Source organism: Pseudomonas sp. FEMGT703P, assembly GCF_002786345.1.
Classification (GTDB): Bacteria; Pseudomonadota; Gammaproteobacteria; order Pseudomonadales; family Pseudomonadaceae; genus Aquipseudomonas; species Aquipseudomonas peli.
Genome location: NZ_PGCM01000006.1, coordinates 280,597 through 336,191, shown reverse-complemented (window position 1 = coordinate 336,191; position 55,595 = coordinate 280,597). Strand labels below are relative to the sequence as shown.

Here is a 55,595-nt window from a genome sequence, read left to right as displayed (position 1 = left end):
TGCTGTGGGCCAGCCGGATTGGCCTGACCGAACAATTGCTGGCCTGGCTGGAAAGCCGCGCGCACAAGCCGCAGGTGTTGTTGTCCGGTTCGGCAGTTGGCTGGTATGGCGACGGTGGCGAGCGTGAATTGCATGAAGATTCGCCGCCCGTCAGCAAGGATTTCGCCGCCCAACTGTGCGGTGCCTGGGAAGAAACCGCCCTGCGTGCTGAGGACTTAGGCATCCGTGTGGTGTTGCTGCGCACGGGGCTGGTGCTGGCTGCTGACGGCGGGCTGCTCAAGCGCCTGCTGTTGCCGTTCAAGCTTGGCCTGGGTGGCCCGCTCGGCAATGGTCGGCAGTGGATGCCGTGGATTCATCTCAGCGACCAAATCGCCCTGATTGATTTTCTCCTGCAGCAGGACTCTGCGCGCGGTCCTTATAATGCCTGCGCGCCGACGCCGGAGCGTAACCGCGCCTTCAGCCAGGCCCTGGGTCGCGAGCTGCATCGCCCGGCCTTTATGCCGGCCCCTGCATTTGCCTTGCGCATGCTGCTGGGTGAGCTGTCGGTGCTGCTGCTCGGTGGCCAGCGCGCGATGCCGACGCGCTTGCAGGAGGCTGGCTTCAGTTTTCGTTTTACTCATTTGGATGTGGCCCTGGCAGATTTGCTCGGCCACCACTGATTAGGACTTTGCATGACCGATCACGCCTTGCTGTTGGTAAACCTGGGCTCGCCGGCCTCCACTGATGTGGCCGACGTGCGTCGTTACCTCAACCAGTTTCTGATGGACCCCTATGTCATTGACCTGCCTTGGCCGCTGCGGCGTTTGCTGGTTTCGCTGATTCTGATCAAGCGTCCGGCTGCCTCTGCACATGCCTATGCCTCTATCTGGTGGGAAGACGGCTCGCCGTTAGTGGTGCTGAGCAAGCGTCTGCATCAGGCGATGAAGGCGTCCTGGACCCACGGTCCGGTGGAGCTGGCCATGCGTTATGGCGAGCCGTCGCTGCAAACCGTGCTGACTCGCCTGGCTGCTCAGGGCATCAAGCAGGTCACGTTGGCGCCGCTGTACCCGCAGTTTGCTGACAGCACCACCACCACGGTGATCGAAGAAGCCAAGCGTGTGGTGCGTGAGCAGCAGCTGCCGATTCGCTTTTCCATCCTGCCGCCGTTCTACGATCAGCCGGAATACCTGGATGCCTTGGTGGATAGCGCCAAGCCTTATCTGGAGCAGGATTTCGACCATTTGCTCCTAAGCTTTCATGGCCTGCCGGAGCGGCACTTGCACAAGCTGGATGCCACTGGCCATTGTCTGAAGGGCGACGATTGCTGTCGTACGGCCTCACCTGAGGTGTTGGCCAATTGTTACCGCGCTCAGTGTCTGCGCAGCGCCGAGCTATTTGCCCAGCGCATGGGGCTTAAACCCGAACAGTGGTCGGTGTCGTTCCAGTCGCGGTTGGGCCGCGCCAAATGGATCGAACCCTACACCGAGGCACGTCTCGATGAGTTGGCCAAGCAGGGCGTGAAGAAGTTGCTAGTGATGTGCCCGGCCTTTGTCGCCGACTGCATCGAAACCCTGGAGGAGATCGGCGATCGTGGCCGCGAGCAGTTTGTTGAGGCTGGCGGTGAAAGCCTGCAGCTGGTGCCGTGTCTGAATGATCATCCCAGCTGGGTGACAGCCCTGAAAACCCTCAGCGAGCGTGCACCGCTACAGCTCTAGAGAAATATGCTGTGACGGTTATTCGCCCGAAAGGATGCCGCGCATTCGCCTGGCTAATAACACCTACGAGCGATACTCAGCGCCCTGCAACTCAGCCTAAGCTGGCAGTTCTTTCAACCGTCGTGCACCGCACCAACGGTGCCGAGGAGACTGCCAGTGCTCAACAACAATAACGGCTATCCCTCTTCCACCCGTGCCTGGGTGACTGTCGCCATCCTGATGGTGGCGTACGTGCTGTCGTTTATCGACCGGCAGATTCTCAATCTGCTGGTCGGTCCGATCCGCCGTGACCTGATGATCAGCGACACGCAGATGAGCCTGTTGATGGGCCTGTCCTTTGCGTTGTTCTACACCGTTTGCGGGATTCCCCTAGGCCGTCTGGCCGATACCAAGAGCCGTCGTGGCTTGATTGCTTTTGGCGTGTTGTTCTGGAGTGCCGCCACCGCCGCCTGCGGCATGGCCAAGCTGTACTGGCAATTTCTGCTCTGCCGCATTGGCGTGGGCGTCGGCGAGGCGGCGTTGTCGCCAGCGGCCTACTCGCTGATTGCCGACAGTTTTCCGGCTGAACGCCGCGCTACCGCCATCAGCGTATATTCCATGGGGGTTTACCTCGGTTCCGGGCTGGCCTTTCTGCTCGGTGGCCTGGTGATTCAGTTCGCCTCGGCTCAAGGCGATGTGGTGCTGCCGGTATTGGGTGAAGTACGGCCCTGGCAATTGATCTTTCTGATTCTTGGCGGCGCGGGGATTCTTTTCACCCTGCTCCTGCTGGCGGTCAAGGAGCCTGCACGTCGGGGCGTCGGGGCTGGTGTCGCGGTACCGCTGGCCGATGTTGGCCGGTATATCCGCGCCAACCGGCGTACCGTGCTCTGCCACAACTTCGGCTTTGCCGGCCTGGCGTTTGCCGGGTATGGCAGCGCAGCCTGGATTCCGACTTTCTTTATTCGTACGTACGGTTGGGATGCCGGCCAGGTCGGTATTGTTTACGGCAGCATCGTGGCGGTGTTCGGTTGTTTGGGCATTGTCTTCGGTGGTCGTCTGGCGGACTGGATGGCCAAGCGCGGCAGCAGCGACGCCAATATGCGCGTCGGCCTGTATGCGGCCGTTGGCGCGGTGCCTTTTGTGCTGGCCTTCCCGCTGATGGAAACGGCGCTATGGGCGGCGATTCTGACTGCGCCGACGGTGTTCTTCCTGAGCATGCCATTTGGCGTCGCACCAGCTGCGATTCAGGAAATCATGCCCAACTCGATGCGCGGCCAAGCCTCGGCAATCTACCTGTTTGTCATCACCCTGATCGGCTTGGGCATCGGCCCGACGGCGGTGGCGCTGGTGACCGACTATGTGTTTGCCGATGACATGGCGCTGCGTTACTCACTGCTGATCGTCACCAGCATCGCCGTATTCAGTTCGATTGTGCTGCTGAGCATGAGCCTCAAGCCTTACCGCGAGAGCGTGGTGCGGTTGCAGCAGTGGTCCGCTCAGTCCGCCTGACTACCCAAAAATAAAAAAGCCCCGCATTTGCGGGGCTTTTTAATGGGTGCGAGTTACAGGTCTGGCTCTTCCAGCACGGTCTTGCTGCGCCAGCCTTGGCCGCCTGGCAGCACCAGGTTAAGCACCAGGGCGCAGATGGCGCACAGCGAGATACCGGAGAGGGCGAAGTCGCTGTTGCCGATCACCATGCCGCCGATGCCGAACACCAGAGTCACCGAGACGATGATCAGGTTGCGCGCCTCCGACAGGTCGACCTGATGGCGGATCAGTGTGTTCAGGCCCACCACTGCGATGGAGCCGAACAGCAGGCAGAGGATGCCGCCCATCACCGGTACCGGAATGCTTTGCAGCGCGGTGCCGAACTTACCAACAAAGGCCAGACCGATGGCGAAGCAGGCCGCCCAGGTCATGATTTTCGGGTTGTAGTTCTTGGTCAGCATCACCGCGCCGGTGACTTCCGCGTAGGTGGTGTTGGGCGGGCCGCCGAACAGACCAGCAGCCGAAGTGGCCAGGCCGTCGCCGAGCAGGGTGCGGTGCAGGCCGGGTTTCTTGATAAAGTTCTTGCCGGTCACGCTGCCGATCGCCACTACGCCGCCGATGTGCTCGATGGCCGGTGCCAGCGCCACCGGGACGATGTAGAGAATCGCGCCCCAGTGCAGCTCAGGCGTCACGAACGCCGGAATCGCCAGCCAGGGTGCGGCCGCTATATTGCTGGTGTCGATCACCCCGCAGAACGCCGCGACGATGCAGCCGACGATGATTCCCGCGAGGATCGGCACCAGGCGCAGCAAGCCGCGCGCCATGGCCGCGACCAGTACGGTGGTTATTAGCGCCGACATGGAAATCAGCATGGCGGTTTCATACGGCACCAACTGCGCGCTGCCATCGCCGGCTTTGCCCATGGCCATGTTCACTGCTACTGGCGACAGTGCCAGGCCGATGGAAATGATCACCGGGGCAATCACCACCGGCGGCAGCAGGCGGTCAATAAAGCCCGCGCCTTTAACCCACACCACGGCGCTGAGCAGGATATACACCAGGCCCGATGCAACGATGCCGCCGAGCACGGCAGGTAGTCCAAATTCGCCTTTGGCAGCGAGAATCGGTGCGATAAAGGCAAAGCTGGAGGCCAGGAATACCGGCACCTGACGACCGGTTACCAGTTGGAACAGCAGGGTGCCGATACCCGCGGTGAATAGCGCCACGTTGGGGTCCATACCGGTGATCAACGGCATCAGCACCAGGGCGCCAAAAGCCACAAACAGCATCTGCGCGCCGGAAATACCCTGACGCCAGAGTGGATCGTTGTACTCATCCTGCATGCTTACGCATCCTTCTGTTTGGTACCGAAGATCTTGTCGCCGGCATCACCGAGGCCGGGAATGATGTAGCCGTGTTCGTTCAGGCGCTGGTCGATGGATGCGGTGTAGATCGTCACATCCGGGTGCGCGTCGTTGACTACTTTGATGCCTTCTGGCGCCGCGACCAGGACCATGGCGCGGATTTCCTTGCAGCCAGCTTTTTTCAGCAGGTCGATGGTGGCGACCATCGAGCCGCCGGTGGCGAGCATGGGATCGATGATCATGGCCAGGCGTTCGTCAATTTCCGGCACCAGTTTTTCCAGGTACGTGTGCGCCTGCAGCGTTTCTTCGTTGCGCGCCACACCGACCGCGCTGACCTTGGCGCCCGGGATCAGGCTAAGCACACCTTCAAGCATGCCGATGCCGGCGCGCAGGATCGGCACCACCGTGATTTTTTTGCCGGAGATTTTTTCCACCTGCACGGTGCCGCACCAGCCCTCGATCTCGTAGTTTTCCAGGGGCAGATCCTTGGTCGCTTCATAGGTCAGCAGTGCACCGACTTCCTGAGCCAGCTCCCGAAAATTCTTCGTGCTGATATCGGCGCGGCGCATCAGGCCGAGTTTGTGACGGATCAGCGGGTGGCGGATCTCGAGGATGGGCATGGCGGGGTCTCCGGCAGGACGGGTAAAAAACTGGCCTAGATTAAAGCATTGGCTATGCCAAGTGCTGGGCCAAGATGTCCTAATATCGCTAAATAGCGCCTAACGTGTCGTGGCTTGCGGGTAATTGCCGCAGTTGGTCTGTCGGGGCTTGCTCTGCATGACGCAGATGCGTACCTTTGCCGGCTTTTATTTTGACGCATCGATCAGCTTTCTGGTCTGTCCGTCCCGCCCCCAAGAGGAAACAGCATGTCCGTCGATCTCGCGCATATACGCCAAGTCATGGCCGAAGCCGATTGCCTGCACAGCAATGCCGAGGTTGAGGTGGCCATCGACAGCATGGCGGCCGCTATCAACATCGAGATGGCCGACAGCAACCCTGTGGTGTTCTGCGTGATGAACGGCGGGTTGATCTTCTCCGGCAAGCTGCTGCCCAAACTCAACTTCCCGCTGGAACTGTCCTACCTGCACGCCACCCGCTACCGCAATGAAACCAGCGGCGGCGAGCTGTTCTGGAAGGCCAAGCCGGAAATCTCCTTTATTGACCGTGACGTGCTGATCATCGATGACATCCTCGATGAAGGGCACACCCTCGGTGCAATCATCGATTTTTGCCGTCACGCCGGCGCCAAGAACGTGCGCATCGCCGTGCTGGTAGATAAAACCCACGACCGTAAAGCACGCCCGGACCTCAAAGCCGATTACGTCGGTATGTCCTGCGTTGATCGCTATGTTTTTGGCTATGGCATGGACTACAAAGGCTACTGGCGCAATGCGCCGGGTATCTACGCGGTTAAAGGGCTGTAAGACGTATGACTGGGCCGCGCTTTCTCGATCAGACCCTCTTCGGCGCACTGGCCGAGCAAGCGGCGGTCAGCCCACGGCAACGCCAGCACCACAACTTCCACCAGATGGAAGAGCCCTGCCACCGCATGGCGGTGGGGCTGCAGCCGGACACCTACATCCCGCCGCATCGCCATCTCTCGGCGGACAAGGCCGAAGCGCTGCTGGTGCTTAAAGGCCGCCTGGGCCTGCTGATCTTTGATGACGCCGGTGAGGTGTTGGATAAGCGCGTGCTGCAGGCCGGTGGCGAGTGTGTCGGCGTCGACCTGCCACCTGGGGTGTTTCATGCTCTGGTGGTGCTGGAAGCCAACAGCATTCTCTTCGAATGCAAAGCCGGACCTTACAAACCAGTGGGGGAGGGCGAGCAGGCCAGTTGGGCACCGCGTGAAGGCGAACCTGGCGTTGCCGACTACCAGATCTGGATGCGCGCACAATTTACTTAGTCCGTGCTTTCCCCATCGGCCTTGGACGTTAGCCAGCGCAACGCTTTCTCTCTGGCTTGGGCCAGGTCGCGTACATACGCCAGCTCACCCTCGACGCGCACGATGCCGGCGCGGCGCAATTGCAGGCGTACCTGTGGCGTTGGTCCGCTGAGCACCAGGGCGACGTCCTGTTCGCGGTAGTCGCGCAGCACATTGTCCAGTGCGGCGATGGCGGTCATATCCAACAACGGCACGGCGCTGATATCGACGATCACCACCTTCACTCCAGGGGTAAAGCGTCTGAGCACGCTCAGGGCTTTTTCTGCTGCGCCGAAGAACAGCGGGCCGCGAATGGCGTAGGCCAGCACGTGTTCGGGCAGGTCATTAAGCGCCTGGTGAAAATGCTTGGGCAGCGCTTCGGTATCTGTCAGGTCGCTCATGCGTTTGATAAACAGCCCGGCGGCCAGCAGCAGGCCGACGCCCACGGCCAGCACCATATCGAACAGCACGGTGAGAATCAGGCAGGTCAGCAGCACCAGTACATCACTGCGTGGGGCGATGCGCAGGGTATGCCGCACATGCCGCGGCTCGCTCATGTTCCACGCCACCACCAGCAGCAAGGCCGCCAGCGCCGCCATCGGCAGGTAGCTGAACAGGCGCGCGAGAAACAGGATGGCAATCAGCACCACGCCGGCATGGGTAATCGCCGCCAGTGGTGAGTAAGCGCCCGCGCGCACGTTGGCGGCGCTACGGGCAATCGCGGCGGTGGCGGTGATGCCGCCGAACAGCGGCGCAATCAGATTACCGATGCCCTGGCCGATCAGCTCGCCATTGGGGTCGTGCTTGCTGCCGGTCATGCCATCGGCGACCACCGCGCAGAGCAGCGACTCAATCGCTCCGAGCATGGCGATGGCAAAGGCCGGGGCGAGCAGTTGGCGGAACAGCTCAAAGCTCACCACCAGCGGTTGGCCATCGGCGCCAGGTAGCTGCCAGGGCCAGATAAAACTTGGCAGAAATGGCGGAATACCCGGGTGCTCAACGCCATCCAGGCTGTAGGTGAAGCGCTCGCCAATGGTCGCCACGGGAATCTGCAGGCTTTCAAGCAACAATCCGAGTAATGCGCCGACAGTCAGTGCCACCAGATGCCCCGGTACTTTCGGCACCCAGCGCGGCCAGATCAGCAGCGTCGCCAGGCACACCAGCGCCACCAGGCTGTCGCCCAGTTGCAGGGTCGGCAGGGCGTGCAGCAGGCCGTTGAGCTGTTCGATGTAGTTGTTCGGCTGGCTGCTGAGTTGCAGGCCGAACAGGTCTTTGATCTGCAGGGTGGCGATGACGATGCCGATACCGGCGGTAAAACCCAGCGTAACCGGGTAAGGGATAAATTCGATCAGCCGCCCGGCGCGCATCAGTCCGAGGGCAATCAGGATCAATCCGGCCATCAGCGTGCATAGCAGTAGGCCACCGAGGCCGAATTGCTGGGTGACCGGCAGCAGAATCACTACGAAGGCGGCGGTTGGCCCGGAGACATTAAAGCGCGAACCACCAAACAGAGCGATCAGCGTGCCGGCCACCAGCACCGTATACAGGCCGTGTTGTGGTGCCACGCCGACGGCAATCGCCAGGGCCATGGCCAGTGGAATGGCAATGATGCCCACCGTAACGCCGGCGCTCAGGTCGTTGCGCAGGTTTTTCCAGCCATAGCCGGCGCGTAGGGTCTGGCGCCAGGCGGAGAACAGCGGCGGTAAGGGCAGCGACATAATGACTCCCAACTCGATAGGCGCAGTATAGGGTTTGAGTGCGGTGGGCTGTGTTGACCAAAGTCGGCTGTGCGCCAGCCTCAACGCGTGTTAAACCCTGTGGTTGCCCGGCATCCGTTGAGCCCTTGCCCGCCCCGGAGGTACACTGCCGCCCCCGTGTGGCCTGGTTAGCTGGAGTGAGTGATGCGTAAAGACAAGAAACAGGTGATTGGCGAAGAGATTGGTGACGAGCCGATCAAGCTGTTCCTCAGCGTAGAACCGGCCGATGCCACGCCGCCGTCGCTGCACAAGCTGGTCAAGGCCTACCGCGGCCTGCGTATCGATGACTTCGAGCGCTTTGTCGGCTTCTTCGTTGCTGCCGGCTACGACCTGAATGCCAAGGATGCCCAGGGCAATGACTTTATCGCGCTGATCCAGGATCAACGCTTTGCCGAACCCTACATCGACGTGATCAACGCCGCGCGCAGCTGACATCGAGTCAGCGCCTACTGCGCTGATTAAGGCTTACGCCTGCCCACAAAGCCGCGACCTGTTCGCGGCTTTTTCGTGTCTAAAACCCGCGCTGCTTCTTGCTGATAATCACGCAAATCAATAGTGCTGGGCGAGGCGAGACGACCGGTCATATTCTTGTCGACATGAACTCCAGTATCCGACTCGACAAGCGTGACCTGATCCTCGCCAAAGGCGCCGAGGTGATGACCCGTCGCGGTTATCACGGCGCCGGCGTGCAGGAAATCGTCCAGGCGGCGGGGGTGCCGAAAGGCTCCTTCTATCACTATTTCGCCAGCAAGGAAGACTTCGCCCTGCAGGCCTTGCAGCAGGTCTATCAGCCGCGCTTGGCGCGTTATGCCGAAGCTTTAGCCAATCCTGAATTGAGCCCGCGTGAGCGCATCCTCGGTTATTACGCTGAGCTGGTGGAGCACTTCGCCCGCCAGGAGCGTCTGGAATACCACTGCTTTATTGGCAGCCTGAGCTTCGAGATGGCCGAGTTGTCGCCGACGCTGGGCGCGCAGGTCGATGCGATTTTGCAAGCTTCGGTGGACACCCTGCAGGCCTGCCTGGAACAGGCGCAGGTGGCCGGCGAGCTGCCGGCCAGTGAAGATTGCCGCAACCTGGCGAGCTTTATCGCCAATGCCTGGCAAGGCGCGCTGACCCGGCTCAAGGTGGCGAACAACACTCGCGCCCTGACTGACTTTATCCAACGCCTGCAGCTGCTGTTGCAGGCCTGATCCCAAGCTCCCTTTAACCAGTTGCGGCGCTCTGGCCGCCCCGAGGAATGATGATGACCGATCCCGTTAAAGCGCTGTTCCAACCCTTTACCCTGGGCAACCTGGAGCTGCCGACCCGTGTGGTCATGGCGCCGATGACCCGTTCCTTTTCCCCAGGTGGCGTGCCGAACAGCAAGGTTATCGAGTATTACCGTCGCCGCGCCGCTGCCGGTGTTGGCTTGATCGTTACTGAAGGCACCACCGTCGGTCACAAGGCTGCCAACGGTTACCCGAACGTGCCGCGTTTTTATGGTGAAGACGCCCTGGCCGGCTGGAAGAAAGTAGTCGAGGCCGTACACGCCGAAGGCGGCAAGATCGTTCCGCAACTGTGGCACGTGGGCAATGTGCGCAAGCTGGGCACCGAGCCGGACGCCAGCGTCCCAGGCTACGGCCCGAGCGAGAAGATTAAAGAAGGCAACGTGGTTGTGCACGGCATGACTCAGGACGACATCAAGGAAGTGATCGCCGCCTTCGCCCAAGCCGCCAAGGATGCCAAAGCCATTGGCATGGACGGCGTGGAAATCCATGGTGCCCACGGCTATCTGGTTGATCAGTTCTTCTGGGCCGGCAGCAACCAGCGCACCGATGAATACGGCGGTGACCTGGCGCAGCGCTCGCGCTTTGCCATCGAACTGATCCAGGCTGTACGCGCCGCAGTCGGCCCGGAATTCCCGATCATCTTCCGCTTCTCGCAGTGGAAGCAGCAGGACTACACCGCACGCCTGGTGCAAACCCCGGAAGAGCTGGGGGCGTTCCTCAAGCCGCTGAGCGATGCTGGCGTGGACATCTTCCACTGCTCGACTCGCCGCTTCTGGGAGCCGGAGTTCGACGGTTCTGAGCTGAACCTGGCGGGCTGGACGCGCAAGCTCACCGGCAAACCAACCATCACCGTTGGCAGCGTCGGCCTGGACGGCGAGTTCCTCCAGTTTATGGTCAACACCGACAAGGTGGCTCAGCCGGCCAGCCTGGAAAACCTGCTGGAGCGTCTGAACAAGCAGGAGTTTGACCTGGTGGCTGTAGGCCGCGCACTGCTGGTTGACCCGGATTGGGCGGTAAAAGTACGCGATGGCCGCGAACAGGACATTCTGCCGTTTAGTCGTGATGCGCTGACCAGCCTGGTCTAATACCCCGTTTTATTGTGTGCGCCGCAAAACGGCGCAACACTCCTCAAGCCCCGGCACATCGGGGCTTTTTTTCGTCTGCGCTTTGGCTGGTACGCGGGCACCCCACATTGATGCAGAGCACTCAGCAGGCAAGCGCCGCGTCGTTGGCTAGTATTGCCAGTGCCCCGCCATCAGGTACCGACTATGAAACGTGTTGTGCAGATATCCGTATCCCTTGTTCTGCTGTTGCTGATCAGCCTGGCCGCTGCGGTTGCCTGGAACTGGGCGCCGGATCGCTCCCTTGCCGACCTCAAGCCACGCTGGGCCTTGCCGCCATCCGAGTTTCTGGCCATCGACGGCATGCTCGTACACCTGCGTGATCAGGGCCCACGGGATGACCCCGCGCCGATTGTGCTGCTGCATGGCACCTCGGCCAGCTTGCACACCTGGGAAGGCTGGGTGGCAGCGTTACAGGCTAAGCGTCGGGTGATCAGCCTTGATCTGCCAGGTTTCGGTCTCACCGGGCCGTTTCCCGATGGCGATTACCGTATGTCCCACTACAGCGCCTTCCTTGCCCATGTGCTGGACCAGTTGCAGGTGCCGCGAGCGGTGGTAGCGGGCAACAGTTTTGGCGGGCAACTGGCCTGGCAGTTTGCCCTGGATCATCCGCAGCGGGTCGAACGGTTGGTATTGGTGGACGCCGCCGGTTACCCGCGCAATGCCACCTCCATTCCCATCGGTTTTCGCCTGGCGCAGATCCCCGCGCTGGCGCCGCTAATGGCCAACCTGCTGCCCCGGCAGATGATCGAGGCGAGCATTCGCAACGTCTATGGCGACCCGAGCAAGGTCAGCGATGAACTGATCGACCGCTACTACGAACTGACCTTGCGTGCCGGCAACCGTGAAGCCTTGCGTCAGCGTTTTATTCAGGCCGAAGCTGGGCAGGGCTTCACGCGTATCGCTGAGCTCAAGGTGCCGACCTTGATTATCTGGGGCGGGCGTGATGAATTGATTCCGCCAGACAACGCCGAGCGCTTCAAGCGCGATATCCAGGGCAGCCGCTTGGTCCTGTTCGACGACCTAGGGCATGTGCCCCAAGAAGAGGACCCCGCGCGCACCGTCGCGGTGCTGATGGGCTTTCTAGAGGGCTAGCCGGGGTTTTCCGCAGTTTTTGACTGCACACTAAGCTGCTGATATTTCGAGAGAGATTGGCTGCATAAAAGAGCTGGCGTGCTTTGTGCTAACGCTGTCGGTGCCAGTTGGCTTTACGCCATCTTGGTCTAGGCTCTCGGAATAACAATTATTCGGCAGGTGCGGTATGCCCAAGGCCATCAGGCTGTTTGTGCACGCAGTGGAGGCGCTCAACCGCGTTGTCGGGCGCTTCGCCATGTACCTGATCTTCGCCATTCTCGGCGTGCTGCTGTACTCCTCCATCAGCAAGACCTTCTTTGTGCCGGCCGCCTGGACGCTGGAGTCGGCGCAGTTTCTGATGGTCGCCTACTTCCTGCTTGGCGGCGCCTATTCGATGCAGCTCGATGCCCATGTGCGCATGGACCTGTTCTATTGCAACTGGTCGCCACGTACTCGTGCAGTCGTCGATGTGATCACCATAGGCTTTCTGATTTTCTACCTAGTGTTCTTGCTCTATGGCGGTATTTCTTCAACTCAGTACGCCCTTGAGTACAACGAAACCAGTTACTCGTCGTGGTCGCCACCCATGGCGCCGATCAAGATTCTGATGTGCATCGGTATCGCCCTGATGCTGCTACAGGCCATCGCTACCTTGTTCAAGGACATCGCCGCCGCGCGGGGGGAAACGCTGTAATGGATTACGAGCTGATCGCCCTGCTGATGTTCTCCTCGATGATGTTGCTGCTGCTTACCGGCAAGCGTGTATTCGGTGCCATTGGTTTTGTTGCCGTGGCCGCCGCCCTGTTGTTGTGGGGTGATGGCGGTTCGGAAATGGCCTTCAGTGCGGCCATGAAACTGATGAAGTGGTACCCGTTGCTGACCCTGCCGTTGTTCGTGTTTATGGGCTATATGCTCTCCGAGTCGGGGCTGGCCGAAGACCTCTACAAGATGTTCCATGTCTGGATGGGCCCGCTCAATGGCGGCCTGGCCATCGGTACCATCGGCCTGATGGTGGCGATCTCGGCCATGAACGGCCTGAGTGTGGCCGGCATGGCCATCGGCGCCAGTATCGCGCTGCCGGAGCTGCTGCGCCGCGGTTACGACAAGATCATGGTCACCGGGGTGATTCAGGCTGGCAGCTCGCTGGGCATCCTTATTCCACCGAGCGTGGTGCTGGTGCTGTACGGCATGATCGCCCGCCAGCCGGTCGGCCAGCTGTGGCTGGCTGGGGTGTTTCCCGGTTTGATGATGGCGGGGCTGTTTATTCTCTATATCGCCATTCGTTGCCGCTTGCAGCCCGAGCTGGGGCCGGCTTTATCCGAAGAGGAACGTGGGCAGATCAGCCGGCGCGAGAAGCTGCTGCTGCTCAGGGCCGGCATTGCGCCGTTATTTATCTTCTTCTGCATGACCGGGCTATTTCTCATGGGCATCACCAGCCTGGTGGAAAGCTCGGCAGTTGGTGCGGCGGCAGCCACCCTGATGGCGCTGGTCAAGGGCCGTTTGACCCGCAGCGTGATGGAAGAAACCCTGCGTAAGACCCTCGGCATCAGCTGCATGTTTATGTGGATCATCCTCGCCGCGCTGTGCTTCGGCGCAGTTTTTGACGGCCTCGGTGCGGTCAAAGCGATTGAAGCGCTGTTTCTCGAAGACCTCGGCCTGGGGCCTTGGGAAGTGCTAATCCTGATGCAGGTGTCGTTCATCCTGATGGGCATGTTCCTTGATGACACCGCCATGCTGGTAATCGTCGCTCCCTTGTATATCCCGCTGGTCGGCGCACTGGGCTTTGATCTGGTCTGGTATGGCGTGCTCTACACCATCACCTGCCAGATCGCCTATATGACGCCGCCCTTCGGCTACAACCTGTTCCTGATGCGCGCCATGGCTCCGCCGGAAGTCTCGCTGCGCGACATCTACGTTTCGGTGACTCCATTCGTGCTGATCATGATCCTGGCTTTGGTGCTGGTCATGGTCTTTCCGCAGATCGCCCTGTGGTTGCCGCAGTGGCATTACGGCGGATAAGCACATGAATTTCAGCTGTAGGCCAGCGCAGTCGTACCGACAAAGCCAGTGAGGATTGCTACGGCGCCGTTCCGCTGATGCCGTGCGCAATCCTCAAGGGCTTTTGAGTCATCAGGTACAGGTTGCCCCTCTGAAAACCCTGCCAGCGCCCCGTGGGTCAGGCAGTGCGGTTGTATGCCATCTGAATCGACAAGCCTGGAGATAACAGCATGAGTACGAGACGCAGTTTTCTGAAAACCGCCGCGGTAGCAACCGGGGCAGCAGGGGCAACGGCATTGGGTTCGGCGCATATCTACGCCGCCGAGCCGAAGAAAATTGTCTGGCGCCTGCAAACCTATGCCGGCGCTGCCTTGGGCGAACATGTGATCAAACCGTCCATTGATGCCTTCAACAAGGCCGCCAATGGCGAGATGGAAATCCAGCTGTATTACGCCGACCAACTGGTGCCCACCGGCGAGCTGTTCCGCGCCATGCAGAAGGGCACCATCGATGCCGTGCAGAGCGATGACGACTCCATCGCCGCGCCCGTGGATATCTCGGTGTTCGGCGGCTACTTCCCCTTTGCCACCCGTTACAGCCTGGATATTCCAGTGCTGTTCAACCAGTACGGGCTCAATGAAATCTGGGCCGAAGCCTACGGTGAGGTCAAAGGCGTAACCTGGCTCGGCGCCGGCGCCTGGGACCCCTGCCACTTCGCCACGGTCGAGCCAATCACCAAACTTGAGCACCTCAAGGGCAAGCGCATCTTTACCTTCCCCACAGCGGGCAAGTTCCTCACCCGCTTTGGCGTGATTCCGGTAACCCTGCCCTGGGAAGATGTCGAGGTGGCGATCCAGACTGGCGAGCTGGACGGCATTGCCTGGTCCGGCATCACCGAGGATTACACCGTCGGCTGGGCCAACGTGACCAAGTACTTCCTCACCAACAACATTTCCGGCGCCTGGTGCGGCTCCTACTTCGCCAACTCGGACAAATGGGCCGAGGTACCCGAGCATCTGAAAACCCTGTTCAAACTGTGCATGGACAGCTCCAACTACTACCGTCAGCACTGGTACTGGGGCGGGGAGGCGCAACTGCGGGTTGAGGGCGGCAAGCTGCAACTGACCTCGATTCCGGCCGAGGAGTGGGCCACTGTTGAGGCCGAAGCTTTGGTGTTCTGGGATGAAATCGCCAAGACCAGCCCACGCTGCGCCCGTGTGGTGGAAATCTTCAAGAAGTACAACGCACTCATGGCCAAGGCCGGCGCGCCCTATCGCGGCTAGTGCTGTGTTGCTTGCAACCTACGCCCGCAGCGCAAGATGCGGGCGTATTTTTTTGCGTGGCAGGCAGGCGGCTCAGTCAGTGCGCGTAGCGATTGCGCAAGGCCTGGAAGCGACCATCCTGCTGCACGCGCAGCAAGGCAGCGCGCCAGCGCGCGATGTCCTGCTCCGGCATGTCACGGGACAGGGCGATAAAGCCTTCATCGCGGCCCAGTTGCACGGCGCTTGGGCGCACCTTGTCGGCCGCGACGCCCGCCTCGCGCAGCCTCTGCGCCAGCTCTGAGTCAGCCGAGGCAACCAGCGCGATCCGGCCGGCTGCGAGCATGCTGAAGCAGGTGCTGTAAGTGTTGTTGCGCTTTAGTTGCGAGAACGCCATGGCTGTCAGGCGTTCGTCATGGGAGCTGCCGTTGAGTACGCACACCGGCAGGTTCTTGGCATCCTCCAGGCTGTGGATACCGGTGGGTCGTTGGCTGTTTTCGTAGAGCCAGTCGGTCTCTTCCCAGATGGGCCCGACCCAGTGCGCCAGCGGCAGGCGTTCCGGGGTTTTGGCAAGGTTGAAGAGCACCACATCTTCACGCTGTTGCAGTTGCGCCAGACCACGTGCCAAGGGCACTTCCTGGATTGGCAGCGGCTCGGTCATATCAGTCAGCAACTCGCGCACCAGCTCCAGATAGAACGCCCGCTTGCCGGCATGTTCGCGTCCGCGTAACTGGCCGTCGATCAGTGCGGCTTGGCTATCCAGGCTGTGGGTGTAGATCAGCCAGTCACGGGCCAAGCAGGCCGTAGGCGCAAGCCAGGCAGCCAGTACCAGCGCCACTGCGGCGGCAACTGCTGTGCGATGCCGAGTCTGGCCGGGCGCTGGCAGGGTGCGGGGCATCGGGTTCAAACAATCTCCGGTATGGCTTCTGGCGGCTACCTGGCGCATGCAGCCAAGTGTTCGGCGGACGGTGATCTGTGCTTTTACAGCAGAGCAGTGCCTGCCGTCATCTGTGATGCAACGCGTGCGAGTTGTTTTGCCTAATTGACCAGCCAACTTGGCAAACCTGTACCACACTGATGGAGCTTTTTGCCGGGTGTTCTAACAGGCGTTGGGTAGTCGTCAGGGCGCGTTGTGTAGTGGTTGTGGGGATGCGCTTGAGACGCTGTTGTTGCCTGCAGGACTGACACCGGATGTCGGCCATAACAACAATAGACAGGTGCATTTATGCTCAATCCGCGAGACGTGAAAACCGTTCAGGATGCCAAGCGCATTGTCGAAGAGCGCGGCCTCAGCCATATCAAGGTTGGGGTGTTCGATAACGATGGCGTGATGCGCGGCAAATACCTCAGCCGCAGCAAATTCTTCTCTGCCCTCGACAGCGGCTTTGCCTTCTGCGATGTGGTGCTCGGCTGGGACGTGAAGGACCAGCTTTATGACAACGCCCAGTACACCGGCTGGCACACCGGCTACCCGGATGCGCCGGTGCGGGTGCTGCCGCATACCTGCCGCGACTTACCCTTCGAGAACGGTATGCTGCTGTTTATCTGCGAGTTTGCCGAGGCAGCGGAAAAGGTCTGCCCACGCGGCACCCTGCGCCGGGTGATCGAGCGCTGCAAGGCCATGGGCTTTGATGCTTTTGCAGCGCTGGAATATGAATTCTTCATGTTCGATGAAACCCCGGAGTCGGCCCGCGAGAAGGGTTTTCGCAATCTCAAACCGTTCACCCCGGACTGGTTTGGCTACTCGATGATTCGCAACTCGGTGCATGCCGAGCTGTACCACGAGATCCTCGAAATGGCCGAACGCATGGACTTCCCCATCGAAGGCCTGCACACCGAAACCGGCCCAGGCGTGCTGGAGGCGGCGATTGCCTATGACCGCGCGGAAGCTGCCGCCGACAAGGGCGCGCTGTTCAAAACCTTTATGAAGGTGCTGGCCCAGCGCAACGGCCTGATGGCCACCTTTATGGCCAAGTGGTCGGGCAAATATCCGGGGCAGAGCGGGCATATCCATGTGTCGCTGCGTGATCTGGCCAGCGGCAAGTCGGCGTTCTATGACCCGAGCCAGGCGCACAACATGAGCAAGATCCAGCGCCACTTTCTTGCTGGGCAGCAGCGCCTGATGCCGGAATTCCTCTGCATGGTCGCGCCAACGCTGAACAGCTACCGGCGGCTGATTCCCGGTTTCTGGGCGCCCACCGATGCCACCTGGGGTGTTGAAAACCGTACTGCTGCGTTGCGGGTCATTCCCGGCAGTGACAAGTCCCAGCGTCAGGAATATCGCCTCGGCGCTGCCGACGGCAATCCGTTTCTGGCCCTGTCGGTGGCGCTCGGCTCTGGTCTGTACGGGGTGATGCAGCAATGGGAGCCGACCGCACCAGTGGTAGGCAACGCCTACGCGATGAAGCACCCCGAGGAGCTGGCCCTGCCGCGCACCCTGTGGGATGCCGCGCAACGGTTGAAGGCCTCGGCGGCGGCGCGGGAGTTGTTTGGCGATGAGTTCGTCGAGCATTTTGCCGCCAGCCGCGAGTGGGAAGAGCGCGAATACCGCCGGCATGTCAGCGACTGGGAACTGGATCGCTACTTCGAAATTATCTAGCGCGCGCCCCGGCTGATTGGGCTTATGGAGTCTTTTCAATGAGCAAACTGCAATGCATTTCCCCCATCGATGGCTCTGTGTATGTCGAGCGCCATTTGGCCTCCAACCCGGAAATTCAGGCGGCTCTAGCCAAGGCCGAGCGGGCGCAGCAGGCCTGGAAGACCACCCCGCTGGCTGAACGCATCGCCATCGGCCGTAAGGCGATTGCTGCGTTCGCCGCCAAGGAAACCCAGCTTGCTGAAGAGCTGTGCTGGATGATGGGCCGGCCGATCCGCTATGCCGCAGGCGAGGTGCGTGGCTTTGTCGAGCGGGCCAGCTATATGGCGGACATTGCCGAGAGCGCCCTGGCCGATATCCAGGTGCCGGAAAAGCCCGGTTTTATCCGTTTTATCCGCCGTGAACCGCTGGGTGTGGCGCTGGTGATCGCCCCCTGGAACTACCCCTACCTGACTGCGGTGAACGCGGTGATGCCGGCGCTGCTGGCCGGCAATGCGGTGCTGCTCAAGCATTCAGCGCAAACGCCATTGTGTGCCGAGCACATGGTTGAGGCTTTTAGCGAAGCCGGCTTGCCGGACGGGGTGTTCCAGTATTTGCACCTGAGCCACGGTGAAACCGAGGCGCTGATCCAGGCGCCGACTATCGCCCACGTCGCCTTCACCGGTTCGGTGCCCGGCGGCACCATGGTCGAACGGGTGGCGGTGGGGCGCTTTCTCAGCATCGGCCTGGAACTGGGCGGTAAGGATCCAGCTTATGTTCGTGCTGACGCCGATCTGGCCCACGCGGTGGAAACCACCATTGATGGGGCGTTCTTCAACTCCGGACAATCCTGCTGCGGCATCGAGCGCATTTATGTGCACGAATCGCTCTACGACGCCTTCGTCGAGCAGGCGGTGGCGTTGGTCAAACAGTACAAACTCGGCCGCTCCGATGACCCGGACACCACACTCGGCCCTTTGGTGCGTGCCGAGGCGGCGGATTTCGTCCGTGGGCAGATTCACGATGCCATTGAGCAGGGCGCCACTGCCCATCTGGTGCCGGCCGACTTTGCTATGGACCATCCAGGCTCGCAGTATCTGGCGCCGCAGGTGCTGACCAACGTGAATCACGGCATGCGGGTGATGACCGAAGAATCCTTCGGCCCAGTGGTAGGCATCCAGAAGGTCAAGGATGACGAGGAAGCCCTGGCGCTGATGAACGACAGCGAGTTTGGCCTGACGGCCGCGATCTTCAGCCGTGACGTGGATGCCGCCATGGCCCTGGCCGAACGGGTAGAGGCGGGCACGGTTTTTCTCAATCGCTGTGACTACCTCGACCCTGCACTGGCCTGGACCGGGGTGAAGAACTCCGGGCGCGGCTGCACCCTGTCCAGCGTCGGCTTCGAGCATGTCACCCGGCCGAAATCCTTCCACTTCAAAACTCAGCTGTGAGGCGCGCCATGGACCTGAATCATTACCGCATGAACTGGAATTACCCGACCTCGGTGCGCGTCGGTGTGGGCCGCATCAACGAGCTGGCGGCGGCCTGCCGGCAACTGGGCATGAGCGCACCGCTGCTGGTCACCGACCCTGGTCTGGCCGCCTTGCCGATGATCGACCGCGCGCTGTTGCACTGCCGCGATGATGGCCTCAAGGCCGGGTTGTTCCATGGCATCAAGGGCAACCCCACCGGGCAGAACGTGATGGACGGGGTGGTCGCGTTCAAGGCCGGCAAGCATGACGGGGTGATCGCCTTTGGCGGCGGTTCGGCGCTGGATGCCGGCAAGGCCATCGCCCTGATGGTGGGGCAGGACCGGCCGTTGTGGGATTTCGAAGACATCGGCGACAACTGCAACCGCGTCAATGTTGCCGGCATGGCCCCGGTGGTGGCGGTGCCGACTACTGCCGGTACAGGCTCGGAAGTCGGCCGCGCCTCGGTGATCACCGATGATGATGCGCATATCAAACGCATCATCTTCCACGCGCGCATGTTGCCGGCGCTGGTGATTCTCGACCCGGAACTGACCCTCGGCCTGCCGGCCAAGATCACTGCCGCCACCGGCATGGATGCGCTGTCACACAACCTGGAGGCCTTCTGCTCACCGCTGTTTCACCCCATGGCCGAAGGCATCGCCCTGGAAGGCATGCGCCTGGTGCAGCAGTATTTGCCGCGCGCGGTGGCGCAGGGCAGTGACGTTGAAGCGCGCTTGCAGATGCTGGTGGCGTCGAGCATGGGCGCCACCGCTTTCCAGCGCGGCCTGGGTGCCATGCACGCCCTGGCCCATCCGCTCGGCGCGCTGTACGACGCCCACCATGGGCTGCTCAACGCGGTGCTGATGCCCTATGTGCTGGTGGCCAACCGTGAGCGCATCGAGCCGCAGATGGAGAAAATGGCGCGCTACCTGAACCTGGCCAAGCCTGGTTTTACGGGCGTGCTGGAATGGGTGATGGCGCTGCGTGAGCAGGTCGGTATCCCGCATAGCTTGGGCGAGATTGGCATTGATGACACGCGCATCGAGCAGGTTGGACAGATGGCCGAGGTCGACCCCTCTGCCGGCACCAACCCGATTGCCTTTACCGCTGTGCAATACAGCCAGCTGTTCGAGAAAGCCCTGCGCGGCACGCTATAGAGCCAGCCCAAGATCTGCTGCGCGTCGGCCCTGCTGCGTTGAAAACAGGCTCGGCAGGCCGCGCGTGGCTAACGCGCTTAAGCGCGACCCGAAGGGCGAGTGAAACGAGTAATGCTCATGTACAACAGTACACTCCGCTTCCTCGCCTGCTTGACCAGCCGAAGGCTGTTACTAACGTAGCGCCTTGCATGGCTCTAGCTCGCGAGATATTGAGCAGACTCTAAATCTCTCTATTAATTGTTCTGTTGCGCTGTAGCGAACAGATACATGACCCGCCGGTTCTTCGCTTGCGCTGCCTGCGCGTGACTCCTTATATTCCCCCGGCATTTAAGCGCGCCCGGCTTGCGCCTGCCCGGCTGCAAGCAGGGTCTGTTACCGCAATGGTGAGAGGCCATGATCGAAATAAAAAACCTAACCAAGCGTTTTGCGCAGCACACGGCTGTTGACGACCTGTCCTTCAGTGTTAAGCCCGGTGAAGTGCTGGGCTTTCTCGGCCCTAACGGTGCCGGCAAATCCACCACCATGAAGATGCTCACCGGCTTTCTGGCGCCGACTTCAGGCAGTGCCAGCATCCTCGGTTTCGATATCCAGAAAGACACCCTCAAGGCCCAGCGGCAGATCGGTTATCTGCCCGAAGGCGCGCCGTGCTACGGCGATATGACGGTGCGCAGCTTCCTCGAATTTATCGCCGAGGTGCGCGGTTTCAAAGGCGCTGAGAAGCGTGAGCGGGTGGCCAAAGCAGTCGCTCAGGTCGAGTTGGAAGCCGTGCTGGAACAGAGCATCGAAACCCTGTCCAAGGGCTTTAAGCGCCGCGTCGGCCTGGCCCAGGCGATTCTGCATGACCCCAAAGTGCTGATTCTCGACGAGCCCACCGATGGCCTCGACCCGAACCAGAAGCACCAGGTGCGCAAGCTGATCCAGAGCCTGGCCCACGACAAGATCGTGATCATCTCCACCCACATCCTCGAAGAAGTCTCCGCCGTCTGCACCCGCGCGGTAGTGATCGCCCACGGCAAGCTGCTGGCCGATGGCACGCCGCTGGAGCTGGAAAGCCGCTCGCGTTATCACCAGGCCGTCACCCTGGTCGCCGCAGAGCCGCTCGATCAGGCCGCGCTGGCTGCGCTGCCGGGCGTTGCCGGGGTGGAAGAAAATACCCTGGAACACAGCCTGAGCATCCTCGCCAAGCCGGGTGAAGTGATCTTCCCGCAGGTCAACGCGCTGATCGCGGAGCGCGGTTGGCAGGTCAAGGAATTGAATGTTGAACGCGGGCGGCTGGACGAAGTGTTCCGCAGCCTGACCCGTGGGGAGGTGGTATGAGTCAGTTGTCAGTAGTCTTCAAGCGCGAGTTGGCGAGCTACTTCGCCACGCCGCTGGCTTACGTGTTTATCCTTATCTTCCTGGTGCTATCCGGGGTGTTCACCTTCTACCTCGGCGGTTTCTTCGAGAGCGGCCAGGCCAACCTCGCACCGTTCTTCAACTTCCACCCCTGGCTGTATCTGTTCCTGGTGCCGGCGATTGCCATGCGCCTGTGGGCCGAGGAGCGCAAGAGCGGCACCATCGAGCTGCTGATGACCCTGCCGATCACCCGTTTCGATGCGGTCACCGGCAAGTTTCTCGCTGCCTGGGTGTTTGCCGGTTTAGCGTTGCTGCTGACCTTCCCGATGGTGATCACCGTCAATTACCTGGGTGAGCCGGACAACGGTGCGATCATCACCGGCTATATCGGCAGCTGGCTGCTGGCGGGTGCTTATCTGGCGATTGGCTCGTGCATGTCGGCCCTGGCGAAAAACCAGGTAATCGCCTTTATCCTGGCCGTCAGCGTGTGCTTCCTGTTTATCGTCAGCGGCTTCCCCATGGTGCTCGACGGTTTCAGTGGCTGGGCGCCGCAGTGGCTGGTGGATGCCGTGGCTTCGCTGAGCTTCCTGACCCGTTTCGATGCGATCAGCAAGGGCGTGATCGACCTGCGCGACCTGCTGTATTTCCTCACCCTGATTGCTGCCTGGTTGGCGGCGACAGCGGTGGTTATCGACCTGAAGAAAGCTGACTGAGGCCGCCCATGAAAAAGCTGATGGTTTCCAGCGCCGGGCTTGCACTCATTGCCCTGGCGTTTCTCGCCTTCAACCTGTTCTCCAGCGTCAGCCTTAGCGGCGTGCGTCTGGATCTGACCGAGCAGAAGCTCTACACCCTCTCCAGCGGCACCGAGCAGATTCTTGCCGAGCTGGACGAGCCGGTGGAGCTGAACTTCTTCTACTCCGACACCGCGACCAAGGACCTGCCGGCGCTGCGCACCTATGCCAAGCGCGTCGAGGAAATGCTCAAGGCCTACCAGCGTGAGGCGGGCGACAAGCTCAAACTGACGATTATCGACCCGGCGCCGTTCTCCGAGGACGAAGACAAGGCCGCCGAGTTCGGCCTGCAGGGCATTCCGCTGCAGCAGGGCGGCGACTCGATCTACTTCGGCCTGGCCGGCAAAAATGCCGAAGGCCTGACCCAGGTGATCCCGTTTTTCGCCCTGGATCAGGAAGAGTTCCTCGAATACGAGCTCAGCCGGCTGGTGCAGAGTCTGGCCAAGCCCGAGCGGCCGGTGGTCGGTGTGCTGTCTGGCTTGCAGGTCAACGGTGGTTTCGACATGGCCGCGCGGCAGCCAACGCCGGCCTGGATGCTGATCGAGGAAATTCGTCAGCTGTTCCAGATCGAAAGCCTCAAGCGCGATGTCGACCTGATCCCGGAAAAGGTCTCGGTGCTGCTGCTGATCCACCCTAAGCAGCTGCCCGAGCAGACCCTGTATGCGATTGACCAGTTCGTCCTGCGTGGCGGCAAGTTGCTGACCTTTGTCGACCCGTTCAGCGAGGCCGATACCCAGGCTGAAATGCCCGGCGAGATGGTCATCGACAAAGCTTCTGATCTGCCTGCGCTGTTCAAGGCCTGGGGCCTGCGCATGGTGCCGGACAAGGTGCTGGGCGACGGCTCCTACGCCATGTCGGTGAGCATGGGCGAGGGCCAGCGCCCGGTGCGCCACGCCGCCTGGCTGAGCCTGCCGAAGAATGCCCTGGACAAGGACGACATCAGCACCGCCTCGCTGGAAACCATCACGGTGGCCACCGCAGGCATGCTGGAGCCGCTGGACGGCGCGAAAACCCAGTTTATCCCGCTGGTGCGCAGCTCGCAGTACGCCATGCCGTTTGATGTCAAACGCTTTGGCATGCTGGCCAACCCGGAAGAGCTGATCCGCGAACTCAAGCCTACCGGCGAGCGCTACACCCTGGCGGCGCGCATCAGCGGCCCGGCGCAAACGGCTTTCCCGGAGGGGATCGAAGGGCAGAAGGATGGCCTGAAACAGGCCGACAACATCAACGTGATCGTTGTCGCCGATACCGACATGCTCACCGACCGCATGTGGGTGCAGGTGCAGGACTTCTTCGGCCAGCGTATTCCGCAGCCGTGGGCGGACAACGCTGGTTTTGCGATCAACGCCCTGGACAACCTGGCCGGTTCCGAAGCACTGATTAGCGTGCGTTCGCGCGGTCGCTTTACCCGGCCGTTCGAGGTGGTGGACGCGATTCAGCGTGAGGCCGAGGTCAAGTTCCGTGAGAAGGAGCAGGCCCTGCAAAATCAACTGGCCGATACCGAGCAGAAGCTCGCCGCGCTGCAGCAGAGCGATGACCCGAGCAAAGCCTTGGAGCTGACGCCCGAGCAGCAAGCTGCCGTGCAGCAGTTCGTGCAGCAGAAGCTGGCGATTCGCAAGGAGCTGCGTGACGTGCGTTACCAGCTGAATGCCGATATCGAGGCCCTGGGCAGCACGCTCAAGTTCCTCAATATCGCTCTGGTGCCGCTGGTGCTGACCCTCGGCGTGCTGGCGCTGTGGTTGTGGCGTCGGCGCAAGCACGGCTGATCTCGCCTGTACCTGCAAAGGGCCGCTTGATGCGGCCCTTTGTATTTCTGTCCTGCCGGTCAGATAATGCCCCGCGCCTATGCGCCAAGCGGATCGCCGTGACCGATCTAACCAGTCCTGTTTCATCCGTTATGAGGATTAATTAGATGCCTACCCTCCTGGTGAAAATATTCGAAGGTCGCAGCGATGAGATCAAACGCGAGTACGCCAAAGCCCTGACCGACGCTTCAACCAAGGTGCTCGGCTGCGATGCCAGCGCGGTGGATGTGATCTTCGAGGAAGTGAAGAAGGGCGACTGGGCCACCGGTGGCGTGATGTGGTCTGAGCGCGATTAAACAAGCTGTCGCCATCGACCTAGGATGGGTTGAGCGTAGCGATACCCATGCTGTTCTGGTGTTTGTGATGGGTTACGCCGCTACACGGCTAACCCATCCTACGTTTGCCTTACTTCGCTGCGTAAATATCGCTGCATAGCTTGTCCTGTATGGCCTGCAGCCTTCCTGCAAAAAGTGCTTTTCAGTCATAAACGCTGTTTTATACTCGGCCTTCGGTGATGGCCGGGCACTCGCCTGCAGGCCGCGCCACACAATAAAAACTGCACGCTGGAGACACAGGTAATGGCTGAGCGCGAGACAGGCACCGTCAAGTGGTTCAATGATTCCAAGGGTTATGGCTTTATTCAGCGCGAGAGCGGCGCGGACGTGTTCGTGCATTTTCGTGCGATCCGTGGCGAAGGCCATCGCACCCTGCTCGAAGGGCAGAAGGTCGAGTTCGCCGTGACCCAGGGCCAGAAAGGCTTGCAGGCTGACGACGTGTCCGCCGTTTAAGCCTACTCCCGCAGTAGAAAAGCCCATCGCCGATGGGCTTTTTGCTTTCTGTCCTTCGGTCGTTTTCCCCAAGGCAAAAATGCGACAATCGCCGCCTTACTGCTCTTCCCCTTGACCCCATCCCGCGATTACCCGATGACCGACGCCACGCCCGCCGTTGACCAACTGCTGAAAAACCTCGACCAGACCCTGCTGGGCGACCGTCATCGCCTGCGCCGCCAGTTGCATGAGCTGCGCAAGCAGACGCCGGTGGACGAAGCCAAGCTGGCGCAGTGGCTGCAGCGTTTCGAGGCGTCCCGTGCCAAGGTTGAGGCGCGCCGGCTCAGTGTGCCACCGATGCGTTACGACGATGCGCTGCCGATTGCCGCCAAGCGCGATGAAATCAAAGCCGCCATCGCCGCGCACCAAGTGGTGGTGATCGCCGGGGAAACCGGTTCAGGCAAGACCACTCAGTTGCCGAAGATCTGCCTGGAACTGGGTCGTGGCGTACATGGGCTGATCGGCCACACCCAACCACGGCGCCTGGCCGCGCGCAGCGTGGCCACCCGAGTAGCGGAAGAAATTGGCACGCCGCTGGGCGAGCTGGTCGGCTATCAGGTGCGTTTTGAGGACCAGAGCAACGAACGCAGCCTGATCAAGCTGATGACCGACGGCATCTTGCTGGCCGAAACCCAGCACGACCGCTATCTGGAAAAGTACGACACGATCATCGTCGACGAAGCCCACGAACGCAGTCTGAACATCGACTTCCTGTTGGGCTTTCTGAAAACCCTGCTGGTGCGTCGCCCTGACCTGAAGCTGATCATCACCTCGGCGACCATCGACCTGCAGCGCTTCTCCGAGCACTTCGGCGGCGCGCCGATTGTCGAAGTATCCGGGCGTACCTTTCCGGTGGACACTTGGTACCGGCCGTTGGCGGCTGAGCAGGACGAAGACGGCAACCGCGTCGAGGAAGACCTCTCCGTCGATCAGGCGATCCTCGCCACCCTGGATGAAATCAGCGCCTTCGAGAAAGCCGAAGGCAAGCGACCCGGCGATGTGCTGGTGTTTCTGCCCGGCGAGCGCGAGATTCGTGATGCCGCCGAGGTGTTGCGTAAGGCCAACCTGCGCCTGACTGAAGTGTTGCCGCTTTATGCGCGCCTGACCCCGGCCGAGCAGCAGAAGATTTTCGCGCCCATGGGCGCACGCAAGATCGTCCTGGCCACCAACGTTGCGGAAACCTCGCTGACCGTGCCGGGCATCCGTTATGTGATCGACAGTGGCACGGCGCGCATCAGCCGCTACAGCTACCGCGCCAAGGTCCAGCGCTTACCGATTGAGGCCATCAGCCAGGCCAGCGCCAACCAGCGTAAAGGCCGTTGTGGGCGCGTCGAGCCGGGTATCTGCATTCGCCTGTACAGCGAGGAAGACTTCAACGGCCGCCCAGCCTTTACCGATCCTGAAATTCTGCGCACCAACCTGGCGGCGGTGATTCTGCAGATGCTCCATTTGCGTCTTGGTGAGATCGACGCGTTCCCCTTTATCGAGCCGCCGGATGGCAAGGCCATCAGCGACGGCTTCAACCTGCTGCAGGAACTCTCGGCGGTTAATCGCGAAGGGCAACTGACGCCGTTGGGTCGTCAGCTGGCGCGTTTGCCGGTGGACCCGCGCCTGGGTCGCATGGTGCTGGAAGGCGCCAAGCAGGGCAGCCTGGAAGAAATCCTGGTCATCGCCAGTGCGCTGTCGGTGCAGGATGTGCGCGAGCGTCCGTCCGACCGTCAGCAGGCTGCCGACCAGGCCCATGCGCAGTGGAAGGACGTCGATTCTGACTTCGCCGCGCTGATCAACCTGTGGCGCGGCTTTGAAGAACAGCGCCAGGCCCTCGGCTCCAGCGCGCTGCGCAGCTGGTGCCGGAAGAATTTCCTCAACTACCTCAGGTTGCGTGAGTGGCGCGATGCGCATCGTCAGCTGGTGCTGATTACCCGTGATTTGCAGTTAGGAAAACCGGCGAGCGATGCGGGTAAAAACGAGCCGCGGGCTAAAGAGCAGACTCCGGCTACTCAGGATCGACAACTATCAGCCGCGCAGAAAGAAAAAGAACTGGCCGAAAAAGATCAAGTCGCCCAACGCGCCAAAGGCTACGCCGCCGTGCACAAGGCGATTCTCGCCGGTTTGCTCAGCCAGATTGGCCAGAAAACTGAAGACGGCGATTACCTCGGCGCCCGTCAGCGGCGCTTCTGGGTGCACCCATCCTCGGTGATCGGTCGCAAGAAACCCAGCTGGCTGATGGCCGCCGAGCTGGTGGAAACCACCAAGCTGTTTGCGCGCATGGTGGCCAAGATCGAGCCGGATTGGATCGAGCCGCTGGCCGGCCACCTGATCAAGAAAAACCACCTGGAGCCGCACTGGGAGAAGAAGCGCGGCCAGGTCGTGGCCTATGAACAAATCAGCCTGTACGGCCTGATCGTGGTCGGCCGCCGTGCGGTGCACTTCGGTCCTATTGATCCCGTGGCCTCGCGTGAGCTGTTTATCCGCGAGGGCCTGGTCGGTGGCGAAATCAACTCGCGGGCCAAGTGCCTGACGGCCAACCGCCAGCTGCTGGAAAAACTCGACGAGCTGGAAGCCAAGGCACGCCGGCGCGACATTCTCGCCGATGAGGAAACCCTTTTTGCCTACTACGAGGCGCGCCTGCCGGCGAACATCTACCAGAGCGCCACCTTCGACAGCTGGTACAAAACGGAAAGCGCCAAGAATCCGCAGCTGCTGATCATGCTCGAAGAGGATGTGCTCGCCCGCGATGCCAAGGAAGTCACCGCTGCGCAGTACCCGGATACCCTGCGGCTGGGCGAACTGACCCTACCGCTTTCGTATCACTTCGAGCCTAACCACCCGCGTGACGGCGTCACCCTGCGCGTACCCGCGCCGTTGTTGCCGCAACTGCCGCCGGAACGCCTAGAGTGGCTGGTGCCGGGTCTGCTGGAGGCCAAATGCATGGCCCTGGTGCGTGGCCTGCCCAAGGCGCTACGCAAGAACTTTGTGCCGGTGCCGGATTTTGTTGGCGCCGCCCTGGGCAAGATCAGCTTTGCCGACGGCAGCCTGCCCGAGGCCCTGGGTCGCGAGCTGACGCGTATGACCGGTACGCGGGTCAGCGACGAGGCTTGGGCGGAGTCGGCCGCGCAGCTAGAAGGCCATCTACGGATGAATATCGAGGTGGTCGACAACCAGGGTAAGCCCCTGGGCGAGGGCCGTGACCTGGCCGAGCTGACCGCGCGTTTCAGCGAAGCGACCCAGGCGGGCCTGGCCTTGCCGAAAACCGCCAAGAGCCAGCAACCGGTAGAGGCCAAGGCCTTTAGTGAAGTGGCGGCGAAGACCCAGCAACAGGTCGCTGGCCTGTCCATGACCGTCTACCCGGCGCTGGTGGAAGAGGCGGGTGTGGTCAAGGAAGGGCGCTTCCCGACCCTGGCCGAAGCCGAGTTTCAGCATCGCCGTGCGCTGCAGCGCTTGCTGTTGCAACAACTGAGCGATCAAGCCAAGTTCCTGCGCGGCAAGCTGCCGGGGCTGACCGAGCTGGCATTGCTTTACCGCGACATGGGCCGGGTCGATGCGCTGGTTGAGGATATTCTGCTGGCCAGCCTCGACAGCTGCATCCTTGAAGGCAGCGAGCCGCTGCCGCGCGACGGTGCGGGCCTGGCGGCTCTGGCCGAGCGTAAGCGTGGCGACTGGATCGGCGAGGCCGAACGCCTGGCCAAGCTGACCCTGGAAATCCTCAAACTCTGGCACGGCCTGCAGAAGCGCTTCAAAGGCAAGATCGACCTGGCTCAGGCCATGGCGCTGAATGACATCAAGCTGCAGCTGAGCAATCTGGTGTATCCCGGTTTCGTCCGCGAAACCCCGGCGCAGTGGCTGAAGGAAGTGCCGCGCTACCTCAAGGCCATCGAGCAACGCCTGGACAAGATCGCCGGCCAGGTGCAACGCGACCGCGTATGGAGCGGCGAGCTGGCGGGCTACTGGGAGCAATATCAGGCGCGCCTGGGTAAACACAGCCAGGAAGGCAAGCGCGACCCGCAACTGGTGCTGTACCGCTGGCTGCTCGAGGAGTACCGCGTGTCGCTGTTCGCTCAGCAGCTGGGCACCAAGCTGCCAGTCTCCGACAAGCGTCTGAGCAAGCAGTGGAGCAGCGTCGAAGCTTAAGCGCCCCTCTAGCATTGGCCTGAATCGGCGGCTTGCTTGATCACCGGAAGGTACTGCTAGACTCAGGCCACATCCCGTCGTGCCCGCGTGAGTGATGATCTTGATTGCAGTCGATGTACGCCGCTCGTCCTTACTGCGCCTCCGCTTTTTGCTTGCCCTGTTGCTGCTCGCCTGTTGGCCGGGTCTGGCGGCAGCCACCTGTGAGAAGACGCTGCGCTGGGACGACGACCCGCCGTTCAGCATGCAAACGGCGGATGGCGCGGTGGTTGGCATCGACGTTGAAATCAATCGTGCGGCGCTGGCCCGTTTGGGCTGCCAGATCAAACTACGCAAACTGCCCTGGGCGCGGGCGCTCAAGGAACTGGAGCTGGGCCGCCTGGATATTCTGCCTGGCGCCTTTCGCCGGCCAGAGCGTGAGGTCTATGCGCATTTCTCCGGCCCGGTGCTGCCGCCCTCGCGCAATATTCTGTTTATGCATGCCCCAGCACTGCAGCGCTGGCCCATCACTCAGCTGCTGGAACTGCAGCACAGCGAATTCCGCCTGGGCGCACAGATCAACGTGGTCTATGGCGCAGACTACGCACAACTGATGGATGATCCGGCGTTTGCCGCACGGGTGGTGCAGGTGGCCAACCGCAACAACCTCTGGCGCATGGTCGGCAAGGGCCGTATCGATGGGGTGATTGCCGACGAAAACACCGGTGCCTACGAAATCCAGCAACTGGGCCTCAGCGAGCGGATCAAGCCCACAGCTGTAGTGGTATCCAGCGATGCCGCCGAGATTGCATTCAGCAAGCGCTCAATCGAGCCTGATTTTGTCCAGGCCTATGCCGATGCGCTGCGCGAATTGGTAGCGGATGGCCGTTATGAGCGGATTGTGCAGCGCTATCGCTATTGATTTAACGGCACTGTTACTCGCTCCGCTGCCTGTGTGATGCTGTGGCACGACAACAATAAATAACAAGGAGTGCAGTTATGTTGGGAGATCTAGGGCTGTTTGTTGGGCTTGCGTTGCTCATCTGGATGGCGTTGCGCGGCGTCAATATTTTAATTGCCGCACTGGTGTGTTCGTTGGTGGTGGCGTTAACCAACGAGCTGGAAGCACCCAAAGCCTTGCTCGAATATTTTCCCTTCGGGCCGTTAGGGGCGTTCACTTTCGCCGGCAAGTTCTTTGTGCTTTTTCTTTGTGGCGCGATCTTCGGCAAAGTCATGGCTGCCAGCCAAGCGGCCAGCAGCATTGCTCAAGCGATTACCCGGAGCCTGGGAATTCAACGCACCCTATGGGTGAGTATGGTGGTCTGTGCTCTGCTGACCTATGGCGGTGTGGTGGTGTTTGTGGTGATTTTCACCATGTACCCACTGGGCATTACCTTGATGCGCGAGGCCAACTTGCCCAAACGGCTGTTCTGCGCGGCGACGGCTTTGGGTTCTGGCACATTCACCATGACCGCATTGCCGGGTTCACCCTCGATCCACAACGTGATCGCCTCCAGCGCCCTGGGCACTGATCTGTTCGCCGGTGCCTGGCTTGGCCTGTTGGCCAGCGCGGTGATGATTATCCTGGGTATGGCTTATGTGCAGCGTGAGTGGCGTATGGCACGTGCCCGGGGCGAGGGCTTTGAGAGCAATGCTCAGGATTTGCGCATGCAGCAGTTGGCAGGTGAGCCCGGTACAGGCCCGCATTGGGGCATGGCTTTGCTGCCGATTCTCGTGGTGCTGGGCGTCATCATGTTGCCACGTTTGTTGTTGCTCAGCGGCGGGGTGACGGCGGGTGAGGGCATGCTTGGCCAAGTGCTGAATTTCAGCCAGCGCCAGCCCATTATCTGGCCGAGCCTGGCCCTGACAATTGCCACGCTGACGGCCATTCTGCTGTTCCCGGCGTTACGGCGTAATACCGTGGCGATGCTGGGGCAGGGCGCCGATGACTCCATCATGCCGCTGCTCAATACCGCAGCAGTGATCGGCTTTGGTGGCGTGGTCACCCAGACTGCTGGCTTCGGCCAATTCGTCAACTGGGTACTGTCGGTGGACATGCCGCCGCTGCTGTCCATTTTCGCCTCGGTCAGCGTGGTGTCAGGCATTGTCGGCTCGTCTTCCGGCGGCCTGCAGATCTTCATGCAAACCCTGGCCCCCAAATATCTGGAAATGGGCGTGGAGCCTGAGGTGCTGCACCGTATCGCCACCATTGCCGCTGGCGGCCTGGACTCGCTGCCACATTGTGGCGCGGTGATTGCCATGTTGATGATCATGGGGCTGAACCATAAACAGGCTTACAAGGACATCTTTGTGGTGACGGTACTGATCCCCGTGATTGCCGTATTTGTCTGCATCGGCGCATTAGGCCTGATGGCTGCTTGATAAGGCCGTTCCCGCACGTGGTCAGCCAATTCCGCTGCCCCGCTGTTGGCTGATGCTCGCGGGGCGGGTGCTGGGTTTAGCGCCCTAGGATGAGCGCGCGGTTGAGGATGCTGCCCAAGCCGTGGCTGTGGCATTGATGCCGTAAGGCGTACGAAGTTGGCGTGCGCCCGATGGTCGGGGTTAGGCGTCAGGGTTGAATGCCACCGTAAAACAGCTGCCGCCTTCCTCCAGGTTGTGTACCGAGATCATCCAGCCCTGTTTGCTGCAGATCCGTTTAACCAGTGAGAGGCCCAGGCCAAGCCCTTCACCGCGTGCTTCCGCGCCCCGTACAAAAGGCTGAAAGATCTGCTCATGTTGCTCCGGGGCAATGCCCATGCCGCTGTCTTCCACGCGAAAACCGCCGGTGGTCAGCACCAGGTGCACAAAGCCTCGCTCGGTGTAGTGCAGGGCATTGCGCAGCAGGTTAGCCATGACCGTGTTGAGCAAAACCGGGTTGTAGAGTCCCGCATCCGGCCCCTCCTGTAGGCATTGGAAATCCAGGCCCTTTTCAGTGAGCAGCGGTCCCCAGCGGTTGGCTTGTTCCGTCGCCACATCGGCCAGGCTGCTGTTCGCCACAAAGGCACTTGCGTTGGCTTTATCGCGCGCCAGTTGCAGGAAGGTCTGCACCAGGTCGCGCATTTCTTCGCTGGCCCGGCTGATGCGCTCAATCTGCTCGCGCTCACGCGGCGGCAAATGGCCTTCGGCCAACAATTCGCAGGAGGTGGCAATGATCATCAAGGGAGTGCGCAGTTCGTGGCTGACATCACTGGTGAACAGCCGCTCGCGCTCCAACGATTGGCGCACCTGGCCCAGGGTGCTGTCGAAGGCCGCCGCCAGTTGACCCACTTCATCGTCGGGGTATTCGGGAGCCAGTGGTGGCGCCAGCACATGCAGCTGGTCGCGGTGGCGCACCTGCTGTGCCAGCCGACTTACCGGGGCCATCACCTTTCGAGCCATGATCAACCCAAGCCCCCAAGCACCGACCACGGTGAGCAGAAAACCCGCCAACACGACGTCGAACAAGGCTTGCTCATGGGCTTCGAATTCGTGCTGTTCCTGCGCCAGGAGATGGGTCTGGCCATTGATTTTGCGGCTGTAGACGTAGAACGCGGCGGCACCATCAACCACTTCGGTAAAGCCGGCCGGCAAATCGGCGAACCTTGCGGGTATCGGGTACTGCGGCTGTTCGGAGCTGAAAAACTGGGTCATGGAGTCGAGCCTGGGCGGGCGTCCATGCTGAATATCTTCCTCAAGCACCTTGCCCAGTTCTCGGTTCAACTCCTCGGAAACCAGGTTTTCTTCAATGAAGTGCACCACTGCCACGATGCTCAGCGAAAACAGGCCGCTGACCAAGGTGGTCATCAGCACGAAGGCAATCAGAATGCGCCTGGAAAAAGGCTGTTTAGACACCATCGGTCTGCTCCGCCAGTCGATAACCGACGCCATGCAGGGTGTGTAGCAATGGGGACGCGAACGGTTTATCGAGGACCTGGCGCAGCTGATGAATGTGGCTGCGCAGGCTGTCGCTGTCCGGGCAATCATCGCCCCACAGTGCATCCTCCAAGGCTTCGCGACGAACCACTGCGGGGCTTTTCTGCATCAGTACGGCCAGTAACTTGAGGCCCAGGGGGTTGAGTTTGAGCGGTTGCCCCGCCCGGCTGACATGCAGTGTGTCGAGGTCATAGACAAGGTCGGCGACTTTCAACTGGCGCTTGCGGCTGCCCTGGCTGCGCCTCAGGATCGCCTCAATCCGCGCCACCAGTTCAGACAGCGCAAACGGTTTGATAAGGTAATCGTCAGCCCCGGCCTGCAAACCTTGTAGCCGATCATCCAGGGCGTCGCGGGCGGTGAGCATCAGGATCGGTACCTCATTGCGGCCGTCCTCGCGCAGCCGTTTGCACACCTGATAGCCGTCAATGCCTGGCAGCATGATGTCCAGCACGATCAGGTCATAGTGTCCGGTGCTTGCCAGGTGCAGACCGCTCAGGCCGTCTTGTGCACAGTCAACGCTGAACCCCTTGAGCTGCAGGTAGTCGAGTACGTTGGCGAGGATGTCGCGGTTGTCTTCGATCACTAGGATGCGCACAGATAGAACTCTTTCTCTGGTTTTGACACTTTCTTCACATCCCGTTGACGCCTGGCTCACAGGCCTCGCCACAGACTGCGGCTCGTTCATCCAGCAAGGATCATACGATGCCTCAGCTTCATTACGCCCAACTGCGCTACCTGTCCATCATCGTGCTTGCCTGGCTGGCGGTGTTCGTCCTGACGCGCAGTGTACTGCTGCTCAGTCACCTGACCGCTGCGGATGTCAGCCTGCTGCAATGGGGCGGTATCTACGGGGTTGGCCTGGTCTACGACCTGAGCTTTTTGCTGTATGCCACGTTGCCCCTGGCGCTGTACCTGCTGGTGTGTCCGGCCCGACTATGGTGTCGGCGCTGGCATCAACGCCTGCTGCTTGGCCTGGTCGGCGTCAGCGTGTTTGCGATGCTGTTTACGGCGGTTGCCGAATGGCTGTTTTGGGATGAGTTCGGCGTGCGGTTCAACTTTATCGCCGTGGACTACTTGGTTTACTCGGAAGAGGTGATCAACAACATCCTCGAGTCGTACCCGATCTATCCGCTGATTGCGTTGCTCGCGGTGATCGCCATGGGGGGCAGCGTTGCATTGTATCGGCCGGTGGAAGCTGCGCTTAAAGCACCACTCATGCCCCGCGGCCGTGCCTATGCAGCCCTGGTAGCGCTGTGCGTGCTGGTCGGGTTGGATGGTCTGTCGGTTGGTCAGGACAGCCCGCGTGGCCTGGGTGGTAATACCTATCAGCGGGAGCTGGCCAGCAACGGGCCGTTTCAGTTCTTCGCAGCCTTTCGTAATAACGAACTGGACTACCCGCAGTTCTATGCAACGTTGCCGGCGCCGGAAGTGGCCAGCCTGTTGCGCGAGGAGGTGAGCGAAGCCAATGCCCGCTTTATCGGTCACGACCCTCAGGACATTCGCCGGTTGATCGACAACCCCGGTCAGCCACAGGTGATGAACGTGGTGCTGGTCACCATCGAAAGCCTCAGTGCCAAATACCTGGGCAGCTTCGGCGATGCGCGAGGCCTGACGCCCAATCTGGATGCCCTGCGTCAGCAGAGCCTGAGCTTCAGTAACTTCTACGCCACGGGCACACGTACCGACCGCGGATTGGAAGCGATTACCTTGTCCATACCGCCCACGCCTGGCCGTTCCATCGTCAAGCGCATTGGCCGTGAATCCGGTTATGGCAGCCTGGGTCAGCAGTTCAATGCCCACGGTTATGACAGCGTGTTTATCAACGGCGGGCGCGGCTACTTCGACAACATGAATGCTTTCTTCAGCGGCAATGGTTACCGCGTTGTCGACCAGAGCAGCGTGGCGGAAGGCGATATGACCTTCAAGAACGCCTGGGGCATGTCCGATGAGGATCTTTACCAGCAAACCCTCAAGGTCGCCGACGCGGATCATGCCCAGGGCAAGCCCTTCTTCCTGCAACTGATGACCACCTCCAACCACCGGCCTTATACCTATCCCGATGGGCGCATCGACATCCCGTCCGGCGAGGGTCGTGAAGGCGCGGTGAAGTACACCGATTACGCGATCGGCCAGTTCTTGCAGCAGGCCAGAGCTAAACCCTGGTTCAACCAGACGGTCTTCGTCTTTGTGGCCGATCACACGGCCGGCAGTGCAGGCCAGGAGGACCTGCCGGTGGCGAACTACCACATCCCGTTGTTTATCTACGCCCCAGCACTGATCCAACCCCAGGCATTCACTGAAGTGGCGAGCCAGATAGACCTGGCACCCACCCTGCTGGGATTGCTCAACATCGATTACAGCTCGACCTTTTTTGGTCGCAACGTGTTGCGTAAAGACCGCGCTCCTGGGCGGGCGCTGATTGGTAACTACCAGCACCTGGGGCTGTTCGACGGTCACGACCTCGCCATTCTCAGCCCGCGCCGGAGTATGCGCAGGCATGACGATGCGCTTGGGTTGAGCCACGAGTCTTCAAGTACGGTCCGCGACAGTTTGCTGCGCCGCGATATCGCCTACTACCAGGGCGCCAGCCACGCGTTTCAAAAACGCTTGATGGCGTGGCAACCCTCAGCCCTGCCTGAAGCACAGCTCAGCAACCGCTAATCCCCGCACTGCTTCGGCAGTGCCTTGACTGGAGTGCAGTGATGGCAGTCGTACGCACGGCTCATACCAATCGCTACTTTGATTTTCGCCTTGCGCTGGGCATTCCCTTGGCGCTGATGGCGCTGCTCCTACTGCTGGACCCCAGTGGCGTGGACTTCGCACTGGCGCATCGGTTTTATGAGCCGGGGCTGGGGTTTGTCGGTCGGCATAATTTCTGGCTGGAAGACATCCTGCATGACCGCGCCAAACAGGGCGTGATCATTCTGGGCGTTCTGTCGATTGGCGGCTTGTTTCTGAGCTTGGTGGTTCAGCAATGGCGGGCATGGAGCCTGCCGCTCGGCTATCTGGTGCTGTCTCTCGCGGTATCGACCAGCATTGTTACACCGCTGAAAAAGCTGACCGCGATGCAATGCCCCTGGAGCTTGACTGAGTTCGGTGGCGAAGAGGCGTTCAGCCCGCTACTGGGTGAGCGGGCCGTCACAGACCACCCTGGTCGTTGCTGGCCGGGTGGCCATGCTTCAGCCGGTTTCTCGCTGATTGCGCTGTTCTTTGCCCTGCGTGATCGCTACCCGCGACGTGCCCGGGTCGCACTGGCGCTGGCATTGGGCCTGGGTATGATTTTTTCTATCGGGCGGGTGATGCAGGGCGCGCATTTCCTTTCGCACAACCTGTGGACCCTGCTCTTCGATTGGCTGATCTGCACGCTCTTTTACCGCTGGCTGCTGTATTGGCCGAGTGCGGTCTGTGACGCCTCGCCGGCGCAACTCCCCGTCCATCCCTGGCGGAGCGATGCCTTATGAGCGGCAACCCTGGCAGTACTGTCCGCCTCGGATACCGGCATGGCGTAAGCATGCTGACTGTCAGTGTGCTTATCTGCCTGTTAAGTGGCTGCCAGAGCACGCGCGAGGCCATGATCGCCGAAGGGTATCCCGCCCCATTTGTTGATGGGTTTGAAGCCGGTTGCAGCAGCGGTCGGCAAGCGGCTGGGGCATTGGCCGACTTCCGCAAAGATGTTCCGCGCTACCTGCAGCAACCCCTCTACGCACAAGGTTGGGAAGATGGCTTTCGCCAATGTCAGGCCGCGCTGGAGAGCGCCATCGAACGTGAACTGCACGATAGCGAGCGGGACCGGGAGTGGCGTCGGCATGTTGACCAGGCCATGGCTAAAGCCCTGCGCAGCAGCTGAAACAGGCTGTCGAAGCGCCTGCTGTGCGCCGCCCTGTGGGGCTAAGACTGCCTGTCAGTGAGGTGCTACAGCCGTGGCTCGCTGAGCGCTGGTCGCCGAAAGTTGCCATGCACGCTGCGGCTCGACAAAATCGCGCACCGATTCGGCCCAATGGCCGGGTGGCGATGTTGAGAAGAGGCTGGAGTTGAACGAGCAGACACTATCCATGCGCCTGGAACGCGTGGCAGCGCATGTTCCCGCTGGGGCGCGGCTGGCGGATATTGGCTCGGATCACGCCTATCTCCCGGTGGCCTTGATGCGCCGTGGGGTTATCGAGGCCGCCGTGGCCGGAGAGGTGGCCGTGACGCCGTTTCACGCGGCTGAACGCAGCGTGCGTGAGAATGACTTTGCCCAACAGATCAGCGTGCGTCTGGCCGATGGCCTGGCGGCGATTGAGGCGGGCGATGCCATCACGGCGATCAGTATCTGCGGGATGGGCGGTGAGCGGATTCGCGACATCCTCGACAGCGGCAAGGCGCGTCTGACGGGCCAGGAGCGGTTGATCCTGCAACCTAACGGCGGCGAGCAGCCGCTGCGCCAATGGCTGATGGACAATGGTTACCGCATCCTCAGTGAGGAAGTGCTGCGGGAAAACCGCTTTGCCTACGAAATCATCGTGGCCGAGCGCTCTGGCCCGGTGACTTACAGCGCCGAGGAGCTGTACTTTGGCCCGCTGCAAATGCAGGCGCGCAGCCCGGCGTTCCTGGCCAAGTGGCAGCGCCTGCTGCGCCTGAAGCAGCAGACCCTGGTTGACTTTGCCCAGGCACGGCAGACGGTGCCTGAGGCGAAAGTGCAGCAACTCACTCAGCAGACGCAGTGGATTATGGCGTTGCTGGCGTAAGCCGGATTAACGCCGTTGCGCGCCGCCACAAAGAAATTGTCCCTTTGCAGCCGCAGGCGACCAACACTGAATACAATTTGCCCACCATCATCCCAGTGCCATGAACATGGCTGTACCGGACAAGGAACTCGCCAATATGGCTTCCCCAGACAAACAGCAAAAACCCGCCCAACGGGCTAAAACCAAGGCCAAGCAGAACCGTATGGGCAAGCCCAAGGCCAATGTGATTCACCCGGTGTTGGCCAACCCGCTGATCAATGAGCCGTTCGATGATGTCGACATCGACCTGTGTACCTTCGATTTCAAAGATATCGAGGAAAACGGCTTCGACCCCGCGCACTTCGATGACCTGTTCCAGGCGATGAAGATGGCTGAAGGCATCAGCCTGCTGGCGATGTGCCTGGTGTTTCTGCAATACCCGGTACTGGAGCTGGTGGTCGCAGAAGAGGCGGAGGAGGCCGCGACCGACTTTATGATGGGCCTGCTGATCGTCTATCGCGGGATGTTCCACGATGAAGACGAGGACGCTGCGGTGGTCTGGATCGGCAGTGACGCGTTTCAGCATGCCTATAACGAAGCCTCGCTGATCCTGCAGCAAAAGAACGCGCGCAGCAGCGCCCGTTCTGAGTACAACCGCTAGGCAGTTGGCACGGTTCCGCCATCAATCACAAACTCGCTTCCGGTGATCGATGCCGCACGAGGTGAGGCCAGGAAGGCAATCAGCTCCGCCACCTCTGCCGGTTTGGCCGGGCGGCCGAGCGGAATACCGCCGAGGGCATCCATGATGATGCGTTTGCCGCCGGCGTAGTCGGTGCCGGCTTCCTGCGCCAATCGCTCGGCCAAGGCCACCGACGCTTCGGTCTCGATCCAACCCGGCGACACCCGCACCACCCGCACGCCTTGCGGCGAGACTTCTTTCGACAGGCTTTTGCTGTAGGTCGACAGCGCCGCCTTGGCCGCTGCGTAAGCCGTGGTGGCTTCGGGCAAGGGCAGGCGGTTCTGAATTGAGGTCACATGGATGATCACCCCGCTCTTGCGCTTTAGCATCGCCGGGAGCAGGGCGCGATCAAGGCGCACGGCCGGCAGCAGGTTAAGGTCGAGTTCGCGTTGCCACTGCGCGTTGTCCAACACCGCAAAGCCGCCGCTGGGTGCCGATGAGCCACCCAGAACGTGAACGATGATGTCCACATCGCCCAGTCGTTGCTTGGCTGCGGCCACCACGGTTTCGCAGCCTGCCGGGGTCGTGAGGTCGGCCTGTACGAATTGCTCCGCCGGCAGGTCGCTGCTGGCCTGCCGAGCGCATGTCAGCACCTGTGCGCCCTCGACAAGGAACAGCTCGACCAGCGCGCGGCCGACGCCTTTGGTGCCGCCGGTGACCAGCACGCGTTTTCCGCTTAGGTCGAGGTTCATGGCGCGATCTCCAGTGAGCGGATCTGGCCGTCCTCAAGCAGGAACACATGATTCAGCTGCAGCGGGCTGCCGGGGAAGTTGCCGACCAGCCGCGCCGTGACGCTCAGCGAATCGTCATTCTGCGTCGTTGTCAGCGGTTCGACACTGTAGGTGAAGGCCCGGCGGGCTTCCTGTTGCCAGGCTGCGATGGCGGCAATGCCGTGGTGCGTGCGGTTTTCGTCGGTCACGCTGGCGTGCGCGCAGAAGCAGGCAGCAAGGCGCGAGATGTCGGCGCCATTGCTGACAGCAAAGTAGGTCTGTACGGCGTCAGGCAGGTGCAGGTTCATGGCCTGATCTCCTCTCACAGTGGGTTGGGGTTTACGACTGTGATCTTGCCGCTCGCTTGATAGTTTGCTCAACTGGGATAGATGTTAATGGCCTATCCCGATTATCAGGACAATTGCATGGCAGATTCGCGCCTTGGTCTCAATGAGCTGGAAGCTGTGCTGGCCGTGGCACGCCGGGCGTCCTTTCGCCAGGCAGCCATCGACCTGGATGTGTCGACCACGGCATTGAGCAACACCATTGCCAAGCTGGAGGCGAGTCTCGAAACGCGGCTGTTCAACCGCACCACCCGCAGCGTGTCGCTAACCGAGGCGGGTGCGATGTACTTGGAGCAGGTCGGCCCGGCGTTGCAGGATGTACGTGCAGCGCTGGAAGCGGTGCGTTCGCACAATGCCGGGCCGTCGGGTGTGTTGCGCATCAATGCCTTCGCCAGTGCCGCCCGTGCCGCGTTGCTGCCGCTGGTGCTGGCGTTTCTGCAGCGTTACCCGAAGGTGCATATCGACCTGGTGACCGAAGGCCGCCTGGTGGACATCGTCGCGGACGGTTTCGATCTCGGCGTGCGCGCCGCGAGTCTTGTGCCCAGCGACATGATCGTGATTCCAATCGGCCCGCCGCAACGCTACGCCGTGGTTGGCTCGCCCGCATATTTCGCCCAGCACGGTCGTCCGCATAATCCGGCGGATCTGCTCAAACATCAGTGCATCCGCATCCGCCTACCCAATGGGGCGATTTACCCCTGGCATTTCGAGCGTGCGGGGGAAGTGACTCGGCTTGATGTGACTGGCCAACTCACGTTGGACGAGCCGAGTGTCGCCAAGGCGGTGGTGCAGGCAGGCGTGGGGCTGGGCTTTTTCCTGGAGCAGGATGTGCAGGCTGAACTCGACGCCGGGCAATTCGAGCGGGTGCTGGAGGCGTGGACGCCACCCCGCGACAACCTGTGCCTGTACTACCCGAACCGGCGCAACCCCTCCGCTGCGCTCAAGGCATTCACTGCGCTGGCTCGGGGTCATCTGCCGAGCAAAGACCAACGCGGATGATCCACCGATTGTCTGCCACTGCGTGGTGGTCGGCCGCGGCGCGCAAGCGCTACGCTAGGGCCTGTTAGGCCATTCTTTAGGTCAGTCTCAACGTTGGGCGGTGAGCGTGGACAGGTTTCAGGAAATGAAGGTGCTGCTGGCCGTTGCCGAAGCAGAAAGCTTTGCCGGCGGTGCCCGGCTGGTGGGGATGTCGCCACCCAGCGTGACCCGGGTGATTGCCGGTTTGGAGAAACGCTTGGGCACGCTGTTGCTGGCGCGCAGCACCCGAAGCCTGCGCTTGACCGAAGCGGGGCGGCGCTATGTGGAGGACTGCAAGCGCATCCTGCTGGAGCTGGAAGAAGCCGAAGAGTTGGCCACCGGCAGCAGCATTCGTGCACGGGGTAACCTGACCGTGACGGCGCCGGTGATGTTCGGCGAGCTGTACCTGATTCCGCTGATTACCGAGTATCTGTCGGCGCATCCACAGGTGACGATCAATGCGCTGTTGGTGGATCGCCTGGTGAATATGGTGGAGGAGGGCGTCGACGTCGCTATCCGCATCGGTCAGTTGCCGGAAACCGGCCTGCAGGCCATCAAGGTCGGGCACATCCGCCCGGTTATCTGCGCAGCGCCGGCCTTTCTCGAACGCTTTGGTCGACCGCAGGAACCCAAGGAGGTACTGGCCGCGCCCATCGTGATGTCCTCGGCCAGCAGCCTGCTCACCGATTGGCAGTTCAACCTGGGCACCAGTTCTCTGACCCTGCATCCCAAACCGCGTCTGCTGGTGAGTTCCAATCAGGCGGCGATCAACGCCGCATGCCTGGGTTGGGGCCTGACGCGGGTGTTGTCGTATCAGGTGGCCGAGCTGGTCGCAAAGGGTGAGCTGGAGATCATTCTGGAACCCTTTGAAGCAGCGGCACTGCCGGTGCATGTGCTCTATCAAGGCGGCGGACGAGTACCCGCCAAGGTGCGCACCTTTGTCGATTTCTGTGCCAGCCGCTTCCTGCAAGACCCGGCGCTGCAAAGGGGCGAAGGTGCTTAAGCCATGAGTCGCTATCGGCAGATGCAGGTGTTCGCCGCCGTGGTGCAAGCCGGCAGCCTGGCCGCGGCCTCGCGCCAGCTTGAGCAGTCGCCCGCGACCGTTATGCGCAGCATCGCCGCCCTGGAAACGCGCCTGAACAACAAGCTGTTGTTACGCGGGCCGCGCGGCGTCGAGCTAAGCCCGGCAGGCGAGCAGTTTGCCGTCAGCTGTCGGCAGATTCTCGAACACACCGCTGTTGCCGAGCGCTCTGCCGCCGGCGTGCATGCCTGCCCCGCTGGTCGGTTGACCTTGTCGTTACCGCTGCTGATGGATCAGCAGGTACTGATGCCAATTGCCCTCGATTATCTGACGGCGTTCCCTGAGGTGCAGTTGGTCACTCAGGCCTGCGAAGGTGTGCCCAAACTGCTTGAGGAGAACATTGATGTTGCCCTGGTGGTGGGCCATCTGCCGAACTCGTCCGGGTTTGCCATGCCGGTGGGCAGGGTGCGGCCGATTGTTTGCGGTTCTCCCGCCTACCTGGCCAAGTGGGGACGCCCGCAAACGCCTGAGGACCTCAAAGCGCACCGTACGGTGTTGACCACCGCCAGCGGCCAGCAAAGCGAATGGCGTTTCCATGGCGAACGCTCCACACGCTTGGTGAAACCCTTGCCGGTACTGACGTGCACCACTCAGCGCGCCGCCATCCATGCCGCAACCCTGGGGCTGGGGTTGATTCGCTGCATGAGCTACGAAGCGCACCATGAATTGCAAAGCGGGTTGCTTGAGCCGGTGTTGAACGACTTTGCCAGCCAGGCCTTGCCCGCCCAGTTGATCTACCGCGACGGCCGCCGGGCCGAGGCGCGTGTGCGCACCTTTATCGACTTCGCCACGCCAAGGCTGCGGGCTCATCCGGCATTTCTAAACTGACAGGGCGCCGCGACCGTGCCTGTGTGTGGTCGCATTCTTTTATAAAACGGAATTATGCATTGCTCTGCATGGCGATTCTGCTTAGCCGCGAGCAGGCGCAGCATGAACCTACCAGCGCAAAAACCGCCCAGCTTGGGTGACGCAGCGCTGATTCATCTGACCCTCTACAAGGAGCCGCACCATGTCTCAGCCAGCCATCAAACTCTATCGCCACCCACTGTCCGGCCACGCGCATCGCGTTGAGCTACTGCTCTCACTGTTAAAGCTGCCCACCGAACTGGTGTTTGTCGACCTGGCCAACGGGGCGCACAAAAAACCTGAATTCCTCGCCATCAACGCCTTTGGCCAAGTGCCGGTGATTGATGACAACGGCACCCTCCTCAGCGACTCCAACGCCATTCTGGTTTATCTGGCGAAGAAATATGGCAAGGGTGCCTGGCTGCCGGAAGAGCCCCTCGCGGCAGCAAGCACTCAGCGTTGGCTGTCGGTGGCAGCGGGCCAGCTGGCTTACGGCCCGGCATCGGCTCGGCTGATCACCGTGTTCGGTGCGCCTTTGAATGCCGAGGATGTGATCGCCCGTTCCCATGCCCTGCTCAAGGTGATGGACGGCGAGCTGGCCAACAGCCTGTTCCTGGCAGGCGCAACCGCTAGCATCGCCGATGTCGCCAACTACACCTATATCGCCCATGCCCCGGAAGGCAATGTCTCGTTGCAGGCCTACCCGAATGTGCGCGCCTGGCTGGAGCGGGTAGAGGCACTTCCCGGGTTCGTGCCGATGCAGCGTACCGCCGCAGGTCTGCACGCCAACTGAGTCCGTCATAGGCTGCCGGGTACCCGGCAGCTCTCTTGAGGAGCGCATTGCATGGATCATCTGCCCAAACACCGCCGCTCACCCTGGCATGACGGGGAAAAAACGCTTCAGGACATCTACAGCGTCGCCGAACGCATGGAGGTGATTGGGCAGAAGGTCATTCGCGATTACATGCCCGACCAGCACCGCGAGTTCTACCAGCAACTGCCGTTTATGGTTGTCGGTGCGGTCGATGCGCAGCAGCGGCCCTGGGCGACCCTGCTGGAGGGGCCGGAAGGCTTCGTCACCTCGCCCGATCCGCAGCAGTTGCTCCTGGCCGTACAGCCTGATGCACAGGACCCCGCCGCTAGCGGCCTGCAAGCGGATCAGGCGATTGGCTTGCTCGGCATCGAGCTGCACACGCGCCGGCGCAACCGCATCAACGGGGTGATCCAGCAGGTTTCTGCTGATGGCCTGGCCGTCGCGGTCGAGCACTCCTACGGCAACTGTCCCAAGTACATCCAGGCGCGCTCTTACACGCGCTCATCGGAGCTGTTGCAGCAGCGCGCCGCGCGCGAGAATTTCACCGAACTGAATGCCCGCACCACCGCGATGATCCGTGAGGCCGACACCTTTTTTATCGCCAGCTACTTCGACCATGACGCGCACAATCGCTCGGTGGACGTATCGCACCGCGGTGGCCGCGCGGGCTTTGTCAAAGTCGAAGGTAACCGGCTGACCATCCCCGATTACGCCGGCAACCTGTTCTTCAATACTTTGGGCAACCTGCAGGCCAACCCGGTTGCGGGGCTGTTGTTTGTCGACTTTGTCTCCGGCGACATCCTGCAACTCACCGGCCGCACCGAGCTGATTCTCGATAGCCCGATGATCCACGCCTTCGAAAGTGCCGAGCGCCTGTGGACCTTCGAGGTTGAGCAGGCTGTGCTGCGCCCGGCGGCAACCTCCTTGCGCTGGACCTTTCACGACTACGCACCGACCAGCCTGGCCACCGGAAACTGGGCGGATGCCGACGCGAAGCTGCGCCAGAGTGAGCAACGCCGGCAGTGGCAACAGTGGCGCGTGACCCAGGTGCAGCAGGAAAGTCAGGACATTCGCTCGTTTTATATTCAGCCGCTGGATGGCACGGCGGTGGCGTTTACTCCGGGCCAGCACGTGCCGGTGCGTCTGTACATTCCAAGTGTTGAGGTGCCACTGATCCGCACGTACAGCGTTTCCAGTGCACCGTCTGACGGTCAGGTGCGCATCAGCGTCAAAGCCCAGGGGCCGGCTTCGCACCACCTGCATAGCCAGGTGCAGGTGGGTGATCTGCTGGAAGTTCGCCCGCCCATGGGTAGCTTTACCCTGATCGAAAAAACCGAGCGCCCGGTGGTATTGATCGCTGCCGGGGTGGGCATTACGCCCTTGCTCTCGATGTTCCGCGAGCTGGCTGCGCAGAATAGTCAGCAGCAGCGGCAACGCCCTGTGCATCTGTTTCAAAGCGCCCGAACCCCGGAAGACTTGCCGTTCCAGGCCGAACTCAAGGCGCTGCAACAGCGCGATAGCGAGCACCTGCATATCCACCGCGCATTAAGCAGCCCAGGCACTGAGGCGGTTGTGGGGCGTGATTTTGAAATAACCGGTCGTCTCGACTTCGCCCAGGTAAAGGCTCGCCTACCGCTGGATGACTACGACTTTTACCTCTGCGGCCCCGGTGGTTTTCTGCAGGCCATGTACGACGGGCTGCGGGCGCTGAACATCCCGGATGAGCGTATCCATGCCGAGGTATTCGGCCCTTCGACATTGCAACGTTTAGCGGTTGAACAGCCTGCTGCATCGGTTCAGTTACCTGCCGCCAGCGCCCCCGTGCCGGTTTATTTCTCCTCGTCGGCGAAAGAGGCACGTTGGGTACCGGGCAGTGGCAGCTTGCTGGAGCTGGCCGAGAGCCGTGGTCTGAGCCCTGACTTCAGCTGCCGAGGTGGTTCGTGCGGCACCTGCAAAACGCGCCTGGTCAGCGGCCACGTGCATTACCCCAATCCACCGGCACAACTGCCAGAGGGCGATAGCGTATTGATCTGCTGCGCCGTACCGGCAGCGCTGGACGGCGCTATCCAACCCCTGGTGCTTGATCTCTAGCGAGGTGCTGCAACATGAACCGCGAAACAGTGGACCGTTACGACGCGCCCGACGCATCGAGTGAAACGCCAGGGCACTGGGAGGTGAATTATTTACTGCCGCAGTTGCTGTCTGGTCCTGAGTACTCAGGCCACGACGTAAATGCTGCGCTGCTGCGTGTATTGAAGCGGCTGTTTGCCGCCTTACGGGTACCCCGTGTAGCGCCGCCCGTCATTCCATCCCTCACCACGTGCAGGAGCCAGCGCCATGTCTACCGCTGAAATTCGTCAACCGGTTCCGCCCTTTACCCGGGAGTCCGCCATCTTAAAAGTCCGCCTCGCCGAAGATGGCTGGAACAGCCGTGATGCGGCAAAAGTGGCAATGGCCTATACCCCCGATACCCAATGGCGCAACCGCGCGGAATTCGTCACCAGCCGTGCCGAGGCGCAGGTGTTTTTGCAGCGCAAATGGCACAAGGAGCTGGAGTACCGCTTGATCAAGGAGCTGTGGGCGTTTACCGATAACCGCATCGCCGTGCGCTATGCCTACGAATGGCACGATGACTCGGGCAACTGGTTTCGCTCCTACGGCAACGAGAACTGGGAGTTCACCGAAAACGGTCTGATGGCGCATCGCTTTGCCTGCATCAACGACCTGCCCATTGAAGAGTCCGAACGCAAATTCCGCTGGCCATTGGGGCGGCGTCCTGATGACTACCCGGGGCTTTCGCAATTGGGTTTATAAGTCCAACCGACTCAGAAAGGCTGAGCGCTGAATGGAAGGGGGCGTCATCGAACGCCTACCTGAATAGCCGTCGCAACGTGATGCCCCTTGCAGATGCTGGTGCGCATCCGTTTGCTTACCATCGCGTGTTCCTGCGCTTGCTGGTTTTCCAGCAGAGGCGCCCGCAGGCGCCTTGCTTGGTTTAGAAATCCTGCACGGTTGGGCGCAGTACGATTTCGTTGATGTCGACATCGGCAGGCTGCTCGATGGCGAAGGCGATGGCGCGTGCCACTGAGTCGGCGGGAATGGCCTGCTGGTAGAAGTCGACCACGAAATCACGGCTGGCCTGGTGGGAGCTGCCGAACTTGAGTTCAGAGTCGACGGCGCCCGGCTCGATGGTGGTGGTCCGAATACGACCACCCACTTCATGGCGCAGCCCCTCGGAAATGGCGCGGACCGCAAACTTGGTACCGCTGTAGACCGTACCACCCGGGCTGAAGACCTTCAGGCCCGCGACCGAGGCGATATTGATGAAATGCCCGCTGTTCTGCTGCTGGAACACTGGCAGTGCGGCTGCTACCCCGTACAGCAAGCCCTTGATATTGATGTCGATCATGCGGTCCCACTCGTCCACCCGCCCTTCGCTCAGCGGGGCGATAGCCATCAGGCCTGCGTTGTTGACCAGCACGTCGAGGCGGCCGAAGGTGTCTATTGCGCCCTGGATCAACGCCTTGACGTCATCCTGGGAGGTGACATCGGTCTGGTAGGCCACTGCTTGGCCACCAGCGTTTACCAGCTCTGCAACCAGCGCATCCAGTTTGTCCTTGCGGCGTGCCGCCAGGACTACACGCGCACCTTTTTCTGCCAGATGGCGGGCCGTGGCCTCGCCCAAACCGCTGCTGGCGCCAGTGATGATGACTACTTTTTCGGAAATATTGTTGCTCATGCTCTGAACCTCATCGTGACAGGTTGAACGACGCCGGGAGATGTCCCTGGCTTGCGAGCACAGTAGGGCCACTGCGAATCTCAATAAATGGAAATGTTTGGATTAAGCTATTCCTTATTTTGGAATAAAGGTGGGTAACACATGCTCAATCGCATGGAGATGGTCAGGATCTTCTGCGCCGCTGCCGAGTCCGGCAGCTTCCGTGCAGCCGCAAGCCGCCTGGGTATTTCACCGCAGAGCGTGACGCGCGCCGTTCAGGCGCTGGAAGCCGAGCTGGGTGAGCCGCTCTTCCACCGCAATACCCGTCAGGTGCATATCACCGCCTTTGGCCAAGGCTATGCACAGGAGGCTCGTTTGGCCCTCGAGCACTTCGATGCACTCTTTCGCTCGCATCGCAGTGAGCCTGAGCTTTCAGGCCGTATCGGAATTACCGCGCCGCAAACTATTGGCCGGCACTACCTGATTCCGTTTCTGCAGCCGCTGATGGCGGCTCATCCACACTTGCAGTTCCACTTGCGGCTTGAAGACCAGATGACGGACTCGGTGGAGGCGCAGATCGACATCGGCATTCGGGTCGGCTTGATACGCGACCGTCGCTACGTTGCGAAGGCACTGGCACCCGTGCCCATGCATGTGGTTGCCAGCCCGGAGCTGGTCGAGCGGATCGGCTCACCGCGCTCGATTCAGGCGCTTGACGCCTGCCCACTGTCCGCGTTGATCGACCAGCGCAATGGCAGGCCCTGGCCTTGGCTGTTCGCCGATGGCCAGAGTTTCACTCCCCGGCAACCCGTGTTGATTTGCGACGATGCTGATACCGAGCTGGAGGCGATTGTGTCCGGCACCTGTTTTGGTCAGATTCCCGCCTACCTTGCCAACCCATTAATCCGCAGCGGCAAGCTCATAACCGTGTTGGATGAGCTTGCTCCACCGCCCTGGGACCTGTTCATTTATCGCCCGCAACAGGGCCCAGTTTCACGCCGCGTACGCCTGGTGTTCGATCACTTGACTGAGGCATTTCGCGACCCACAGCGTTTTCCTCGCAGCTGAATTACCGCCAGGGTTGGGCTGCTCATGCGTGTCTTCGGTTGTGTGAATAATTCTGCAAGTTGTATCAGCCGACCACTGTAGAGGGGCACGCCGGCGTATGCCCCTCAAAGCCGCTCATGTGAGCGACTTTGTTGTCTGCGGCGTTAGCCGCGCGACAGCGGCGGTGTGCGTGGCGGCACCAAGCGCTTCGAGCCGGTGGACTCGAACGCAGCGGCAAAGCGCAGCAGAGCCGAGTCGTCATAGGCGCGACCAGCGAAGGTCAGGCCAACGGGCATGCCGATATCGGCCATCACGCCCATCGGCACGGTGACGGTGGGCACGCCCAGGTGACGGATCGCCAGGTTGCCGTTGGCTACCCACACACCGTTGCTCCAGGCGATATCGGCAGACGCTGGATTGACGTCGGCATCCGCCGGTCCGACGTCGGCGACGGTGGGGAACAGCACGGCGTCGAGGCCGAGGTTATCCATCCATTCTTCAAGGTCGAGCTTGCGGGTGTGTTCCAGGCCGCGCAGGCCGTCGGGCAGGGTTTCGATCTGATCCCAGTTCTTCAGGCCGCGCTTGGCCATGTTGACGTACTCGTCCATGCCGGCGGCCAGGTCGCCTTCGCGGTTGGGCAGGGTGCCGGGGTCGTGGGGGAAAATCTGCGGGCCATCGACGTCGGCCAGTGTGTTCAGTTTGGGGTCGCCGTTGGCGCGCAGGAAGTCGTCAAAGGCCCAGCCGCTCAGCTCCCACAGCTCGTCATGCAAAAACTCTGGGGTCACGATGCCGCGGTTGTACACGGTCGGCGCGCCAGGGCGGTCGCCCTCGCAGTTGGAGACCAGCGGGAAGTCCACTTCGATCACTTCGGCACCAGCGGTTTCCAGCGCCTTGCGCGCGGCTTCCCACAGGTCGATCACCGAGGCGCGGGTGTGGATGCGTTGGCCGGTCGGGCCGCCGATGCCGGGGTTTTCGCTGGTGCCGGCGGCGTCATCCTTGTTGATGAACATACGTGGCACGCCAAAGCGTTTGCCAGCCAGGGCATCGGCCTTGGCGGCCAGGTCGGCGTAGGTGGCTGGACGCACCTCGGAGGCTTTCGGGATCGATATCCAGGGCTGCAGGCGCCACAGATCGCCACGGCTGTCCGGGTCGTCGGCGACCACGATATCGAGTATTTCGAGCAAGTCAGCCATGGTTCGCGCATAGGGCACCACCACGTCCATGGTCGGCGTCAGCGGCCAGTTGCCGCGCACCGAAATCACTCCGCGCGATGGCGTGTAGGCGCACAGACCGTTGTTCGAGGCTGGGCCGCGACCGCTCGACCAGGTTTCCTCGGCCAAACCGAAGGCAGCAAAGCTCGCGGCAGTGGCGGTGCCGGCACCGTTGGATGAGCCGGAAGCGAAGGGCGCGGTGAGGTAGTCGGCGTTGTACGGGCTTTCCGCACGGCCATAGACGCCGCGCTGCATGCCGCCGTTGGCCATGGGCGGCATATTGGTTTTGCCCAGGCAGATGGCTCCGGCGGCGCGCAAACGCTCGACGGTAAAGGCATCGCGATAGGCGACCAGATCCTTGAAGGCTGGGCTGCCGGAGGCGGCGGTCAGGCCCTTGACCAGGTAGCTGTCTTTGGCCGTGTAGGGAATGCCGTCGAGTGGGCCAAGCGTTGCACCAAGGGCGCGGCGTTCATCGGATGCCTGGGCTTCCTTCAGCGCATCGGGGTTGCGCACGACGACTGCGTTAAGTTTGGTCGGGGTGCCGGCAGCGTCGTAGGCATCGATGCGGGCGAGGTAGGCCTGCACCAGTTCGACCGCCGTGGTCTGGCCGGCTTCGAGCGCGGCGCGCAGTGAAGCAATGGAAAGCTCGGTTACCTCGATCATGCTGTCACCGCGGGCTGTTGAAGAGCGTTGTTCATATTGGTTCTCGTGGTGCTGTTCTTATGCGTTGACTGGGCTGCTGGCATCTATTTTAGCCGCGCGCTGGCGTGGCCAGGCCCTTGATGACTGCCGGGCGAGCGACAAAGGCCTGCAGCACCCGCTGCACATTAGTGAAACGCTCGAATTCCACCAGCTCGCCAGCCTCGTAGAAACCCACCAGGTTTCTGACCCAGGGGAATACGGCGATATCGGCGATGCTGTAGTCCTCACCCATGATCCAGCTGCGGCCTTGCAGGCGTTGTTCGAGCACGCCGAGCAGGCGCTGGGATTCGGCCACATAACGGTCGCGCGGGCGTTTGTCCGGGTAGTCTTTGCCAGCGAATTTATGGAAGAAACCCAGCTGGCCGAACATCGGGCCGATGCCGCCCATCTGCCACATCAGCCACTGCAGGGTTTCGTAGCGCGTGGCGGAGTCCTGGGCCAAGAGCTGGCCGGTCTTTTCCGCCAGGTAGATCAGAATCGCTCCTGACTCGAACAGCGCCAGCGGTTTGCCACCTGGGCCGTTGGGGTCGAGGATCGCCGGGATCTTGTTGTTGGGGTTGAGCGAGAGGAATTCTTCGCTGAGCTGATCGTGAGTGTCGAAGCTGACCAGGTGCGGCTCATAGGCCAGGCCGATCTCTTCCAGCATGATCGAGGCTTTGACGCCGTTGGGCGTGGGCAGCGAATACAGCTGCAGACGCTCTGGGTGCTGGGCAGGCCATTTTTGCGTAATGGGGTAAGCGGAAAGGGCTGACATGGGCGCTCCGGATTAAGGTGGCGAAAGGCGCAGGATAACGGTGATTGGCCATTTGGTCAGGTTGCAGATTTTTCCCCGCGTGCAGAAATCGGTATGGTTGGGGCCATCTCAACCCCAGCCCACTGGAGAACCCCGATGAGCCTGCACGGCGAATACGACAACCAGAATATCTTTGCTCAGATCATCCGCGGCGAAGCCCCTTGCTACAAGCTCTACGAGGATGAGGACGTACTGGCCTTTCTCGATGTGTTTCCGCAGTCCTTCGGCCATACCCTGGTGATCCCCAAGCGCTCGGCGGCGCGCAATATTCTGGAAATCGACAGTGACAGCCTGAGCAAGGTGATGGCCGTGGTGCAGAAGCTTACGGGTGTGATCGTCGACGAGCTGGAGCCAGCCGGGGTGCAAGTGGCGCAGTTCAATGGCGCGCCAGCCGGGCAGACGGTGTTCCATATTCATATGCATATCGTGCCGCGCTATGCCGGCGAGACGCTCAGCGTGCATGCCGGCGGCAAGGCGACTCCGGAAGAGCTGGCGGCGCTGCAGGCGCGTCTGCTCAAGCGCATCGCCGGTTGATAAAAGCCTGGTTGCGGCGGCGCAACAGTCTGTACTTGAGGCCGGCCGCGCCAGGGGCAATACTCAAGCCGTTTTGGCTGTTCCCCTTTGCTGTTTTCTGCGCCCATGGAGGGCTCCCATGCGATTGATTTGTGCCGTTTTACCGCTGTTGCTGTTGGCCGGCTGTTCGTCCTGGAAGCCCGCGCCAGAGGATGTCAAACCTGTGCCGGCAGACCGTTTGCTGGGCTATCAGGCGCCGCTGGGGCAGGGCGGGGAGTTGCAGGTCAATCGCGACTTCGGCGGCATGGGCGGCGGCTGCTATGTGGCGGTGCTGGTCGACCGCAAGGTGGCCGCACGCATTGGCGTGGGTGAGCAGGTACGTTTTCAGGTGCCGGTCGGCACGCGGGTGCTGAGTATTGGTATCGACGAGATGGACGACACTCTGTGCGGCATGGGCCGCCTGCGTCGTGAACTGGCCGTGAAAGTTGAGCCGGGCTCGCAGCAGAATTTCCGCATCGTCAGCGATAACCGCAAGGGCTTCGATATCCTCCCGGTTACTCAGTAACCCTCAGTTAGCCGGTGCCCTTTCAGGCACCGGCTACTTCTGCCGTCTGCATCGGCCCGCGCATCGCCCGGATAACCTTCTTTTCTGATGTGCGCTGGTGCTAAGACTGGCGGCAATCTGCTACTGCGTATGGCTGTGCGGGCAAGCGGCAAGGGTAGAATCCGCTCGGTTAATTAACGGAGACGGGTCGTGAAGGGATTGCCGATTGCCATTGTCGGGGCGGGTACGGCGGGGTTGGCCACGGCGCTGTTCCTCGTTCGTCAGGGTTTCAGCGTGCGCCTGCTGGAGCGAGTGCCGCAGCTGCAGCCGGTGGGTGCTGGGGTGTTGTTGCAACCTTCGGGGCTGGCGGTGCTGCAGCAGTTGGGCCTATTTGCCGAGTGCAGCGGCCTGGGTGCTCCTGTCAGTCGCTTGTACGGCACCTCGGCCAATGGCCGGGTGATTCTCGATACCCGTTACGCGCATTGGCAGCCCGGCAGTTTCGGCATGGGTATCCATCGCAGCGTATTGCTCACGGCCTTGCTCAACGCGGCGCGGCAAGCCGGTGTGCAGGTTGAAATCGGCGTGCATATCAGCCGTTTCAGCCAGCACGGCAACCATGTGCAGCTGTATCGCCAGGACGAACAGGGCGTGGAGCAGCCATTCGGCGAGTTCGCCGCGCTGGTGCTGGCTGATGGTGTGCGTTCGGCCTTGCGTGGGCAGATGCAGGTCAAGCAGTGGTTGCAGCCTTACCCTTGGGGCGCGTTGTGGAGCATTGTGCCGACCCCGGCTTTGTCGCCAAACGCACCGGATGCAACGGACCTGCGCCAGTGGTACCGCGACTGCGCGCAGATGTTCGGCATCATGCCCACTGGGCGTACACACCTGAACCGCGAGCAAGCGCTGAGCAGTTTGTTCTGGAGCCTGCCGGTGGCGCAGTTCGGCGCCTGGCGTGAAGCCGGCTTGGCTGCCTGGAAAGCCCAGGTGCTGCAACTAGCGGGCAGCGCTGCCGAACCCTTTGTTGAACTGATCGAACGTCCCGAGCAACTGAGCCAGGCGGTGTATGCCGATGTGCGCATGCAGCAGTGGCACGACGGGCGGGTGATCGCCATCGGCGACTGCGCTCACGCCATGAGCCCGCAACTGGGCCAGGGCGCGAATATGGCGCTGGTGGATGCGGCTGCCTTGTCCGCCGCAGTCACCACACAACACACCCCAAACGACTGCGACTGGTCAGCGGTATTCGCCGCCTATGCCAGCAGCCGGCGTGATCACCTGCGTTATTACCGCCAAGCCAGCCGCCTGCTCACGCCACTGTTCCAATCTCACAGCCGCAGCCTGGCCTGGCTGCGTGACAGCGTGTTGTTGCTGGCTCGGCACAATCCATTTGGCCGTGCGCATGCAGTCAGCACCTTGGTAGGTGGGCGCAGTGGTTGGTTACTGCAGGGTGCCGAACGGCCGTTGCAGGTCTGGAATGGCCAACCTGAGGCGCGGGTTTTAGATGAACGTGCGCCCCCCGCAAATACTGCCCAGCTGTCGGTGACTTGAGCCCTATGTGACCGGCCGCGAGTGCTGCACGCTTTGTTAATCTGCTGACCCATTTCAATTTGTAGCGAGGGATCGCCGTGTCGTTCCGTATTGTGCTGAGTGGCCGGGCCTTGCCTGGGTATACGCCTGAGCAGATTGCTCAGCATCTACAGACGCAGCTGAAGTTCTCTGAGGCCCAGGTGAAGGCCTTGCTGCCGCCGGCACGGCGTGTGGTCATTTGAAGGCTGTAAGTGACGCACTTGCTCGTGCGTCACTTACAGCGGCTGCTTAGGTTTTGCGCTTAGGGAGCGCTATCGAGCGTTTTTAGCTGCTGCAACTGGCGCCGCAACATCCAGATCACCACCAGGCTCAGGCAGACGTTGGATAGCGGCAAGGCCAGCCACACGCCGTTAAGTCCCAGCAGCAGTGGCATCACTGCGAGGAAGGGCAGCTGGATCAGCATATTGCCCACCGTCACCAAGGTAGCGTTTCGCGCCTGGCCCATGGCCTGGAAGAAGCTCGCCGCGAGGATGATAAATCCATCAAGGAACATGGCGAACAGATGCAGGCGCAGGCCCAACACGCTGGCGTCCAGCAGGGCTTGGTCGCTGCCGCTAAAAATTCCGGCAAACAGCCTGGGCAGGATTAACAGCGCTGCAGTCATCAGCACGCCGCTGCCCACAGCGGTGAGCAGGCCCAGGCGTAGCACTCGGCGTACTTTATCCGGCTCGCGGGCACCGTAGAAGTAACTGACCAGGGGCTGCATACCGCCGCAAACGCCTTCTGCAAACATGTAGTAGAAGGCCATCAGGTAGCCGGCGATGGCATAGGCGGCCACCTGCAAGGGGCTGCCGTAGTGCATAAACAGCAGGTTGTGCAGCACCACCACCAGGCTCATGTAGAGGTACATCAGCATGCTGGAGAAACCGGTGGTGAGCACGTCCAGGCTCTTGCGCAGGTTCAGCGTGCAGGCGGCCAGGGGCATCTGCAGCGGGTTATGTCGGCTGCAGATAAAGCCCAGGCAGATCAGCACCGACAGGCTCTCGCCGATCACCGTGGCCAGGGCTGCGCCGTGCAGGCCCCATTGCCAGACGATGATAAACAGGTAGTCGAGTGCCACGTTGGTGAGCGCGCCCATCAGCATGGCCAAGGTCGCCAGGCGCGGTGCGCCGAGGTTGCGTACCAGCAGGGGCAGGGCGATGGAACCGAATACCAAAGGCGCGGCCCAGCCGATCACCCGCAGGTAGTCATTGCCCAGTTGCGCCAGGTTGTTCTCGGCGCCTTGCATGGCCATAAAGGCTGGGCCTGCCAGCACCACCAGCACGCCTGTGGGAATGCCCAGCAGAACCAGTAGCCAGATTGCTTGAGCCAGATAGCTGCGTGCCTCCGGCCACTGTGCGGCACCCTGGGCCAGGGAACATTGAGCGCCGCCGCCCATGCCGATCATCATGCCGATGGCCAGCATCAGCCCGGACAGCGGCCAGGCCATGTTGATCGCCGACAAACCGGTGGCACCCATGGCGTGACCGATAAAAATGCCATCGACGACCATGTACAGGCCACTGATCATCAAGGCGGCGATGGCCGGGATGCTGTAGCGCCAGAAGGTGCGGGTGATGCTTTGACTGTTCATAAGGTTTTCACGGGTAAACGGTTGCGCGGCTGGGTCAGCCGATTTCGAGGGTCTGGCAGGCTTTGGCCAGCAGCTGGCTCAGCTGCTGCATTTCTTCAGGGCTGAGGTTTTGTTCAAGGCTGGCGGCGGTTTGCACGTAGACGTCGCGCTCTTCCTGTTCCAGCGCGTTGGATTTGGCCGTGGCCAGCAGGCGCATGGCGCGGCCGTCCTCACTGCAGGGCAGGCGCTGCAGGTATCCGCGTGCCTCCAGCTTGCTGGCCATGGCGCTGGCACTGGCCTTGCTGACGTTCATCCGTTCGGCCAGTTCGGTCAGGCGCAGGCCGTTTTCGGCGGACATCAGGGCATACAGGTAGTCCAACTCGCTGTTGCTCAGTTCCATGCTGCCGCTGTGTTGGGCGTACTGCCGCCAGTGGTGCCACATGTGCCATTGCAGGCGTTTAAGGCTGTCGGTGATCGGCATGCTTGCTCTCCTTTATATTTTGTTAGGCTAACTAACTAAATAAGGTATGGCAAGCTGTGGACGATCGGCGGCGCGTGCGTAGGGGGTTGAGGTCAGCGATAGCGGGCGAGTATTTCGTCGAATTCGCCAGCCTGTTTCATCTGCACCATGGCGCGCAGTAGGGCCATGGTCGGGACCTCCGGGGCATCGCGGACGATGCAGGCGATGGGATCGCTGGCCACTTCGCTCAGGTGGTGCAGTTTCTCCCCGGGGGCTTGGTGGCGGTTGAACCAGTGCAGGGATAGTTCAT

General features: G+C 61.3%; 54 protein-coding genes (2 of these 54 only partly in view). 40 read left to right on the top strand and 14 right to left on the bottom strand.

Annotation, left to right across the window (positions count from 1 at the left end; translation table 11 throughout):
• From CUR33_RS11680 to CUR33_RS11670, 3 genes are all read left to right on the top strand, one after another.
• On the top strand, positions 1-659 hold the 3' portion of the coding sequence (locus CUR33_RS11680; RefSeq protein WP_289239737.1) for a TIGR01777 family oxidoreductase. It extends 244 nt beyond the left edge of the window; 659 of the gene's 903 nt are visible here — the last part of the coding sequence; its start codon lies beyond the left edge, outside the window; its stop codon occupies positions 657-659.
• A gap of 12 nt (positions 660-671) precedes the next feature.
• Positions 672-1,694 carry a ferrochelatase gene (hemH, locus tag CUR33_RS11675; protein ID WP_090251488.1) on the top strand — a complete coding sequence of 341 codons (1,023 nt, stop codon included), beginning with the start codon at positions 672-674 and terminating at the stop codon, positions 1,692-1,694.
• Between the two features lie 156 nt (positions 1,695-1,850).
• The gene (locus CUR33_RS11670) at positions 1,851-3,182 is read left to right on the top strand and encodes a spinster family MFS transporter (RefSeq protein WP_170048194.1); all 1,332 of its coding nucleotides are present in this window, start codon (positions 1,851-1,853) and stop codon (positions 3,180-3,182) included.
• A 53-nt stretch (positions 3,183-3,235) separates the two neighbouring features.
• On the opposite strand, the gene CUR33_RS11665 is transcribed toward CUR33_RS11670, so the two are convergent.
• Both CUR33_RS11665 and upp read right to left on the bottom strand, forming a co-directional pair.
• On the bottom strand, positions 3,236-4,504 hold the full coding sequence (locus tag CUR33_RS11665; protein ID WP_289239736.1) for a uracil-xanthine permease family protein: 1,269 nt from the start codon (positions 4,502-4,504) through the stop codon (positions 3,236-3,238).
• 2 nt (positions 4,505-4,506) lie between these two features.
• On the bottom strand, positions 4,507-5,145 hold the full coding sequence (upp, locus tag CUR33_RS11660) for a uracil phosphoribosyltransferase (protein ID WP_108487097.1): 639 nt from the start codon (positions 5,143-5,145) through the stop codon (positions 4,507-4,509).
• A gap of 246 nt (positions 5,146-5,391) precedes the next feature.
• On the opposite strand from upp, the gene CUR33_RS11655 reads away from it, so the two are divergent.
• A complete protein-coding gene (locus CUR33_RS11655) occupies positions 5,392-5,949 on the top strand; it encodes a hypoxanthine-guanine phosphoribosyltransferase (RefSeq protein WP_289239735.1) in 558 nt (185 codons plus the stop codon).
• Positions 5,950-5,954: 5 nt separating this feature from the next.
• A complete protein-coding gene (locus CUR33_RS11650) occupies positions 5,955-6,428 on the top strand; it encodes a WbuC family cupin fold metalloprotein (RefSeq protein WP_289239734.1) in 474 nt (157 codons plus the stop codon).
• Here the strand turns inward: CUR33_RS11650 and dauA are convergent.
• Complete coding sequence (gene dauA / locus CUR33_RS11645) at positions 6,425-8,164, bottom strand: C4-dicarboxylic acid transporter DauA (RefSeq protein WP_289239733.1); 1,740 nt, start codon at positions 8,162-8,164, stop codon at positions 6,425-6,427. The genes CUR33_RS11650 and dauA overlap by 4 nt on opposite strands.
• Positions 8,165-8,347: 183 nt before the next feature.
• Here dauA and CUR33_RS11640 point away from each other — a divergent pair, with 183 nt between their 5' ends.
• The 7 genes from CUR33_RS11640 (at position 8,348) to CUR33_RS11610 (ending at position 14,947) form a co-directional block, all read left to right on the top strand.
• Entirely contained in the window at positions 8,348-8,635 is a 288-nt protein-coding gene (locus CUR33_RS11640) for a PA4642 family protein (protein ID WP_170048189.1), read from the top strand.
• Between the two features lie 164 nt (positions 8,636-8,799).
• Positions 8,800-9,393 (top strand): TetR/AcrR family transcriptional regulator, encoded by a 594-nt coding sequence (locus CUR33_RS11635; RefSeq protein WP_289239732.1) that lies wholly within the window; start codon positions 8,800-8,802, stop codon positions 9,391-9,393.
• Between the two features lie 53 nt (positions 9,394-9,446).
• Positions 9,447-10,556 (top strand): NADH:flavin oxidoreductase, encoded by a 1,110-nt coding sequence (locus CUR33_RS11630; RefSeq protein ID WP_160088293.1) that lies wholly within the window; start codon positions 9,447-9,449, stop codon positions 10,554-10,556.
• 183 nt (positions 10,557-10,739) lie between these two features.
• On the top strand, positions 10,740-11,687 hold the full coding sequence (locus CUR33_RS11625) for an alpha/beta fold hydrolase (protein ID WP_289239731.1): 948 nt from the start codon (positions 10,740-10,742) through the stop codon (positions 11,685-11,687).
• Positions 11,688-11,853: 166 nt separating this feature from the next.
• Entirely contained in the window at positions 11,854-12,360 is a 507-nt protein-coding gene (locus CUR33_RS11620; protein ID WP_090251513.1) for a TRAP transporter small permease subunit, read from the top strand.
• Complete coding sequence (locus CUR33_RS11615; RefSeq protein ID WP_289239730.1) at positions 12,360-13,685, top strand: TRAP transporter large permease; 1,326 nt, start codon at positions 12,360-12,362, stop codon at positions 13,683-13,685. Before CUR33_RS11620 ends, CUR33_RS11615 begins: the two co-directional genes overlap by 1 nt.
• Before the next feature lie 209 nt (positions 13,686-13,894).
• Positions 13,895-14,947: a TRAP transporter substrate-binding protein gene (locus CUR33_RS11610; RefSeq protein ID WP_289239729.1), complete on the top strand. Its 1,053-nt coding sequence runs from the start codon at positions 13,895-13,897 to the stop codon at positions 14,945-14,947.
• 76 nt (positions 14,948-15,023) lie between these two features.
• Here CUR33_RS11610 and CUR33_RS11605 read toward each other — a convergent pair whose 3' ends face one another.
• Positions 15,024-15,830 carry a substrate-binding periplasmic protein gene (locus CUR33_RS11605; RefSeq protein ID WP_448703158.1) on the bottom strand — a complete coding sequence of 269 codons (807 nt, stop codon included), beginning with the start codon at positions 15,828-15,830 and terminating at the stop codon, positions 15,024-15,026.
• Between the two features lie 318 nt (positions 15,831-16,148).
• Here CUR33_RS11605 and CUR33_RS11600 point away from each other — a divergent pair, with 318 nt between their 5' ends.
• The 11 genes from CUR33_RS11600 (at position 16,149) to CUR33_RS11550 (ending at position 31,374) form a co-directional block, all read left to right on the top strand.
• Positions 16,149-17,522 (top strand): glutamine synthetase family protein, encoded by a 1,374-nt coding sequence (locus tag CUR33_RS11600; protein ID WP_289239728.1) that lies wholly within the window; start codon positions 16,149-16,151, stop codon positions 17,520-17,522.
• Between the two features lie 38 nt (positions 17,523-17,560).
• Positions 17,561-18,949, top strand: coding sequence for an aldehyde dehydrogenase family protein (locus tag CUR33_RS11595; RefSeq protein ID WP_289239727.1), 1,389 nt, complete (start codon positions 17,561-17,563; stop codon positions 18,947-18,949).
• Positions 18,950-18,957: 8 nt separating this feature from the next.
• A complete protein-coding gene (locus tag CUR33_RS11590; protein ID WP_289239726.1) occupies positions 18,958-20,127 on the top strand; it encodes an iron-containing alcohol dehydrogenase in 1,170 nt (389 codons plus the stop codon).
• Positions 20,128-20,520: 393 nt separating this feature from the next.
• On the top strand, positions 20,521-21,444 hold the full coding sequence (locus tag CUR33_RS11585; RefSeq protein ID WP_289239725.1) for an ABC transporter ATP-binding protein: 924 nt from the start codon (positions 20,521-20,523) through the stop codon (positions 21,442-21,444).
• Positions 21,441-22,175: an ABC transporter permease subunit gene (locus tag CUR33_RS11580; RefSeq protein WP_090251533.1), complete on the top strand. Its 735-nt coding sequence runs from the start codon at positions 21,441-21,443 to the stop codon at positions 22,173-22,175. The genes CUR33_RS11585 and CUR33_RS11580 overlap by 4 nt, the downstream gene beginning before the upstream one ends.
• Before the next feature lie 8 nt (positions 22,176-22,183).
• Positions 22,184-24,019: a GldG family protein gene (locus CUR33_RS11575; protein WP_289239724.1), complete on the top strand. Its 1,836-nt coding sequence runs from the start codon at positions 22,184-22,186 to the stop codon at positions 24,017-24,019.
• Positions 24,020-24,165: 146 nt separating this feature from the next.
• Positions 24,166-24,354: a 4-oxalocrotonate tautomerase gene (locus CUR33_RS11570; protein WP_090251538.1), complete on the top strand. Its 189-nt coding sequence runs from the start codon at positions 24,166-24,168 to the stop codon at positions 24,352-24,354.
• 282 nt (positions 24,355-24,636) lie between these two features.
• A complete protein-coding gene (locus tag CUR33_RS11565) occupies positions 24,637-24,846 on the top strand; it encodes a cold-shock protein (RefSeq protein ID WP_090251540.1) in 210 nt (69 codons plus the stop codon).
• Between the two features lie 135 nt (positions 24,847-24,981).
• Positions 24,982-29,016, top strand: coding sequence for an ATP-dependent RNA helicase HrpA (gene hrpA / locus CUR33_RS11560; protein WP_289239770.1), 4,035 nt, complete (start codon positions 24,982-24,984; stop codon positions 29,014-29,016).
• A 94-nt stretch (positions 29,017-29,110) separates the two neighbouring features.
• Positions 29,111-29,914 (top strand): substrate-binding periplasmic protein, encoded by an 804-nt coding sequence (locus CUR33_RS11555; protein WP_289239723.1) that lies wholly within the window; start codon positions 29,111-29,113, stop codon positions 29,912-29,914.
• Between the two features lie 77 nt (positions 29,915-29,991).
• Entirely contained in the window at positions 29,992-31,374 is a 1,383-nt protein-coding gene (locus CUR33_RS11550) for a GntP family permease (protein ID WP_289239722.1), read from the top strand.
• 180 nt (positions 31,375-31,554) lie between these two features.
• Here the strand turns inward: CUR33_RS11550 and CUR33_RS11545 are convergent, their stop codons facing one another.
• Positions 31,555-32,826, bottom strand: a complete 1,272-nt coding sequence (locus tag CUR33_RS11545) for a sensor histidine kinase (protein WP_289239721.1) — start codon at positions 32,824-32,826, stop codon at positions 31,555-31,557.
• The gene (locus CUR33_RS11540; protein ID WP_160088265.1) at positions 32,816-33,499 is read right to left on the bottom strand and encodes a response regulator transcription factor; all 684 of its coding nucleotides are present in this window, start codon (positions 33,497-33,499) and stop codon (positions 32,816-32,818) included. Before CUR33_RS11540 ends, CUR33_RS11545 begins: the two co-directional genes overlap by 11 nt.
• A 107-nt stretch (positions 33,500-33,606) precedes the next feature.
• On the opposite strand from CUR33_RS11540, the gene CUR33_RS11535 reads away from it, so the two are divergent.
• The 5 genes from CUR33_RS11535 (at position 33,607) to CUR33_RS11515 (ending at position 38,271) form a co-directional block, all read left to right on the top strand.
• Positions 33,607-35,565 carry an LTA synthase family protein gene (locus tag CUR33_RS11535; protein WP_289239720.1) on the top strand — a complete coding sequence of 653 codons (1,959 nt, stop codon included), beginning with the start codon at positions 33,607-33,609 and terminating at the stop codon, positions 35,563-35,565.
• Between the two features lie 41 nt (positions 35,566-35,606).
• Positions 35,607-36,365 (top strand): phosphatase PAP2 family protein, encoded by a 759-nt coding sequence (locus tag CUR33_RS11530; RefSeq protein ID WP_289239719.1) that lies wholly within the window; start codon positions 35,607-35,609, stop codon positions 36,363-36,365.
• A 50-nt stretch (positions 36,366-36,415) separates the two neighbouring features.
• Positions 36,416-36,751 (top strand): hypothetical protein, encoded by a 336-nt coding sequence (locus CUR33_RS11525; protein ID WP_289239718.1) that lies wholly within the window; start codon positions 36,416-36,418, stop codon positions 36,749-36,751.
• 184 nt (positions 36,752-36,935) lie between these two features.
• On the top strand, positions 36,936-37,631 hold the full coding sequence (locus CUR33_RS11520; protein WP_289239717.1) for a tRNA (adenine(22)-N(1))-methyltransferase: 696 nt from the start codon (positions 36,936-36,938) through the stop codon (positions 37,629-37,631).
• 136 nt (positions 37,632-37,767) lie between these two features.
• A complete protein-coding gene (locus CUR33_RS11515; RefSeq protein WP_289239716.1) occupies positions 37,768-38,271 on the top strand; it encodes a hypothetical protein in 504 nt (167 codons plus the stop codon).
• Here CUR33_RS11515 and CUR33_RS11510 read toward each other — a convergent pair.
• Both CUR33_RS11510 and CUR33_RS11505 read right to left on the bottom strand, forming a co-directional pair.
• Positions 38,268-39,041: an SDR family oxidoreductase gene (locus tag CUR33_RS11510; protein ID WP_289239715.1), complete on the bottom strand. Its 774-nt coding sequence runs from the start codon at positions 39,039-39,041 to the stop codon at positions 38,268-38,270. The two genes, CUR33_RS11515 and CUR33_RS11510, sit on opposite strands and share 4 nt — an antisense overlap.
• The gene (locus tag CUR33_RS11505; protein ID WP_289239714.1) at positions 39,038-39,367 is read right to left on the bottom strand and encodes a nuclear transport factor 2 family protein; all 330 of its coding nucleotides are present in this window, start codon (positions 39,365-39,367) and stop codon (positions 39,038-39,040) included. Before CUR33_RS11505 ends, CUR33_RS11510 begins: the two co-directional genes overlap by 4 nt.
• Positions 39,368-39,484: 117 nt before the next feature.
• On the opposite strand from CUR33_RS11505, the gene CUR33_RS11500 reads away from it, so the two are divergent.
• From CUR33_RS11500 to CUR33_RS11470, 7 genes are all read left to right on the top strand, one after another.
• A complete protein-coding gene (locus CUR33_RS11500; protein WP_289239713.1) occupies positions 39,485-40,402 on the top strand; it encodes a LysR family transcriptional regulator in 918 nt (305 codons plus the stop codon).
• A gap of 124 nt (positions 40,403-40,526) precedes the next feature.
• Positions 40,527-41,423 (top strand): LysR family transcriptional regulator, encoded by an 897-nt coding sequence (locus tag CUR33_RS11495; RefSeq protein WP_282876516.1) that lies wholly within the window; start codon positions 40,527-40,529, stop codon positions 41,421-41,423.
• Positions 41,424-41,426: 3 nt separating this feature from the next.
• Positions 41,427-42,329 (top strand): LysR family transcriptional regulator, encoded by a 903-nt coding sequence (locus CUR33_RS11490; protein ID WP_289239712.1) that lies wholly within the window; start codon positions 41,427-41,429, stop codon positions 42,327-42,329.
• 181 nt (positions 42,330-42,510) lie between these two features.
• Positions 42,511-43,140 carry a glutathione S-transferase gene (locus CUR33_RS11485; RefSeq protein WP_289239711.1) on the top strand — a complete coding sequence of 210 codons (630 nt, stop codon included), beginning with the start codon at positions 42,511-42,513 and terminating at the stop codon, positions 43,138-43,140.
• Between the two features lie 51 nt (positions 43,141-43,191).
• Positions 43,192-45,252 carry a pyridoxamine 5'-phosphate oxidase family protein gene (locus CUR33_RS11480; RefSeq protein ID WP_289239710.1) on the top strand — a complete coding sequence of 687 codons (2,061 nt, stop codon included), beginning with the start codon at positions 43,192-43,194 and terminating at the stop codon, positions 45,250-45,252.
• Between the two features lie 14 nt (positions 45,253-45,266).
• Entirely contained in the window at positions 45,267-45,512 is a 246-nt protein-coding gene (locus CUR33_RS11475) for a hypothetical protein (RefSeq protein ID WP_289239709.1), read from the top strand.
• Positions 45,499-45,975 carry a nuclear transport factor 2 family protein gene (locus CUR33_RS11470; RefSeq protein ID WP_289239708.1) on the top strand — a complete coding sequence of 159 codons (477 nt, stop codon included), beginning with the start codon at positions 45,499-45,501 and terminating at the stop codon, positions 45,973-45,975. The genes CUR33_RS11475 and CUR33_RS11470 overlap by 14 nt, the downstream gene beginning before the upstream one ends.
• 181 nt (positions 45,976-46,156) lie before the next feature.
• On the opposite strand, the gene CUR33_RS11465 is transcribed toward CUR33_RS11470, so the two are convergent.
• Positions 46,157-46,900 (bottom strand): SDR family oxidoreductase, encoded by a 744-nt coding sequence (locus CUR33_RS11465; protein ID WP_289239707.1) that lies wholly within the window; start codon positions 46,898-46,900, stop codon positions 46,157-46,159.
• Positions 46,901-47,041: 141 nt separating this feature from the next.
• On the opposite strand from CUR33_RS11465, the gene CUR33_RS11460 reads away from it, so the two are divergent.
• Complete coding sequence (locus CUR33_RS11460; protein ID WP_090251585.1) at positions 47,042-47,947, top strand: LysR family transcriptional regulator; 906 nt, start codon at positions 47,042-47,044, stop codon at positions 47,945-47,947.
• Between the two features lie 143 nt (positions 47,948-48,090).
• Here CUR33_RS11460 and CUR33_RS11455 read toward each other — a convergent pair whose 3' ends face one another.
• Together CUR33_RS11455 and CUR33_RS11450 are read right to left on the bottom strand one after the other, a co-directional pair.
• On the bottom strand, positions 48,091-49,800 hold the full coding sequence (locus CUR33_RS11455) for an amidase (RefSeq protein WP_289239706.1): 1,710 nt from the start codon (positions 49,798-49,800) through the stop codon (positions 48,091-48,093).
• Between the two features lie 88 nt (positions 49,801-49,888).
• Positions 49,889-50,593 carry a glutathione binding-like protein gene (locus CUR33_RS11450; RefSeq protein ID WP_289239705.1) on the bottom strand — a complete coding sequence of 235 codons (705 nt, stop codon included), beginning with the start codon at positions 50,591-50,593 and terminating at the stop codon, positions 49,889-49,891.
• Between the two features lie 135 nt (positions 50,594-50,728).
• Between CUR33_RS11450 and CUR33_RS11445 the strand changes: the two genes are divergently transcribed.
• From CUR33_RS11445 to CUR33_RS11430, 4 genes are all read left to right on the top strand, one after another.
• Positions 50,729-51,166 (top strand): HIT family protein, encoded by a 438-nt coding sequence (locus CUR33_RS11445; RefSeq protein WP_167145583.1) that lies wholly within the window; start codon positions 50,729-50,731, stop codon positions 51,164-51,166.
• A 118-nt stretch (positions 51,167-51,284) separates the two neighbouring features.
• Positions 51,285-51,710, top strand: coding sequence for a 3-isopropylmalate dehydratase (locus CUR33_RS11440; protein ID WP_167145581.1), 426 nt, complete (start codon positions 51,285-51,287; stop codon positions 51,708-51,710).
• A 189-nt stretch (positions 51,711-51,899) separates the two neighbouring features.
• Complete coding sequence (locus tag CUR33_RS11435; protein ID WP_289239704.1) at positions 51,900-53,234, top strand: FAD-dependent oxidoreductase; 1,335 nt, start codon at positions 51,900-51,902, stop codon at positions 53,232-53,234.
• 77 nt (positions 53,235-53,311) lie between these two features.
• Positions 53,312-53,455 (top strand): hypothetical protein, encoded by a 144-nt coding sequence (locus CUR33_RS11430; RefSeq protein ID WP_289239703.1) that lies wholly within the window; start codon positions 53,312-53,314, stop codon positions 53,453-53,455.
• A 59-nt stretch (positions 53,456-53,514) separates the two neighbouring features.
• On the opposite strand, the gene CUR33_RS11425 is transcribed toward CUR33_RS11430, so the two are convergent.
• The 3 genes from CUR33_RS11425 to CUR33_RS11415 form a co-directional block, all read right to left on the bottom strand.
• Positions 53,515-54,846 carry an MATE family efflux transporter gene (locus CUR33_RS11425; protein ID WP_289239702.1) on the bottom strand — a complete coding sequence of 444 codons (1,332 nt, stop codon included), beginning with the start codon at positions 54,844-54,846 and terminating at the stop codon, positions 53,515-53,517.
• A 34-nt stretch (positions 54,847-54,880) separates the two neighbouring features.
• Complete coding sequence (locus CUR33_RS11420; protein WP_169852838.1) at positions 54,881-55,306, bottom strand: MarR family winged helix-turn-helix transcriptional regulator; 426 nt, start codon at positions 55,304-55,306, stop codon at positions 54,881-54,883.
• Between the two features lie 92 nt (positions 55,307-55,398).
• Positions 55,399-55,595, bottom strand: partial view of a substrate-binding periplasmic protein gene (locus CUR33_RS11415; protein WP_289239701.1) — the 3' end only. It continues 532 nt past the right edge of the window; only the last 197 of its 729 coding nucleotides appear in the window; its start codon lies off the right edge, out of view — the gene reads right to left on this strand; its stop codon occupies positions 55,399-55,401.

Coding starts and splice junctions, on each gene's coding strand:
- hemH (WP_090251488.1), top strand. CDS start 672: ATGACCGATCACGCCTTGCTGTTGGTAAACCTGGGCTCGCCGGCCTCC.
- CUR33_RS11665 (WP_289239736.1), bottom strand. CDS start 4,504: ATGCAGGATGAGTACAACGATCCACTCTGGCGTCAGGGTATTTCCGGC.
- upp (WP_108487097.1), bottom strand. CDS start 5,145: ATGCCCATCCTCGAGATCCGCCACCCGCTGATCCGTCACAAACTCGGC.
- CUR33_RS11655 (WP_289239735.1), top strand. CDS start 5,392: ATGTCCGTCGATCTCGCGCATATACGCCAAGTCATGGCCGAAGCCGAT.
- CUR33_RS11650 (WP_289239734.1), top strand. CDS start 5,955: ATGACTGGGCCGCGCTTTCTCGATCAGACCCTCTTCGGCGCACTGGCC.
- dauA (WP_289239733.1), bottom strand. CDS start 8,164: ATGTCGCTGCCCTTACCGCCGCTGTTCTCCGCCTGGCGCCAGACCCTA.
- CUR33_RS11640 (WP_170048189.1), top strand. CDS start 8,348: ATGCGTAAAGACAAGAAACAGGTGATTGGCGAAGAGATTGGTGACGAG.
- CUR33_RS11635 (WP_289239732.1), top strand. CDS start 8,800: ATGAACTCCAGTATCCGACTCGACAAGCGTGACCTGATCCTCGCCAAA.
- CUR33_RS11630 (WP_160088293.1), top strand. CDS start 9,447: ATGACCGATCCCGTTAAAGCGCTGTTCCAACCCTTTACCCTGGGCAAC.
- CUR33_RS11625 (WP_289239731.1), top strand. CDS start 10,740: ATGAAACGTGTTGTGCAGATATCCGTATCCCTTGTTCTGCTGTTGCTG.
- CUR33_RS11620 (WP_090251513.1), top strand. CDS start 11,854: ATGCCCAAGGCCATCAGGCTGTTTGTGCACGCAGTGGAGGCGCTCAAC.
- CUR33_RS11615 (WP_289239730.1), top strand. CDS start 12,360: ATGGATTACGAGCTGATCGCCCTGCTGATGTTCTCCTCGATGATGTTG.
- CUR33_RS11610 (WP_289239729.1), top strand. CDS start 13,895: ATGAGTACGAGACGCAGTTTTCTGAAAACCGCCGCGGTAGCAACCGGG.
- CUR33_RS11600 (WP_289239728.1), top strand. CDS start 16,149: ATGCTCAATCCGCGAGACGTGAAAACCGTTCAGGATGCCAAGCGCATT.
- CUR33_RS11595 (WP_289239727.1), top strand. CDS start 17,561: ATGAGCAAACTGCAATGCATTTCCCCCATCGATGGCTCTGTGTATGTC.
- CUR33_RS11590 (WP_289239726.1), top strand. CDS start 18,958: ATGGACCTGAATCATTACCGCATGAACTGGAATTACCCGACCTCGGTG.
- CUR33_RS11585 (WP_289239725.1), top strand. CDS start 20,521: ATGATCGAAATAAAAAACCTAACCAAGCGTTTTGCGCAGCACACGGCT.
- CUR33_RS11580 (WP_090251533.1), top strand. CDS start 21,441: ATGAGTCAGTTGTCAGTAGTCTTCAAGCGCGAGTTGGCGAGCTACTTC.
- CUR33_RS11575 (WP_289239724.1), top strand. CDS start 22,184: ATGAAAAAGCTGATGGTTTCCAGCGCCGGGCTTGCACTCATTGCCCTG.
- CUR33_RS11570 (WP_090251538.1), top strand. CDS start 24,166: ATGCCTACCCTCCTGGTGAAAATATTCGAAGGTCGCAGCGATGAGATC.
- CUR33_RS11565 (WP_090251540.1), top strand. CDS start 24,637: ATGGCTGAGCGCGAGACAGGCACCGTCAAGTGGTTCAATGATTCCAAG.
- hrpA (WP_289239770.1), top strand. CDS start 24,982: ATGACCGACGCCACGCCCGCCGTTGACCAACTGCTGAAAAACCTCGAC.
- CUR33_RS11555 (WP_289239723.1), top strand. CDS start 29,111: ATGATCTTGATTGCAGTCGATGTACGCCGCTCGTCCTTACTGCGCCTC.
- CUR33_RS11550 (WP_289239722.1), top strand. CDS start 29,992: ATGTTGGGAGATCTAGGGCTGTTTGTTGGGCTTGCGTTGCTCATCTGG.
- CUR33_RS11545 (WP_289239721.1), bottom strand. CDS start 32,826: ATGGTGTCTAAACAGCCTTTTTCCAGGCGCATTCTGATTGCCTTCGTG.
- CUR33_RS11535 (WP_289239720.1), top strand. CDS start 33,607: ATGCCTCAGCTTCATTACGCCCAACTGCGCTACCTGTCCATCATCGTG.
- CUR33_RS11530 (WP_289239719.1), top strand. CDS start 35,607: ATGGCAGTCGTACGCACGGCTCATACCAATCGCTACTTTGATTTTCGC.
- CUR33_RS11525 (WP_289239718.1), top strand. CDS start 36,416: ATGCTGACTGTCAGTGTGCTTATCTGCCTGTTAAGTGGCTGCCAGAGC.
- CUR33_RS11515 (WP_289239716.1), top strand. CDS start 37,768: ATGGCTTCCCCAGACAAACAGCAAAAACCCGCCCAACGGGCTAAAACC.
- CUR33_RS11510 (WP_289239715.1), bottom strand. CDS start 39,041: ATGAACCTCGACCTAAGCGGAAAACGCGTGCTGGTCACCGGCGGCACC.
- CUR33_RS11505 (WP_289239714.1), bottom strand. CDS start 39,367: ATGAACCTGCACCTGCCTGACGCCGTACAGACCTACTTTGCTGTCAGC.
- CUR33_RS11500 (WP_289239713.1), top strand. CDS start 39,485: ATGGCAGATTCGCGCCTTGGTCTCAATGAGCTGGAAGCTGTGCTGGCC.
- CUR33_RS11495 (WP_282876516.1), top strand. CDS start 40,527: ATGAAGGTGCTGCTGGCCGTTGCCGAAGCAGAAAGCTTTGCCGGCGGT.
- CUR33_RS11490 (WP_289239712.1), top strand. CDS start 41,427: ATGAGTCGCTATCGGCAGATGCAGGTGTTCGCCGCCGTGGTGCAAGCC.
- CUR33_RS11485 (WP_289239711.1), top strand. CDS start 42,511: ATGTCTCAGCCAGCCATCAAACTCTATCGCCACCCACTGTCCGGCCAC.
- CUR33_RS11480 (WP_289239710.1), top strand. CDS start 43,192: ATGGATCATCTGCCCAAACACCGCCGCTCACCCTGGCATGACGGGGAA.
- CUR33_RS11475 (WP_289239709.1), top strand. CDS start 45,267: ATGAACCGCGAAACAGTGGACCGTTACGACGCGCCCGACGCATCGAGT.
- CUR33_RS11470 (WP_289239708.1), top strand. CDS start 45,499: ATGTCTACCGCTGAAATTCGTCAACCGGTTCCGCCCTTTACCCGGGAG.
- CUR33_RS11465 (WP_289239707.1), bottom strand. CDS start 46,900: ATGAGCAACAATATTTCCGAAAAAGTAGTCATCATCACTGGCGCCAGC.
- CUR33_RS11460 (WP_090251585.1), top strand. CDS start 47,042: ATGCTCAATCGCATGGAGATGGTCAGGATCTTCTGCGCCGCTGCCGAG.
- CUR33_RS11455 (WP_289239706.1), bottom strand. CDS start 49,800: ATGATCGAGGTAACCGAGCTTTCCATTGCTTCACTGCGCGCCGCGCTC.
- CUR33_RS11450 (WP_289239705.1), bottom strand. CDS start 50,593: ATGTCAGCCCTTTCCGCTTACCCCATTACGCAAAAATGGCCTGCCCAG.
- CUR33_RS11445 (WP_167145583.1), top strand. CDS start 50,729: ATGAGCCTGCACGGCGAATACGACAACCAGAATATCTTTGCTCAGATC.
- CUR33_RS11440 (WP_167145581.1), top strand. CDS start 51,285: ATGCGATTGATTTGTGCCGTTTTACCGCTGTTGCTGTTGGCCGGCTGT.
- CUR33_RS11425 (WP_289239702.1), bottom strand. CDS start 54,846: ATGAACAGTCAAAGCATCACCCGCACCTTCTGGCGCTACAGCATCCCG.
- CUR33_RS11420 (WP_169852838.1), bottom strand. CDS start 55,306: ATGCCGATCACCGACAGCCTTAAACGCCTGCAATGGCACATGTGGCAC.